Consider the following 57671-nt stretch of genomic DNA (forward strand, 5'->3'; position numbering starts at 1 on the left):
CGACCGCATCCGAAAAGCGGTTCGAAAACGCGGTTCGAAATGATGACAGTGCGGTCGAGCGATACACGAGCTTTCCCCACCCGCTTGCGGCTCGACCCGAATCGCTTACGCGAGGCGGCTGGCCAGCTCCGAGATCTTGTCGGGGCGGAAGCCCGACCAGTGCTCGTCGTCGGTCACCACCACGGGAGCCTGCAGGTAGCCGAGCTCCTTCACCGTTTCCAGCGCGGTCTCGTCCTGCGAGAGGTCGAGCACGTCGTACTCGATCCCCTTGCTGTCGAGCGCCCGGTAGGTCGCCGTGCACTGCACGCACGACGGCTTGGTGTACACCGTGATGGCCATTTCACGCCCCTCTTCCAAAACTCAGATGCCCCGCTCGGGGCACTACATATAGTGAACCACACCCGCGCCAACCACAAGATGCAGTAGTTACAACGCTGTAGTTTTCCACTTTATTTCCACGGATCGGGGGTGCGGCTTGGGGAGAACTTTCGGCGGAGTTCCGCCCGTCGCAGGGGGTTATCCACAGGCGGTGAGCGGCGAAAGTTTTTTCCCTCACACCTCCTCCCCGGCGTGTCGCGCGAGGCCCTCTTGACACGCGCGCCGAACTCGCGCAGCACCCCTCGCCGGGCCGCCCGACCGGCCCGCATCAGAGCGCGATCGGCCACAGCAACTCCCTTCCGTCGGGCTGGAACCAGCGCAGCACCAGCATGGCGTCGGGCGACTGCGCGGCCGGCGATCCGCCCGCCCCGCGCACCACCACCCGCAGCCGCTCGTCGGGATACACCGTGCGAGGCAGCGACAGGCCGAGCATGCCGCCGCCCGCGAGGGCGAAGCGCACCGAGTGCAACGGCCCGTCGCCGCACTGCTCGACCTCGATCACCCCGCTCGCCGACCGCGCGACCACGCGCCACGGCACCTGCACCGCACCGCCCGCCTCGGCGCGCACCGCCTGAGCGGCGTGCCGGCTCGCCGGCTGGCGCCCGCGCGGGGACTGCTGCAGCCGGGTGCTCAAGCGGAAGGGGTTCATGCCCACACGCTAGACCGCACCACCGACATTGATAGGCTGCGCGTGTGCTGCGCAGCCGGACTGAGCGCGCCGCGGCCTAGACGTGGTGGTAGGACCGCCCCGCCGAGATCTCCTGCGCCCGATACAGCTGCTCGGCGAGGATCAGGCGCACGAGCTGGTGCGGGAACACCAGCTTCGACAGGCTCCAGACGAAGTCGGCGCGCTCGCGCACGCGATCCGACACCCCGTACGCACCCCCGATCACGACCGTCACCGTGCGGCCCGAGTCGAACGCGCCCCGCAGCGCGGAGGCGAGCGCCGGCGAGTCGACGTTGCGCCCGCGCTCGTCGAGCAGCACCAGGAACGCGTCGCGATCCACCTTCGCGAGGATGCGCTCCGACTCCTCGGCCCGCGCCGCATCCCCCTCGCGCGACGAGTGCGGCAGCAACTGCCAGCTCGCGTCGAACGGCTTGCGCAGCCGCTTCTCGTAGCGGTCGATGCCGTCGGCGACCCACGCCTCGTGGCGCTTGCCGACCGCGAGGATCCTGATGCTCACCGCACTCTCCTCGCATCGAGGTACTCGGAGATGCGGCCGATCGCCTCGGTGAGCACCGGCACCGAGGGCAGCGTCACGAAGCGCAGGTGGTCGGTGGTGGGCAGGTTGAAGCCGCGCCCGTTGGTCACGAGCACGTGCGTCGCGCGCAGCAGGTCGATCACGAAGCGCTGATCGTCGTCGATCGGGTAGACCTCGGGATCGAGCCGCGGGAACAGGTACATCGCACCGCCGGGCCGCTCGCAACTCACCCCCGGGATCCCCGTCAGCAGCCGGTGCGCGGCCTCCCGCTGCTCTCTGAGCCGCCCTCCCGGCGCGCACAGCTCGGCGATGCCCGACCAGTTCGACTCGGCGGCGAGCGCCACCGGGATCGCGTACTGCGCGGGCACGCTCGCGCACATGCGCATGTTCGCGAGCAGGGTGAGCCCCTCGAGGAAGTCGCGGGCCGGCGCGCGGTCGCCCGAGACCGTCACCCAGCCCGAGCGGTACCCCGCGATGCGCTGCGCCTTCGAGAGGCCGCTGAACGTGAGGCAGAGCGTGTCGCGCACGTGCAGGGCCGCGTGCTCGTGCACGGCGCCGTCGTAGAGGATGCGCTCGTAGATCTCGTCGGCCATGAGCACGAGGCCGTGGCGCTCGGCGAGGGCGGCGAAGCCGCGCACGAGCTCGGCCGAGTAGACCGCGCCCGTGGGGTTGTTCGGATTGATGAGCACGATGCCCTTGGTGCGCGGAGTGATGAGGCGCTCGATCGCCTCGAGGTCGGGCATCCACCCGTTCGTCTCGTCGCAGGGGTAGTGCACGGCGAGACCGCCGGCGAGCGTGACCTGCGCGGTCCAGAGCGGGTAGTCGGGGGCGGGCACCAGGATCTCGTCGCCGTCATCGACGAGCGCCTGCAGCACGAGCGAGATCATCTCGCTCACGCCGTTGCCGATGAACACGTCGTCGGGGCCGACGCCGACGACGCCCTCCTCGGCGTAGTAGCGGGCCACGGCCTCGCGCGCGGGGAGGATGCCCCGCGAATCGCTGTAGCCCTGGGCGGCGGGCAGGATGCGACGCAGCTCCTCGACGATCTCGGGCGGCGCATCGAAGCCGAACGGTGCCGGGTTGCCGATGTTGAGCTTGAGGATGCGGTGCCCCTCGCGCTCGAGCCGCTCGGCCTCCTGCAGGATCGGGCCGCGCACGTCGTAGCGAACGCCTGCCAACTTGCTGGACTGGGTGATGGGGCGCACGGGGAAATCCTACTCTCCGAGCCCCGAAGCCTCGCGTTCGGCGGCGTGCGGGCGGATACTGGGAGGGTGGAGGCGGCGGTGGGGTTCGAGGCGGCGCGAGCCGGCGATGCGGCGCAGATCGCAGCGCTCGTGCGGGCCGCCTATGAGCCCTACGTATCGCGCATCGGGCGCGAGCCCGCGCCCATGCGCACCGACTACGCGGCCGCCGTCGAGGCGGGCGGGGTGCTCGTGGCGCGGCTCGAGGGGAGGATCCTCGGGGTGCTCGTGACGGAGGCGCGCCCGGATCATCTGCTCGTCGAGAACGTCGCCGTCGCGCCCGAGGCCCGGGGACTCGGGATCGGGGCCGCGCTGCTCGAGCGCGCCGACGAGGAGGCGCGCTCGCTCGGCCTCGTCGAGACGAGGCTCTACACGAACGCGAGGATGACGGAGAACCTCGCCTACTATCCGCGGCGCGGATTCCGGGAGGTGGGGCGCCGCACGGAGGACGGCTTCGACCGGGTCTACTTCGCTCGACCCGTCGCCGCCAGCCCCGACTGAGGGCGGGCCGCCGATCCGCGGGCCGGACATCGGGGCCGCGGGGCGGATCTCGGCCGTGATCAGCTCTGCTGGGCGTAGAGCTCGGCGTAGGCGCCGCCGCGCAGCAGCAGCTCGTGGTGCGTGCCCTGCTCGAGGATGCGGCCCGCCCCGACCACGTAGATGCGGTCGGCGTCGACGACCGTGGAGAGCCGGTGAGCGATCGCGATCGTGGTGCGCCCGCTGCGGGCGTCGTCGAGCGCGTGCTGCACGGCGCGCTCGTTCACGGTGTCGAGCGCACTGGTCGCCTCGTCGAGCACGAGCACGCGGGGGTTCTTGAGCAGCACGCGCGCGATCGCGATGCGCTGCTTCTCGCCGCCGGAGAGGCGGTAGCCGCGCTCGCCCACGACGGTGTCGTAGCCGTCGGCGAAGCCCACGATGGTGTCGTGGATGTTGGCGAGCCTCGCGGCCGCCTCCAACTCGTGCTGCGAGGCATCGGGCTTCGCGTAGCGCAGGTTCGCCGCGATCGACGCGTGGAAGAGGTAGGGCTCCTGCGTGACCACCCCGATGCGGTCGACGAGCGCCTCGTGGCGCAGCTCTCGCACGTCGTCGCCCGCGTAGCGCACGGCGCCCTCGCTCGCGTCGTAGAGCCGCGGGATCAGCGACCCGATCGTGGTCTTGCCCGAACCCGACGCTCCGACGAATGCGACGAACTCGCCGGGTTGCACGTGGAACGAGACGTCGTCGAGCGTGAGCCGCTCCTGCGCGCCCGCGTCGGGGTACCGGAACGAGACCCGCTCGAACTCGACCCGCCCCGCGAGGCCGGGCGCATCGGAGGGCTCGCGCGCGTCGGGGGCGTCGGTGATCGCGGGGTCGAGGTCGAGGTACTCGAAGATGCGGGCGAAGAGCGCCTTCGACGTCTGGAGGTCGAGCGCGATGCGCATGAGCGCCATGAGCGGGAAGAGCAGCCGCGACTGCACCGTGGTGAACGCGACGATCGTGCCCGCCGTGATGCCAGGGTCGAAGCCCTCGCCCTGCCCACGCGCGATGATCCAGCCCGAGACGAGGTAGACGATGGCGGGCACGGCCGACAGGAACACCTGCACGAGCGCGAAGAACACCTGACCGCTCATGGCCTGCCGCACCTGCAGGTCGATCTGCCTGCCGTTCTCGGCGGCGTAGCGCTCGGTCTCGGCCCGCTGCCGCGAGTAGGTCTTGGCGAGCAGCACGCCCGAGACCGAGAGGGCCTCCTGGGTGATGGCCGTCATCTCGGAGAGCGACTCCTGGGTGCGGCCCGCGATGCGGGCGCGGATCTGCCCGACCCGTCGCTGCGCGATCACGAGGATCGGCATCAGCACGACCGCGATGAGGGTGAGCTGCCAGCTGAGCAGCACCATCGCGACCGCCGCCGCGATCACGGTCACGGTGTTGCCGATGATGTTGGCGACGGTGTTGGTGAGCACGTTGGAGACCCCGCCCACGTCGTTCTGCAGACGCGACTGGATCACACCCGTCTTGGTGCGGGTGAAGAAGCCGAGCTCCATCGACTGCAGGTGCGCGAACAGCCGCACGCGCAGGTCGCCCATCACCCGGTTGCCGACGCGCGCCGTGAAGAGGGTCTGCACGATGCCGATGGCCGACGACAGCACGAAGGCCGCGATCATGCCGGCCACCAGCCACGAGAGCACCCCGATGTTCGGAGAGCCGTCGGGCGGGAACAGCCCCTCGTCGAAGACGCGCTGGGTGAGCAGCGGCGGCAGGATGCCGAGCCCAGCCGAGACCAGCACGAGCACGATGATCACCGACAGCTGCCAGCGGTAGGGTGCGAAGAGCGCCGCGATGCGCGGCCCGAGGTCGGTGATCTGCGGGGCCGCCTCGTTGATCTCGCGCTGGCGCTCGGCGTCGCCGGCGGACACGCGCGATCCGCGCCCGTTTGCCATACCACCGCCCATGCTCATGTTTCGGAGACTACCCGCAACCTCCGACATTCGAGCGCCGCGTACGCTGCGGGCGCACACGCCCACACGCGCCGCAGCGGTCGGCGCACGGCCCGACCGCGGTTCCCTGCCCTACGACCCGCACTCCACCAGATGGTCGACCGGCATCCACGGCGACGTCGTACCGGGCCCCGCCCACCAGAAGCCCGGAGTCTGCACCCGGAGTTCGATCAGCCCCGCGCGGCCGGCGTTGTACTCTGCGACAGAGGCGGCAGAGGCGTCGATGGGGAACGACGCCGTCCAGGAGTGGGGCTCCCAGAGATCGGCGCGAGAGAGAATGCCGTGCCAGGTGACCCACGGGTAGCGAAGATCGGGAGCGCCGTCGAGCAGCGGGTCGACGATCGGCGTCGTGCCCGCGGGCGCCCGGTGCCTCGCGAAGACCACCCCGTACTCCGAGAGCGTGCCGTCGAGGCGGGCGGTCGCCTCGCCCGCAGGCATCGCCGCGCAGAGCTCCGGAACGCTCAGCGTGGACACGACCGTCGGCCCGGTCCCGCCGCACTGCGCGACCGGGACGGGCGTCCAGGGACCGGCGGCACCGTCGGTGACGAGCCGCGCCTCGGGAGGCGAGGCTCCGCCGACGAGCGCTGCGAGCGCGGGCAGCGCCTGCGACGACCAGTTCCGGTCGCCCCCGGTCACCGCCGCCACCGCTCCGCCGCCCAGCTCGGCGGGGAAGCGCAGTTCGACTGTCCCCGGCGCGCTCGACCGCCCGGAGACGACGTACTGCCCGGCGTCGACATCGGGGGCGAAGCACTCGGCTCCGGGGAGGAGCCCCTCGTTCGGCGACTCCGGATCGACCGGATCGACCGGGTCGACCGGATCGACCGGATCGACCGGGTCGACCGGATCGGTCGGGCCGACCGGATCGGGAGGCACCACCGAGGGCTCCGGGGGGACGGGCGTGGCGCGTTCGCCCGGATCCGGCTGCGGTACCGCGGCCGACGGCGGGTCGACGGCGATGAGCGGCACGGGCGTTTCGCCGGTGCGCGACGGTGCTACCGGTTCGAACTCCGCCGCCGGCCCGGATCCGCCCGCGTCGTGGCCTTCCGAGCCGGCCTCGGCGGGGTCGACCTCGCGATCTCGGGGCGCGGCCTCGATCGGGGCAGCGCCTCCCGCGTCGCGGTCGCTCAGGGAGTTCAGCAGCAGGACGCCGCCGGCCGCAGCCGCGACGAGCGCTACCGAGGCCACCGCGATGGTCGCGATGGTCGCTCCGCCGAACCCGGCCCCGGCTCCGCCGGAGGCGCCTCCGGACAAGCCGCCGACGCCGGGGGCGCTCCCGACTGCCGCCGCTGCTACGGCCGAGACGCCGGTGCCTGCCGCGAGCGCGGAGGCGAACGCGGCCGCGGAGCCGACACCGAGCACCACCACCGACAGCACGAGGGCGAGCTGGCTATTGAGCGCCTGGAACTCCGCGTCCACCGCGGCGCACGCCTCGCAGGAGCCGAGATGCGCCGCGACCTCGCGTCTCCGCTTCGCGGTGAGCCTGCCGCGCCGGTAGCTCTGCAGGCGTTGCCGCACCGTGCGGCAGGCGACGTCGGCGACCTCCATGTCGGCGTGAGACTCCACCCACGCCGCCTGCAGCCCCTCCCGCGCGCGAGCCGCGAGCGCCGAGACGCCGTTCGCCGAGAGCCCGAGCATCGGTGCGACCTCACGCGGCGGGAGCCCCTCGACCACGGTGTACCAGAGCACGGTGCGCCAACGCTCGGGCAGCGCGGCGAAGGCGCGGGCTGCAGCGTCGCGGTCGAACGCCTCGTCTTCCCACGGGCCGGCACCGCTGAGGGCGGGGATCGCTTCGAGATCGGCGACGGCGTGCTCCGGAGAGCGGAAGGCGTCTGCCGCGAGCGAGGAGATCACCCGGTAGAGATACGGACGGAACGCACCGGTGGGTCCGCGCCCCTCTCGGACGAGCTCGAAGATCTTCAGATACGCGCCGGCGACGAGGTCGTCGGAGTCGAGGGAGGGGGCGATGCTCCTGGCGGCAGCATGACCGGCACGACGATGGCGGTTCCACAGCTCGGCGAACGCCCCACCGTCACCGTCACGGCTGAGGGAGAGCAGCTCGGAATCCGAGCGCGCTCGCCGATGCTCGCCAATCACCAAAGCCCCCGCGGATTGCGGAAGCACGGCGTATTCCCAGCGCCGGCCACCCAGACAAGCCCCCAGCGCCGAAATCGGCGCTCGGGTCCCCACTTCGATTATCCGCGAAACCACCTGAAAGTTCGACCCGCGCAGCACTCGCAGAAAAAACTTTGTCAAACGCGCGTCACATTTCACGGCTTCGCCCGTCTTCATACGTGCCCGGCTTCTGCACTCGCTTCCCCCAGAAGTATTCCCAAGTGCGGAAGTCGGGCTTCGAGCGCCGGAAGCGCTCGAATCGCCATGAAGGGGGCAAGGTATGCGGGTCAACGGACTCGACTCGAAGGATCGGAACCGGGCGAGGCGGCGCAGCGCGACGCGCCTGCTCGCCGCTGCACTCTCCGCGCTGCTGTTCGGCGGCGCTTTCGCGCTCGGCGGCCAGCTGCCGCCGGCGACCGCAGCCGAGGGGGCCTCGATCCTCATCAGCAAAACGGTGAACGGCGGAAAAGAGGCGCGCGATCTGCGCCCCGGTGACTCGGTCACCTACCGCGTCGAGTTCCTCGCGAACGACGAGGACGCCGACGGCCCCGCGGTCGTGGTCGACGCGCTGCCCGCCGCCTTCGCCGGCTGGCAGATCAGCGACCTCGTCGCGAGCTTCAACAATCAGCGCACCGGCGTCACCCTCGACCTGCCGGGTGTCGCGTCGGGCGATTCCCCGGCGCTCCCGGCGAGCGGCGCACTTCCGAGCAACCCGGCCGAACTGCAGATCACCGTGGGCGTCGCGCTGACGGTGCAGGCCGGCACCGGCAACACCGGCGGAACCGGCATCCCCACCGGCGCGCAGGGAGTGCTCGAGTACACGATCACCGTTCCGAGCGATCTCTCGCCGAACGATCCGGTGCTGCGCACCGATCTGACCAACACCGCGACGTTCACCGCGATGTCCGGCACGAGGCCGCTCGAGACCTCGTCGAGCGCGATCATCGAGATCGACAACCCCGTCGTGATCGACGTGGCGCCGGCGAAGAGCTGGAGCCCCGCCGGGCAGAGCTACGAGCCGGGCGCCGCCTCGACCGTCACCATCGGCGCGACGCAGGCGTCGAACGTCCCGGCCGGCGCCCTTCGGCTGCAGGATCCCGCCGACCCGGCGCTCGCACCCGACGGGGCGAGCGAACTCCCCGCCGGCAACCCCTTCAACTTCGTCGACTTCGCCGGCTTCACCGCCCCCGCGGATCCCACGAGCGCCCGGCCCGCCGGCGCGGATGCGACCGACGTCGAGGTCTACCGCTTCACCGGCGCATCCTGGAACTGGGTGACCTGGACCGCGGGCATCCCGAACTCCGAGATCGCAGGTGTGCGCACGGCCTACACCTCCACCGAGGCCGCCATCGCCCCCGGCGCCTCGGTGTCGCAGGCCTTCTCGGTCACGCAGCGCGAGACGAACCGCAGCAGCGGCGCGAACATCTCAACCGGCTGGACCTCGACCAACACCGTGCTCGCGACGGTGGAGGCCCCGGGTCAGCCGCCGGTCTCGAAGCCCGCGGAGGCCGACTTCGAGGTCGCTCCCGAAGCGATCTCGGTCGACGCGCAGAAGCGGTTCTTCGCGCTCCCCGACGGCACCGAGACCACCGCGCTCGCAGACGTCACCGCCGGCGAGACGGTGGGCGTGGTGCTCCGCGCCATCAACCCCGAGGCGCCTCGGAGCACCACCCTCGACACCCTGACGATCGCCGAACCGGGCACGGGCTCCGATGCGCGCTTCCTCGGCGACGATCTCATCTTCGGCGGCTTCGACAACAGCGACCTCGATGCGGTCTGGCCGAACGGCGCGACCTCGGCCGAGATCGTCTGGCTCCACGACGGCGGCCCCACCACGGTATCCGTGGCGCAGGGCGATCCCCTCCCCGGCCCTCCGGCCGGCGAGACCATCACCGGGTTCACCATCGTCTACTCCGGGCAGATCACGACGAACACGGCCGCGGAGGTGCGCTACCGGATCCAGACCAACTCCGACGAGAGCTTCGTCGCACCCGGCGCGAGGACCGATCCGATGCCGAACGTCATCGACGTGACCGGCACGAAGGCCGGCCTGCCCGACGCCACCGACGCGGCGAGCGCGACGCTCTCGCTCGTCGCGCCCCGGATCGACGTCACGATCGACAAGCGCGTCGGGCCCGGCACCGTGCTCCCGGGCCAGAACGTCGTCGTGCAGCTCGACACCGAGGTGGCGACGGGCGGCGGCCGCACCAAGCCCACGGAGATCGTCGTCGAAGACGCCTGGGGCGGTGCCGGCACCTTCTGGGACGCCTTCGACGCGAAGCAGATCCTTCCCCCCATCAGCCGCCCGCTCAACTCGGCCGAGCCGGCGGGGCAGGCCGATCTCGAGATCTACACCCGCGACGCCGACGGCAACTGGTCGCCGACCCCGCTCGTCACCAACCCCGCAGAGGACGAGGCCTACGACCTGCCCGGCGGCATCACCGGCGTGCGTTTCGTCTACACGAACGAGAACGGCCTCTCGCAGAAGACCTACGTCAAGCCGAATCTCTCGTTCACCTCGCGCCCCACGCTGCGCAGCGACGACTCGCAGCCGACCGCGACCGACTTCCTCGCCGTCGAGCGCTATGAGAACACCGCCTCCGCGACCGGCACCGGCGAGCTCGACGACCGCGTCGTCACGGGAGCGGACACCGACGACGAGACCGTCGGCATCCGCGGCTCCCGCGACAACGGGCCCGAGCCCGGCACGGGCATGTGGGCGGCCAAGGCCTGGGCCGACGATGTGCTCACCTCGCAGTCGGGCGCCCGCACCTCGACCACGCAGCGCTGGGCCTCGACCGAGCCCGGCTACACGACCGTCGAGCTGCAGGATCCTCAGCACCCCACCGCGAGCGGCGAAGGCACCGTGTTCGAGGCGTTCAACCTCACCCACGTGCGCCTTTTCGACGTTTTTTTCGAACTGCTTGGGCGAAAGGCCGCGGAAATCGCGGATTCGCGGCAGTGCGAGGCTGATCAGGCGATCGAGGAACTCCCACGCGCGATCNACCCCCGCCTCGTCTGGGACGTCGTCACCGACGTGCAGCTCTTCGACGGCACCGCCTGGACGAGCGTGACCCCGGTGCCGGGCGGCAGCTGGATGGACGCGAACGGCTTCAAGGGGTACGCCCTCACCCCGGCGCAGCAGCTCAGCACCCTCGGGGTGCGGCTCGTGCTCGCCGAGAACACCGCAGCGCGTGAGGCCGCCGGCCAGGCCGGCGACCTCACGGCCCCCGCAGTCGGCACCGGCGTCTCCGCCTCCGCAGACATCCGCGCCTTCCGCCTCGACTGGCAGCTGCGCGAGCGCGCACGCACCGCCGACAGCTCGGTGAAGTGGGTGAAGGAGCACGACACGGCCTTCAACTGCGTCGACGCCGCCGACGGCTGCATCGAGAACGTCTTCACCGCCACGGGCATCCGCAGCGACGCGACGTCGGACTCCTACACCGCTTCCGACACCATCCAGGTGCTCGACGGCAAGACGAACGTCGACCTCGTGAAGCAGGTGCAGCCCATCGACGCCGCGAGCGGCGCCCCCACCGGTGCACCGATGGCGAGCATCGGCATGACCGTGCCGAACCCGGGCGAGCTCGACCCGAGCGACTACCCGCGTGCGCGGTACACCCTCACCGCGTCGAACGCCTCGACCTCCGAGTCCGGCGCGAAGGGCGCGATGCAGCTCGCGAAGATCCGCATCACCGACACCCAGAAGCCGAACAGCCCCGCCGCCATCGACGAGAGCCAGTTCACCGGCCGCGACTATGCGGCGGAGGTCGCCGGCCCGAAGAACCACTTCGACACCTTCACCCTCACGGGAGTGAGCTTCGGCACGCTGCCCGCGTACATCGACACCGCCCAGAGCGAGGTCGAGGTCTGGGTCTACGACGGCACGCCGGCCGGCGTGCAGGAGGTGTTCACGCTCGACCAGGTGCTCGGCGGAGACCCGGCGTTCACGGCGCTGCTCCCCGATGTCATCGGCATCGCGACCACGTTCTCCGGAACCGATCCCGAGCAGAACGGCAACCGCATCCCCGCGGGCGCCGAACTGGTCATGCACCTCGACATGCAGCTCCGCGAGGACTCCCGCCTCACCGGCGATCCGATCGAGGGCGGCGACCTCGTGTCGGTCGTCACCGTGCCGAACCTCGCGGTCGCCCGCGGCTGGGATGCCGTGGTCGCCCCCGAGACGCAGCCGAGCGACACCGCGCAAGCCGCCGTCGATCTCCGAGAAGCCGCCGTGCAGGTGGGCCTTCGGAAGACCGTCTCCGTGCAGCACGGCGCGTCCAGCAGCGGCACGATCATCGAGACCTCGCCGTCGGATCCCGTGCAGGTCGCGCTCACCGCGAACTCGAACGGATCCACCGCGCCGCTGAACACGCTGCGCATCGAGGACGACACCGAGTCCTTCTGGAAGCGCTTCGAGTTCGTATCGTTCGGCGCGCTCACCGCGCCGAAGGATGCCGACACCGCGGGGCTGCAGGTGCAGGTCGAGGGCGCCTGGGTGCCGTTCGACGTCTTCACCGGCGACCCGGGCTCGATCACCGGCGTCGCGGTCGACTTCTCGCGGGCGGCCGGCAACGGCCTCTTCCCGCAGGGGGCGAGCTCGTGGAACGCCTCGTGGGGCACCGCCGTGCTGCCCTTCACCGTGCGCCTGCGCGCGGACGCCGAGGTCGACTGGTCGGGCGACCTCGAGCAGAACACCGCGATCGTCGTGGCGGACAACCGCGAATACGGCAGTGCAGACGACGACGCCGATGCGGAGGTGACGTTCGGCCCCGGCACCCACTCGCTGCGGGTCAGCAAGCGCGCCCCGAACGACACCGGCACCCACCAGGTGGAGCCGCTCGTGAACATGCCCTGGCAGCTCGTCTTCACGAACACCGGCACGGGCTACCTGCCGATAACGAGCGTCACCGACGCGCTCCCCTCCACGCTCGAGTGGGACGGCGAGCAGCCGACCTTCACGAGCGCGCCCGGTGCGAGCGGCAAGGCGGGGCTGAGCTCCGACCCCGCCGATGTCACCATCTCGCGTTCGGAAGACGGCGATTCGCTGGTGTTCACCTGGCCCGCGGGTTCCCGCATGGAGCCCGGCGAGACGATGACCATCGGCCTCGGGCTGGCCCTCCAGCCCGTGCCCACGGGCACGCAGGCGCAGAACACCGTCACCGTCGAGACCGGCGTGCCGCTCGCGGTGTGCCAGCAGCCGAACGACTTCGGGCAGCAACCGCCCGCACCGGTCGAGGCCTACCGCTGCTCGAACACGAACTTCGTGCAGCCGCGTGCGGGGACCGTCGTCGGCGCGGCGAAGACCGTGAACGGCGAGCATCTCGACACGCTCGGCGAGAACCTCGTGAACGGCGCGCTCGACGTGCGCACCGGCGACGAGTGCCTGCCGACCAGCTACCGCCCCGTCGGATCCGGCTACACGCGCAATCCCTGCGCGTCGTACACCGCCGTGGGTGCGACCGACACCTGGAAGCTGCAGCACTTCAACACCGGCACGAACCCGCTCTCGCGCATGACGATCGTCGACATGATGCCGACCGTCGGCGACAAGATGCTCGCTGGAGGGGCCGCTCGCGGGTCGACGTTCCGTCCCGTGCTCGTCGGTGAGGATCTCGCCGACGTGTTCCGCTTCACCGGTCTGCCGGCCGGCGCCACGACCACCGTCGAGGTGACGTCGAACCCCGCGGCGTGCGTCGGCGACGTGCCGGGCGCATCTCTCTGGGTGTCCGACCCGACCTGCTCGGACACCGCGACGAATCCGGCGAACGTGTGGACGCCTCTCGAGGCGTACACCGGCGCTGTCGCAGACATCGCGGGGATCCGCGTCGACATCGACATGGCCGCGTCGCCGCTCGCACCGGCGGGCGAGGTCACCATCGAGTTCGAGACGGTGAACCGCGTGGTCGATGCCTCGGCACAGGGCCTCCGCGCGGCGCTCGATCAATACGCGACGCCGCAGTTCGCCTGGAACCAGAACGGCGTCATCGCCTGGGACACCTCGGGCAACCGGGTGAACCTGCCCTCGACGCCGCAGCGTGCGGGCGTCACGGTGAAGACCGCACCGCTCGTCATCTCGAAGGAGGTCGCCGGGCCCGGCGCCGCGAACGCGCCCGAGGAGTTCCCCGTCGCGCTCTCGTGCACCGTTCCGAGCGGTGTGGCCGAGCCCGCACGGGTCACGCTCGACCTCGGCGACTCGGCGACGGTGATGGTGCCGAAGAACGGTTCGGCGACCGTGCCCGGCCTGCCCATCGGCACCGATTGCACGGCGTCCGAATCCGGCGCCCTCGGCGCGCACGGCGAGACCGGGCGCTCGATCGAGGCCGGCCCGGGGGTCTCCCCTGCGACCGACGGGCTGAGCGCGGAGGTCCGCATCCGCGAGCAGGCCGACGGCGAGACGCATCTCCGATTCGGCAACACGTACACGCTCGGCGGCATCGTCGTGGAGAAGTCGGTGCTCAGCGCCGACGAGCACCCCGTCGGAGACGACCGCCACTCGGCAGAGTACTCCTTCGAGCTCGTCTGCGAGGCCAACGGGCTGGACGAGCCGATCACCAAGCGGTTCGCCCTGCGCGCGGGCGAACGGCACGCCGAGACCGAGCTCCCCGAGGGTGCGCGCTGCACGCTCACCGAGACCGGTGACGGCGGCGCGAAGTCGAGCTCCATCACCGTGTCGGGCGAGGAGACCGCCGGCACGAATCGCGAGGGGATCGTCGTCGCAGCCGGCGGCACGACCGCGCTCGTCTCGAACGTGTTCGACGGGGTGCCCCCGGTGAGCCCGGCCGAGGACCCGGCCCAGAGCCCGGACGACGCCCTCTCGACCACGGGTGCCGATCTCGGGGCGCTCGTCGCCGCCGCCGTCGCGCTCCTCGCGGCGGGCGCCGCGGGGCTCGTGCTCGCCGGACGCCGCCGGAAGCAGGCCGACGTCTGATTCCGATCCGTCGAGACGCCGCAGCGGCGGTCGCCCTCCGGGGCGGCCGCCGCTGCGGCGTCTGAGCCCCTCGCGCGCGCCGCACAGCGCGCTGCCGGAGCCGGAGGCCTTACTCCCCCGAGCGCTCGATCGCGCGCTCGAGCCGCTCGAGCTTCGCGTCGAGCTCGCCCTCGAAGCCGGGCCTGATGTCGGCCTTGATCACGAGCGACACCCGCGAGCCGAAGGGCAGCACGGCCTCGGTGGCGCGCTTGACCACGTCGAAGACCTCGTCCCACTCCCCCTCGATCTCGGTGAACATGCTGTTGGTGCGGTGCGGCAGCCCCGAGGCGCGCACCACCTTCACGGCCTCGGCGACGGCGTCGGACACCGAGGCGCCGGCCTGGCCGGTGCCGCTCGGGGCGACGGAGAATGCGACGATCATGTGCTTGCCTTCCTGCAGTGACGAGCGGGCCGTTCGGCCCCCATCCGAGTATCGCAGGAGCCGCTCACCGCTCGACCGGCAGCCGCACGCCGCCGGTGCGGGCCGGGCGCGGCGCGAAGAGCAGGGCGATGAGCGCGCCGACCACGATCACGCCCATCGGCATGAGGATCGACTCGCCCATGGCCGCGGCGAAACCGTCGTGCAGCGCCGCCGGGAGCGCGCCGGACCCCCCGCCGCCCTCAGCGCCGGCGCCGCCGGCCGCATCGGCGACCTCCGGCCCCAGCTTGGCGGCGATCCGCGATCCCATGAACGCCGCCATCGCGGCCGAGCCGAGCACCGCGCCCACCTGACGGCTCGTGTTGTAGACGCCGGAACCGGCGCCGGCGAGCTGCTGCGAGAGCCCGAACGTGGTGATCGACGCCAACGGGCCCCACATGAACGCGTTGCCGAAGCCGAGCACGGCGCTCGGGATCAGCAGCAGCCAGATCGGCGTCTCGGGTCGGGCCATGAAGAAGTAGCACGCCAGACCCGCCGCGACGAGCAGCAGGCCGAGCACGGGCAGGAGGCGCGGGTCGCGGCGGTCGATGAGCCGCCCCACCGGGCGCGCCAGCACGATCGAGAGCACCGCCATCGGCACCATCATGAGGGCGGACTGCGTGGGCGTGAGCCCCTGCACGAGCTGCAGGTAGAACATCAGGGGCAGCGACATGCCCGTGACCGAGAAGCCGACCGTCACGATGACCGCCGAACCGACCGAGAAGTTGCGGTCGCGGAAGATCTCGAGCGGGATCAGCGGCTCGCCGCGCTGCCGCCACTGCCACAGCACGAACAGCGCCAGCACCACCGCACCCGCGATGATGAGGCTCCAGACCGTGACGGGCCCCCAGATCACGCCCCAGTCGAAGCTCTCGCCCTCCTGAATGCCGAAGACGAGCAGGAACATGCCGAGCGCGCTCAGCAGCACCCCCAGCCAGTCGAAGCGGTGCGCGTTGGTGGGCAGCCTCGGCACGAAGCGCATGGCGAGCACGAACGCGATCACGCCGACGGGCACGTTGATGAAGAAGATCCACTCCCAGCCCCAGGCGTCGACGAGGAATCCGCCGAGGATCGGACCGACGAGCGTCGCCACGCCCGCGGTGACGCCCCACACGGCCATCGCGGAGCCGCGCTCGCGCGGCGGGAAGATGCGGGTGATCACCGCCATCGTCTGCGGCGTCATGAGCGAGGCGCCGAGGCCCTGGAAGACGCGGGCGGCGATGAGGGTCTCGACGCCGTCGGCCAGCCCGCAGGCGAGCGAGGAGAGCGTGAACACGGTGAGCCCGACGAGGTAGACGCGGCGCGGGCCGAAGCGGTCGCCGAGGCGGCCCGTGATGAGCAGCGGCACCGCGTAGGCGAGCAGGTAGGCGCTGGTGGCCCACAGCGTCGCGACCATGGTGGTGTCGAGACCGCGCATGATCGACGGGTTGGCCACCGACACGATCGTCGTGTCGACGAGGATCATGAAGAAGCCGAGCACGAGCGACCACAGGGCCGGCCACGGCCTGATCTCGGGAGTGTTCGAGGGCTGAGCGCTGTTCACCCGGCAAGCCTACTCCCGCCCTCCGACACGCACGCGGGGCACGCCTCGGAGGGCGGGGTGGGCAGGGCGGCCCCCGTTCGGTAGCGTCGAGGCATGACTGCAGCAGGCGCGCCCCTTCCCGCCCCCCGGATCCCGATCGCCCCGGGCGTCGAGATGCCCCAGCTCGGCTACGGGCTCTACAAGGTGCCGGCCGACGACGCCGAGCGGCTGGTGGGGCTCGCGATCGACGCCGGCTACCGCCACCTCGACGGGGCGGCGTTCTACGGCAACGAGCCGGGGGTGGGGCGCGGGATCCGCAACGCCCTCGAGGCCGGCCTGAACCGCGACGAGCTGTTCGTCACCAGCAAGGTCTGGAACACCGAGCAGGGCTACGATCGCACCCTGCGCTCCTTCGACCGCACCCTCGACGAGCTCGGGCTCGAGCAGCTCGACCTCTTCCTCATCCACTGGCCCTGCCCGGCCCGCGGCCTGTTCGTGGAGACCTACCGGGCGCTCGAGCGGCTGCGCTCGGAGGGCCGCGTGCGCGCCATCGGGGTGAGCAACTTCCAGATCGCGCACCTGCGGCAGCTGCTCGACGGCGCCGAGACGGTGCCCGCCATCAACCAGGTCGAGCTGCACCCGTGGCTGCAGCAGCGCGAGCTGCGCGAGTTCCACACCGAGCACGGGATCACCACGGAGGCCTGGTCTCCGCTCGCCCGCGGCCGGCTGCTCGACGACCCGGTGCTCACCGGGCTCGCGCGCGACGCCGGCGTCTCGGTCGCGCGACTCGTGATCCGCTGGCACCTGCAGACGGGCGGCGTCGTGATCCCCAAGGCCAGCAGCGCTTCGCGCATCGCCGAGAACGGCGACGTGTTCGACTTCGAACTCGACGCGTCGACGATGGCCGCGATCGCCGAGCTGGATCGCGGCTTCCGCAGCGGCTCGCACCCCGACGAGGTGAACTGAGGGCGGGGCCCGCCCAGACCGGCCCCGTTCCCCGCCCCTACCCCGCCCATAAATATGGGATCCGCCGAAGATATGGGATTCGAACTCGAATCGGTCATATCCTCGGCAGATCCCATACGGACCGCCGCCCTGTCCGTCGCGGCAGCAGGAACTACCCCTTGATCGCCTCGCTCAGCTTCACCTTCGCGCCCGTGCGCAGAATCGAGTTGCTGTAGATGCGCGCACCGATCCACAGCACGATCGCGATCGAGACGGCCAGCACGCCGAGCGAGAGCAGCGGCTCCCACCACTCCGCGGTGCCGAGGTAGAGGCGCATCGGCATGCCGATCGGAGCCGAGAACGGCACATAGCTCATGATCGCGAGCGCCTGGGGGTTGTCGTTGAAGAAGATGATCGCGAAGTAGGGCAGCATCACGAGCCACATCACCGGGCTCACGGCGGAGGCCACGTCCTCCTGCCGCGACACGAGCGTCGCCAGGGCCGCGTACATCGTGGCGAGCAGCACGAAGCCGAAGGCGAAGAGGATGCCGAACCAGATGAGCGAGGTGCCGAGCTCGCCGAGCAGCAGATCCTGCCCCGTCGCCAGCATGCCGATCGACGCCATCGCCACGATCGCGACGACCTGCGCGAGCGCCAGGATGCTGTTGCCGAGGATCTTGCCCGCGAGCATGGTGCGAGCCGAGACGGTGGCGAGCAGGATCTCGACGATACGGGTCTGCTTCTCTTCGACCACGCTCTGCGCGATCGTGGTGCCGAAGGTGATCGCGCTCATCATGAACACGACGCCGAAGGCGATGGCGATGATGTAGGCGAGCGCCGGGTTGTCGGTCGTGGGCGCCAGCAGCTCGACCGACGGCGACGCCGAGAGCGCGCCCATCACGTCGCTCGGCGGGCTGTCCTTCGCGAGCACCGTCAGATCGACCGCGGTGTCGCCGCCCGGCACGACCGCCGCGTCGACCTCGCCGTCGAGCACGAGCTGCTCGGCAGCGGCGCGATCCTGCGCCTCCGTCACCTCGAAGCCCTCGCCGTCGAGCGGCTGCAGCACCGTCGATGCCTCGCCGACCGCGGCAACCTTCGTCGGGCCGCCGAGGCCGCCCGAATTCGCCATGAACCCGCTGAACAGCACGCCGGCGAGCACGAAGAGCAGCAGTACGCCGCTCGACACGAGGAAGGCCTTGCTGCGCAGCTTCGTGGTGATCTCGCGCTCGGCGACGAGCCAGGCGCCCTGCGCGCCGCTCACCGGGCGGGCGCCGCTGCGGGAATGCGTCTGTGTGGTCATTGCACGACCTCCTTGAAGATCTGGGCGAGGGTGGGGGTGACGGGGCCGAACCGGCGCACGACGGATGCGGCCGCGTCGTGGCCGACCGCGCGCACGAGCACGGCCTGCGCCGCGTCGTCGCTGTCGGCGTCGAAGCGGGCGAAACCGCCGTCGAGGTGGGTGACCGCCACTCCGGGCTGCTCGCGCACCCAGCCCGCATCGGCCGCGGGGCCGGCGAGCTCGATCTCGAACTCGCGCCCCGAGTGCTCGGCGCGCAGGGCCTCGCGGGAGCCGGAGGCGAGGATCTTGCCGTCGCCGATCACCACCACGTCGTCGCAGAGCCGCTCGACGATGTCGAGCTGGTGCGAGGAGAAGAGCACGGGCGCGCCCTGCGCCGCGTAGTCGCGCAGCACGCCGAGCACCACCTCGACGGCGATCGGATCGAGGCCCGAGAACGGCTCGTCGAGCACGAGAGCGACGGGCTCGTGCACGAGCGCAGCGGCGATCTGCGCGCGCTGCTGGTTGCCGAGGGAGAGGCTCTCGAGGGTGTCGTTCGCCCGCTCGCCGAGGCCGAGTCGCTCGACGAGACCCGTCGCGGAGGCCTTCGCCGCGGAGGCGCTCATGCCGTGCAGGCGACCGAGGTAGACGAGCTGCTCGAGCACCTTCATCTTGGGGTAGAGCCCCCGCTCTTCGGGCATGTAGCCGAACCGTGCGCGATCCCCCGGTGTCAGCGGGCTGCCGTCGAGGGTCACCGTGCCCGCGTCGGCCGACAGCACCCCGAGGATGATGCGCATGGTGGTGGTCTTGCCCGCGCCGTTGCCGCCGACGAAGCCGGTCATGCGACCGCTCTCGACGCCGAAGCTCACGTCGCTGAGCACTCTGCGGTCTCCGAAACTGCGGGAGACGCCTGTGATCTCGATCATCTCGTCTCGCTCCTTTCCTGAGCTGTCTCCACGCTACGGCGGACCGTCGGCATCGCGCCTCCCCCGCCGGGCGGAACCCGCTCCGCCCCGAGGCTGACGTGCGATGTCCGAGGCTCCCCCTACCCTGGAGGCATGACAGAACACAGCGCCGCCGAGTGGGTGCGGCCCAAGCCGAGCGCCGGCAGCCTGCGAGCCGACCTCGGCCTCGCGGCGCTGCTCGCGTTCGCGGCGCTCACCACGTCACTGCTCTACCTGCGCACCGGCCTGCTCGCCGACCCGGCCGAGCCGTGGGTGTGGGCGGTCGGCCTCGGCCTCACCACCGTGCCCCTCGCCCTGCGCCGCAGCTACCCCGTGCCGGTGGCCGCCCTGGTGGCGGTCGGCTTCTTCATCTGCGGCCAGTTCGGCGTCCCCGAGATCCTCATCGTCAACATCTGCCTCTTCATCGCCCTCTACACGGTGGGGGCCTGGGAGGCCAGGCGGGCGCTCGCGGCCTGGGCCCGCATCGCCATCGGCGGCGCCCTCATCGTATGGCTCATCCTGTCGCTCATCATCTCCTCCTCCGACACCGACGCCTTCCCCGGGCTGTCGCGCTCGGGCCTGTTCTCGGCGTACGCCACCTTCGCGGTGATCCAGCTCATCACCAACCTCATGTACTTCGGCGGGGCCTACTACTTCGGCGAGCGCTCGTGGCGCGCGGCGCGCATGCAGGCGCACCTGGAGGCGCAGGGGCGCGAGCTCGAGCTCGAGCGCCAGACGAGCGCCGCACAGGCGGTCGCCCTCGACCGCCTCGGCATCGCCCGCGAACTGCACGACGTGGTCGCCCACCACGTCTCGGTCATGGGCATCCAGGCCGCGGCGGCGAGGCGCAGCAGCGAGCGCGATCCCGATCGCGCCGCCGCCGCGCTCGAGGTGGTCGAGCAGAGCGCGCACACCGCGGTCGAGGAGCTGCGGCGGCTCGTGCACACGCTGCGCACGCCCGAGGTCGAGAGCGGGTCCAGCACGGTCGGCATCGCCCAGCTCGCCACGCTCGTCTCCGAGTCGCAGAGCGCCGGCGTGCCCACCACCCTGATCATCGCCGGCGAGCCGCGGCCGCTCCCCATGCTCGTCGACGTGGCGCTCTATCGCGTGGTGCAGGAGGCCCTCACGAACGTGCGCAAGCACGCGGGGCGCGGGGCGTCCGCCGAGGTGCGGCTGCGCTTCGAGCGCGAGGCCGTCGAGGTCGAGGTGAGCGACGACGGCGTGCGCCAGCGCGCGGGCGAACCCGCCGAGGGCTCGGGGCTCGGGCTGCGCGGCATGCGGGAGCGCATCGGCGCCGTCGGCGGCACCGTGCGGGCGGGGCGCCGCGAACCGGCGGCGGGGGCGAGCACCGGCGGCTTCATGGTGCGGGCGACGGTGCCGAACGCCGTCGGCGACGCAGCCGACGGCGTTGCACTCGACCCGGGCGACCGCGGTGCGGACGGCGAGGCCGCCGCGCAGGGCGGGAACGGCGGGGAAGCGAACGGTGATCCGGTTCGCGAGCGCAGCAGCGGGACGCCCCTCGCCGCCGACCGAGGGGAGGTGCGCGCATGATCCGCGTGCTGCTCGTCGACGACCAGGCGCTGGTGCGCTCGGGGTTCCGCATCATCCTCGAGAGCGAGCCCGACATCGAGGTGATCGGCGAGGCCGCGAACGGCGGCGAGGCCGTCGAGCTCACCGCGGAGCTGCGCCCCGACGTGATCTGCATGGACGTCGAGATGCCCGAGATGAACGGCATCGAGGCGTCGCGTCGCATCCTCGGCGACCCCAGTGCAGAGGGCCCGGCCGTGCTGATCCTCACCACCTTCGGTCACGAGGCATACCTCTTCGACGCCCTCGCCGCGGGCGTGAGCGGATTCCTGCTCAAGACCTCGCGGGCCGAGCAGCTCATCGACGCCGTGCGCACGCTGGCCTCCGGGCAGGCGCTGCTCGGATCCGACGTGACGCGCGCCGTCATCGATCGGATCTCGGCCCGCGCGCCGGGCCCGGGTGGTGCAGGCGGATCAGGCGAGCCGGGCCCGGCGGGCCGGGGCGACCCGGGCGGCGCATCGGACGAGGGGCGGCGCGCGACCGCCGGCGCCCCGGCCGCCGATCCCGTGACCGCGCCGGCGAAGGCGCAGACGCAGGCACCGCCCGAGGCGGCCGCAGCGCTCGACCGCGCGGGCCTCACCGAACGGGAGCGCGAGGTGCTGTCGCTCATGGCCGAGGGCCGGTCGAACGCCGAGATCGCGAGCGAGCTGTTCCTCGGCGAGGCCACGATCAAGACCCACGTCTCGAACGTGCTGCAGAAGCTGGGAGTGCGCGATCGCATCCAGGCCGTCGTGTGGGCCCACACCCGCGGTGTCGCGCAGTCGCGCGGCGTCGTCTGAGCGGCGGGCACCTCGGGGGTGCGCCGGTAGGCGCCGCGCCCGCCCGCATCCCGCGCTCGCGCCGCCGCGACCCGGTACCCGGGTGTCCCGAGATGCGCCCGCGCGCCGTTCCGCTCTCAGCCCGCCGTGGACGAACGGATGACCAGCTGCGGCTGGAACACGATCTGCTCCCGCTCCGCGGTGCTGCCCGCTTCAGCCTCCTTCAGCAGCAGATCGACGGCCGTGGCGCCGATCTCGACGGCGGGCTGCCGCACCGAACTGATCGGCACCACGGCGGCGCTTGCGAAGTCGATGTCGTCGTAGCCGATCAGCGCGACGTCTTCCGGTACCCGCAGCGATCCCGTCATGACGAGCGCCTGCAGCACACCCATCGCGAGCAGGTCGTTCGCCGCGAAGACGGCGTCGGGCCGCCGGTCGGCTTCCATCTGCGCTAGGAGGCCGCCGATCCTCCGCCCCTCCAGCACGCTCAGCGCCTCTGTCGGGAAGAGCTCGATCGAGGCTCCGGCGTGCTGCTCGACGATCGAACGCGCACCCGCAAGACGGTCGTCGACCTGTTCCAGGCCCTCGGGCCCGCCCACGAAGGCGATCCGGCGACGCCCCTCCTCGATCAGGTGGCGGGCGGCGATGCGTCCACCCTCGACATCGTCGACCGACACCGACGAGAACGAGCGGTCGCTGGTGCCCCGGTCGACGAGCACGACCGGGATGCCCGCGTCCCTCAGCCGGTGCAGCTGCGTCAGCTCGGTGCGCACGGGGGAGATCAGCACGCCCGCTACGCGGTGCTCCTCGAACATGTCGAGCAGGCTCTGCTCGCGCTCGCTCGACTCGTCGCTGCCGCCCATGAGCACGGTGTAGCCGTCGTCGAGCGCCCGCCCCTGGGCGCCGTGGGCGACATCCATGAAGAAGGGGTTGCGGGTGTCGAGCACGACGAGCCCGAAGCTGCGGCTGCGTCCCGCCCTCAGCTGGCGGGCGGCGTCGTTGCGCACGAAGCCGAGGGCCTCGATGGCCTCCGTCACGCGGGCGACCGTGGCCGGGGCTACGATGCCGGGGCGGTTCAGCACGTTCGAGACGGTGCCGACCGAGACGCCGGCCTCGCGAGCAACATCTCGGATGCTGGTCGCCATCCGCTTCCCTCCCGGCTCGACGGGGCGGTTTCCGCCCGCATGGTTCCGCCAGTCTACTCCGCGGCGTCCCGGCTCTGAAACGCTTCAATAACAATCACCCGCAGTTCGAAACCTCCGCTTGACGAGCTCGAAACCTGTGTGCTTCAATGCCTATTGAAACGATTCAGTTACGCCTCGGGGCGAGCCCTCTCCCGATGCAGGAAGCCGTGAATTCAATGAAGAGATCACCCGCCGACGCGCCGCTGCTCGAGCTGCGCGGCGTCACGAAGGCCTTCGGCCCCGTGGTCGCGCTGCGAGACGGCAGGATCGCGCTCGAGCCCGGTTCCATCCACGCCCTCGTCGGCGAGAACGGCGCCGGCAAGTCCACCCTGGTGAAGATCATCGCCGGCCTCTACCGCCGCGACGGGGGCGACATCACCCTGGCCGGCGATTCCGTCGACTTCGCATCGACCGCCGAGGCGAAGAACGCGGGGATCGCGGTCATCTACCAGGAGCCCACGCTCTTCCCCGATCTCTCGGTCACGGAGAACATCTTCATGGGCCGGCAGCCCCGCGGCCGCTTCGGACGCATCGATCGGACGCGTATGCGCTCGGAGGTCGAATCGCTGTTCGCCCGCCTGGGGGTCACGATGGATCCGGACCGCACGGCGGACGGCCTCTCGATCGCCGACCAGCAGATGATCGAGATCGCCAAGGCCATCTCGCTCGACGCACGCGTGCTCATCATGGACGAGCCGACGGCGGCGCTCTCGGGCGTCGAGGTGGATCGCCTCTTCCAAGTCGCGAGGGCGCTTCGCGACGAGGGCCGCGCCCTCGTGTTCATCTCGCACCGCTTCGACGAGGTCTTCGCGCTCTGCGACACCATCACCGTGATGCGCGACGGCAGCTACGTCTCGACGCGGCCGATCTCCGAGACGACACCCGACGGAGTGGTCGCCGAGATGGTGGGCCGCGAGATCACCGAGCTGTTCCCCAAGTTCGAGACCGAGGTCGGCGAGCCGCTGCTCGTGGTCGAGGGGCTCACCTCCCCGGGCGTGTTCAACGACATCAGCTTCACCGTGCGAGCGGGCGAGATCGTCGGCCTCGCCGGACTCGTCGGCGCCGGCCGCAGCGAAGTCGTCCGCGCCGTGTTCGGCGTGGACGGCTACCGCAACGGCAGCGTCCGCGTAGCCGGTCGGGCGGTGCCCAAAGGGCGGCCCACGGCCGCGATGCGCGCGGGCCTCGCCCTCGTGCCGGAGGACCGGCGCAAGCAGGGCCTGGTGCTCGAGGAGAGCGTCGCCCGCAACACCGCTTCGGTGATCCTCGACTCGATCGCCAGGCTGGGCCTCGTGACGACCTCCGCCGAGCATCGGGCGGCCCGTCCGTGGTCGGAGCAGCTCGCGGTCAAGGCCAACGCGATGAGCACGCTCGCGGGCACCCTGTCGGGCGGCAACCAGCAGAAGGTCGTGCTGGGCAAGTGGCTCGCCACCGATCCCCGGGTGCTGATCATCGATGAGCCCACCCGGGGGATCGACGTCGGCACCAAATCGGAGGTGCACCGGTTGCTGTCCACTCTCGCCAGCCGGGGCATGGGCGTGCTCATGATCTCGAGCGAGCTGCCCGAGGTGCTCGGCATGGCCGACCGCATCGTGGTGATGCGCGAGGGGCGGGTCACCGCCACCATGGACCGCGAGAGCGCCACGCAGGAGAACGTGATGCGCGCCGCAACGCAGAGCACCACCGACGGAACGGAGCCTCAGGCATGAGCACCACCACTCCGGCCCCGACGCGACCGGCGGCCTCGAAGCCGAACGCGCTCGGCACGGCGTTCGGCAGACTGTCCCGCGCCAGGGAGGCGAGCATCGTGCTCGCCGTCATCCTCGTCATCGTCGCCGCCACGGTCAAGAACCCCAGCTTCCTCTTCTCGCCCGACGGATATCGCGATCTCTGGCTCACGCCCTCGCTGCTCATGCTCGTCGCCGTCGGCCAGGCCGTCGTGCTGATCACGCGCAACGTCGATCTCTCGGTCGGGTCGGTGCTCGGGCTCAGCGCCTATCTCACCGGTCGACTGTTCATCGACCTGCCCGGCATCCCGATGCTCGCGGTGATCGTGATCGCCATCGTCTTCGGAGGCCTGCTCGGACTCGTGAACGGGGCTCTCGTCGCATTCGCGAAGGTGCCCGCGCTCGTGATCACGCTCGGCACGATGTACGCGTTCCGCGGCGTCAACGTGCTCTGGACGGGATCCGACCGCATCAACGCGTCGGACATGCCGCGCGAGTTCCTCCGCCTCGGCACCGCGCAGGTGCTGAGCATCCCGGTGCTCACGCTGGTCGCCGTCGTCGTGCTGATCGCCGTCGCCTGGTGGATGCGCAACAATCGCGCTGGACGCGAGTGCTACGCCATCGGCTCCGACCCCGCGGCCGCCGAGCTTTACGGCCTGCCGGTGGTGAAACGCGTGCTCACCGCCTTCGTGCTCTCGGGCGCTCTCGCGGGCTTCGCCGGCGTGCTGTACGCAGCCCGCTACGGCACCATCAATTCGCAGGCCGGTTCGGGCTGGGAGCTCGAGGCGGTGGGCGCCGCGGTGATCGGCGGGGTGGCCATCTTCGGAGGTGTGGGATCGGTGTGGGGCGCGGCGATCGGCGCAGCGCTGCTCATGACCATCAACCGGGCGCTGCCGGTGCTCGGCGTCCCCGACTTCTGGCAGCGCGCCGTCGTCGGCGCTCTCATCATCGGCGCGATCGTGCTCGATCGAGTGCTCGCCGTCAGACAGCATCGCAAACTCATCGAGGGACGGGAGACTGGGCGATGAGCACCATCACGGCACCCACCACCACGGGCCTGCGCCCGATCGCCGAATACGATCGGCCGCTCTGGCAGCGCGTGCTGCTGACGCGAGAAACGACCATGATCGCGCTGTTCGCGCTCGTGGTGCTGCTCGCCGCGATCCTCGTGCCGAACTTCGGCAGCAAGATCACCATGACCTACCTGCTGCTCGACATGTTCCCGATCCTCATCATCGCGCTGCCGATGACCGCGATCATCGTCACGGGGGAGATCGACCTCTCCGTCGCGAGTGTGGTGGGGTTCTCGAGCGTGCTCACCGGCGTGCTCACCCAGGCCGGAGTGCCGTTCGGGATCACGATCGTGCTGGCGCTCCTCGCCGGCGTGCTCTGCGGCGCGCTCAACGGCTTCCTCGTGACGGTCGTCGGGCTGCCCTCCCTCGCGGTCACGATCGGCACGCTCGCCCTGTACCGCGGGCTCGCCGTGGGCCTGCTCGGCACGACGGCCGTCACCGATTTCCCCGAGTTCTGGACCTCGCTCGCCAAGGCGAAGATCGGCGACACGGGCGTCCCCGTCGTCGTGATCCTCTTCGCGCTGCTCGCCGCGGCCTTCACCATCATGCTGCACTTCACCCGCTTCGGCAGAGGCGTCTTCGCGATCGGCCTGTCCTCCGAGGCGGCCCGTTTCTCCGGCATCGACGTCGGACGCACCAAGCTGATCCTCTTCGTGCTCAGCGGCGCCGTGGCCGCGCTCGCCGGCATCTACTACACCCTGCGCTACGGCAGCGCCCGCGGCGACAACGCGACCGGCATGGAGATGCAGGTCATCGCGGCGGTGCTGCTGGGCGGCGTCTCGATCTTCGGCGGGCGCGGAGCGCTGCACGGCGTCATCGCCGGGGTGCTGCTCATCGGAGTGCTCGGCAGCGCACTGCGCCTCGCCAACATCACGTCCGACGTCATCAACATCATCACCGGCGCCCTGCTGATCGCCGCCGTCGTCTCGTCGAGCGTCTTCGCCGCGCTGCGCAATCGCCGCAGACCCGGCTCCAGACTGCGGGTGGCCGGCGCGCCGACCGGATCCGAATGACCCTACGACCCCAGCACCTCACCCGATCAACCACCGCCCCCTGGGCATGAAAGGAAGACGAACAATGTGGTTCCAGAAGAACAAGAAGGTCGGAGCGCTCGTCGCGCTGGCGGCGAGCGCCGCGCTGCTGCTGACGGGCTGCTCGGGCGGTAACGCCGGAAGCCCGGACTCGGGATCCGGCGACGGGAGCGGCGCGAGCGTCACCTTCCTGCCGAAGAACCTCGGCAACCCCTATTTCGACACCTCGAGCAAGGGCGGAAAGGCCGCGGTCGAGGAGTTCGGCGGCACCTTCAACGAGGTGGGCCCCTCGGAGGCCACCCCGGATGCCCAGGTGAGCTTCATCAACACCGCCACCCAGCAGGGCGTGGACGCGCTCGCCGTCTCGGCCAACGATCCGCAGGCCATCTGCGATGCGCTGAACGAGGCGCGCGACAACGATGTGAAGGTGGTCACGTTCGACTCCGACACCAACACCGACTGCCGCGACCTGTTCATCAACCAGGCCGACGCCACCGGGATCGCGCAGGTGCAGGTCGACATGATCGCCGAGCAGATCGGCGACGAGGGCCAGATCGCGGTGCTGTCGGCCGCCGCGAACGCGACCAATCAGAACGCCTGGATCGACCTCATGAAGGACGAGCTCGAGGCGAACCATCCCGGCATCGAACTCGTCGAGGTCGTCTACGGCGACGACGACGATCAGACCTCGTTCGACAAGACCGCGGCCCTGCTGCAGACCTACCCCGAGCTGAAGGGCATCGTCTCCCCGACCACGGTCGGCATCGCCGCCGCGGCGCGCTACCTCTCGACCTCCGACGCCAAGGGCAAGGTGGCGCTGACGGGCCTGGGCACGCCGAACCAGATGCGGGAGTACGTGGAGGACGGCACGGTCACCGAGTTCGCCCTCTGGAACCCGGAGGATCTCGGCTACCTGACGGCCTTCGCCGCCCAGGCGCTCGTCTCGGGGGAGATCACCGGCGCCGAGGGCGACACCTTCTCGGCGGGCGAGCTCGGCGAGTACACCGTCGAGGCCGACGGCGTGGTGCTGCTCGGCGATCCCTTCCGCTTCAACGCCGACAACATCGGCGACTTCGACTTCTGAGTCGCCGCGGCTGCGGGCCCGATCGCACGGATCGGGCCCGCAGCCCCCTCACCCGATTCCGTCACGGACCGCCCAGGAGGACCGGATGCGCGTCTGCTTCCAGATGCAGCTGAGGCCCGAGCTGCTCGCCGAGTACACCGCGCGGCACGCCGAGGTCTGGCCGGAGATGCTCGAGGCCGTCGAAGACGCCGGACGCCGCAACTATTCGCTCTTCCTCAGAGCGGACGGCCTGCTCATCGGCTACTACGAGACCGACGACGACGAGCGGGCGCAGCGGCTGCTCGCGGCGGATCCCCGCACCGCCGATTGGGAGGAGCAGATGTCCCGGTTCTTCCTCGCCTCCGACGGTCGCCCCGATCAGGAGGCCCCCCGACTCACCGAGGTCTTCCACCTCGAAGACCAGCTCGCGCGCCACCGCGCGAGCACGCCCCGCGCAGAGCGCAAGACCGATAGAGAGCGCAGATCATGAGTTCGCAGTTGACACCCGAAATCCTCAGCACCCTCGAGCGGCAGGCCATCGAGGTCCCCTCGTGGGCGTACGGCAACTCCGGCACCCGCTTCAAGGTCTTCACCACGCCGGGCACACCGCGCGATCCGTTCGAGAAGATCGCCGATGCCGCACAGGTGCACCGGCACACCGGTCTCGCGCCGGCCGTGGCGCTGCACATCCCCTGGGACCGCGTCGACGACTTCGGCGCTCTGCGCGACTTCGCGGTCGAGCAGGGCGTCGAACTCGGCACGGTCAACTCGAACACCTTCCAGGACGACGACTACAAGTTCGGCGCGCTCACGCACGAAGACGAGCGGATCCGTCGAAAGGCGATCGACCATCACCTGGAGTGCATCGACGTCATGCACCTGACAGGCTCGCGCGACCTGAAGATCTGGCTCGCGGAGGGCTCCAACTATCCGGGTCAGAGCGACATGCGGGCCCGGCAGGATCGCCTGCACGAGTCGCTCGAGGCCATCTACGCACGACTCTCCGACGATCAGCGCCTCGTGCTCGAGTACAAGTTCTTCGAGCCCGCGTTCTATCACACCGACGTGCCCGACTGGGGCACGTCCTACGCGCAGGTCGCCGCGCTCGGCGATCGCGCCATGGTCTGCCTCGACACCGGGCACCACGCTCCCGGCACCAACATCGAGTTCATCGTGATGCAGCTGCTGCGCCTCGGCAAGCTCGGGTCGTTCGACTTCAACTCCCGCTTCTACGCCGACGACGACCTCATGGTGGGAGCGGCCGACCCGTTCCAGCTCTTCCGCATCCTCGTCGAGGTGATCCGGGGCGGCGGTCTCGGCCACCCCGATGTGACGTTCATGCTCGACCAGTGCCACAACGTCGAGGCGAAGATCCCCGGCCAGATCCGCTCCGTGCTGAACGTGCAGGAGATGACGGCGCGCGCGCTGCTGCTCGACGGCGACGCGCTCGCGGCGGCCCGCGCCGAGAACGACGTGCTCACCGCCAACGAGGTCTTCATGGACGCGTTCTACACCGATGTGCGCCCGGCCCTCGCCGAGTGGCGGGAGGCGCGCGGCCTGTCGGCCGATCCGATGGGGGAGTACGCGCAGTCCGGGTACCAGCAGCGCATCGAGGCCGACCGCATCGGCGGCACCCAGGCCGGCTGGGGCGCCTAGCCGCACGGCGGGCCTGCCGCGCCGAGCCTTCTCCGCAGCCGCCTCGCGCTACGCCTCGGAGCCGCGAGTTCGCCCCGGGCGTGGCCCGGTCGCCTCGAGAGGCGGTATCATCGTTCAATGAACCATTGTTCGAAGAGGGCGAGGCGGTAGCGCATGGCGACGATCCGCGACGTGGCCCGGCTCGCCGGCGTCTCGGCCGGCACCGTGAGCAATGTGCTCAACCGCCCGTCCTATGTGCGCTCCGAGACGCGCGATCGTGTCATGCAGGCGATCGCCGAGCTCGACTTCGTACCCGATCAGCGCTCGCGCCAGTTCAGGCCGGGCCGCACGCGCACCATCGGCATCGCCGTCGCCGAGCTGGGCAACCCGTTCTTCGTCGACGTCGCGCTCGGGGCAGAGGAGGTGTGCCGCGAGCACGACCTCGGCGTCGTGCTCTGCAACAGCGCGTACGACCCGATCCGCGAATCCCACAACCTCGATCTGCTCGTGCAGCAGCGGGTGCAGGGCATCATCATCTCGCCCGTCGACGAGAACAGCTCGCGCCTCGAGATGCTGAAGGACCGCGGCGTTCCGATGGTGTTCGTCGACCGCGTCGGCGACGACCGCGACGTCTGGTCGGTGGTCGTCGACGACCGCGAGGGCGGAAGGCTGGCCGCACGGCACCTCGTGAACCGCGGGCACCGCAGGATCGCGTTCCTCGGCCACCCGCACCGATCCCCCAAGGTGAAGCTGCGCTACCAGGGCGCGCGCGACGTCGTGGATCAGTCGGCGGGCGACATCACCCTCGAGCTCGTGAGCGCGTCGTCGTGGACGGTCGAAGAGGGCCGGCGGGTGGGCGCGCTGCTCGCCGCCCGTCAGGAGGACAAGCGGCCGACCGCGGTCTTCTGCGCCAACGACATGCTCGCCATGGGGCTGACCCAGGAGCTGCTCCGCGCGGGGCTCGACGTGCCCGGGGACATCGCCGTCATCGGCTACGACGACATCGAGTGGGCTCCGCTCGGGGCCGTGCCCCTCACCACGATCGCCCAGCCGCGCGAGGTGCTCGGCCGCACCGCCGTGGAGATGATGATCCGGCTCATCGACCGTTCGGAGCCGCTCCCCGAGGCGAACCACATCGTGCTGAAGCCCGAGCTGGTGGTGCGCGAGTCGGCCTAGGGCCGGCTCGGGAACGAACTGGCGAACAGACGGACGAACAAACGAACGAACAAACAGGCGAACAAACGGGCGAACAGACGGACGAGGCGGCCCCGGCCGAAGCCGGGACCGCCCCTGGGTCATGCGTCGAGCGCCTTAGAACGCGGGCTCCTCGGAGTCGACGTTCTCGGCCGTCACCACCGTGAGGGGGATCGGGAGACGCTTCTCGACCGTCTCGCCGTCGGCCGCCTGCAGGATCGTCTCGAGCGCGAGCTTGCCGTCCTCCACGGGCGACTGCACGATGGTCGCGTAGAACTGACCAGCCTTGATCGACTCGAACGCGTCCTTCTGGCCGTTGATGCCGATGATCGGCGGGATCGCGGCCGCGTCCTTGCCCGCCTCGGCCCAGGCGTCGATGAAGCCCCGGGCCATCGTGTCGTCGTTGGCGTAGACGCCGTTGATGTCATCGCCGAACCGCGTGATCAGGTCGCGACTGGCGACGAGCGCCTTCTGCTGGTCGAAGTCGGCGTTGACCGTCTGCAGCACCTCGATGTCGGCGCCCTCGGCCTCGAGCTGATCGGTGAACCCGTCGGTGCGGCCGATCGTCGTGCCGTTGCCGGCCTGACCCGCGATGATGACGACCTTGCCCGTGCCGCCGAGCGCCTCGATCATCGCATCGGCGGAGAGCTTGCCCTCCTCGTAGACGTCGGGTCCGGTGAAGCTCGCGACGAGATCCAGCGCCTCGTCGTCCATCGGTGTGTTGATGAGCACGACGGGGATCCCCGCCGACTGCGCCTGGATCAGACCGGGGATGTAGGCCTGCGGATCGAGCGGCCAGAGCACGATGCCGTCGGGGCTGCGGCCGATGCAGGTGGTGAGCTGCTCCGTGCCGGTCTGCACGTCGAAGTCCTGACTGAGCATCGTCACCTTGGCGCCCGCCTCGTCGGCCGCCTCCTGGAAGGCCTTGTTGGCGGGCGTGGCGTAGGCGTGCGACTCGGCCGCCGTGATGTAGCAGATCTCCTTGCCGGCGCCGCCGGCCTCGGATGCGCCGGAGGCGGAGTCGCCTCCGCCGCCGGAGCAGGATGCGAGCAGCAGCGCCGCTGCGAGCGCCGTTCCGCTGAACAGTACCTTCTTGATCATGCGATCGTCCTTTCGATTTCTTTCGGTTGGGTGCCGGCGCTCTTCCGTGAGAGCCGGTGCACGAGTGCGGTCAGGGACACGTTGACCCCGCGCTTCGAGTGCGTGAGGCGGTCGAGCAGGATGAGGAGCAGCAGGATCACGCCTGTGACGATGTCCTGCACGTACGCGGGAACGCTCTGGTACTCCATCGCGGTGGTGAGCGAGGCGAGGGTGAGCAGGCCGCCGAGCGTGCCGAGCGCGGAGCCGATGCCGCCCTCGAGGCGGGTGCCTCCGATCACGACGGCCGCGATCGCGGTCAGCACGATCGTGTCGCCGAAGACCGGGGAGCCCGTGTTCGCCGCCACCCCGAAGGTGACGCCGGCCACACCGGCCATGAGCCCGCTGAACACGAACGCGCCGAAGAGGTACCAGCGCGAGCGGATTCCGCTCGCCGACGCGCTCGTCGCGTTGCTGCCCACCGCGAAGAGGTTGCGTCCCACGACCGAGCGGGTGAGCCACACGTGGAGGAGCAGGATCAGCACGAGGAAGATCGTGACGCGGGCCGAGAGCGTCCAGACGAGGGGCTGGGTGAGCGGGATCCCGAAGAAGGGATCGATTCCGCTCACGGGTCGGGAATCCGTGATGAGGTGGCAGACCGCTCGGAAGAGCAGCATCGACGCGAGTGTGGCGACCAGCGAGTTGATCCTCAGCACCACCACGAGCAGCGCGTTGAAGGCTCCGGCGACCAGCCCCACCCCCACCCCCACGAGCGCCGCGGGCACCTGTCCGAGCTCGCCCTGCAGCCCCACGGCCGCGATGCTCGAGAGCGCGAGGATCGCCCCGCCCGAGAGGTCGAGCTGCCCCGCGATGAGCACGACCGTCAGTCCGATCGCGATGAGCCCCATCGTCGCGGCCCGGTCGAGCCCGAGGCTGAGCGTGCGCGCGTCGAAGAAGCCGGGCACGAAGGTCGCCGCGATCGCGAGCGTCGCCACGAGGATCACGATCACCCGGTAGCGCACGAGCCCGAGGAGCGCGATCGTCCAGCCGCTCGGGGACTGGGATGCGGTGTTCACGAGCGTCCTCCCTTCCGTCGGAGGTAGATGTCGAGCGAGACGGCGCCCACGATGAGCAGGCCCTTCGCGATGCCCTGCACGGGGGTCGGCACGCCCTGCAGCACGAGGATGTTGTTGAGCAGCGCGACGAAGAGGAGCCCGCCGAGGGCGCGCGGGATGCTGCCGGATCCGCCGAGCAGACTGATGCCGCCCACCACGACCGCGGTGATCGCGTCGAACTCGTAGCCGATGCCGATGCCGGGGCGGGCCGTCTGCAGCGTCACGCCGAGCAGCACGCCGGCGAGCCCGCTGAGCCCCGCGGTGAGCACGAACGCCGAGGCCCGCGTGCGGGCGAGCGGCACCGCGCTCGCCCTGGTCGCGTCGGGGTTGCTGCCGGCGGCGTAGATCCATCGCCCGAGCGTCGTCCGCGAGAGCATGAGATGGCCCGCCACCGCGACGACGAGGAAGACGATCACGATGATCGGGATCCCGAGCACCCGGCCGTTCAGGAAGGTCTGGGCCGCCTTGTCGGTGCCGTAGACGATCACGCCGCCCACGCTCCACTGCGCGATGCCGAGCACGATGGTGCTCACCGCGAGCGTCGTGATGACCGGGTTGATCCGGGCGTAGCCGATGAGCAGGCCGTTGACGCAGCCCGCCGCGAGCGCGGCGAGGATCGCGACGATCGCCGCGGGCACGGTGCCGATCGCCGGCTGAAGACCGAGGGTCAGGATCGCCCCGACCGCGACCGTCGCCGGCACCGAGAGGTCGGCGAGACCGCGCGTGATGAACACGAGCGCCATGCCGACGACGATGACGCCGAGGATCGAGATGTTGATCAGCACGTTCACGAGGTTGCCGAGCGTGAGAAAGCGGTCCGAGAGGACCGCCCCCACCACGAGGAGCAGCACGATGCCGAGCGGCATCCCGATGAGGGGCGCGATCCGCGCGGCGAGGTTCGCCTTCGTCACTCTGCTCGTGCCGGGCACCCCCGTCGCGGTGGTGTCGAGTCTGGTGTCGCTCATACCGTCGCCGCCTCTCCTGTCGCCGCGTGCATGACGCTCGTCTCATTCGCCTCCGCGCGGCTCAGCTCCGCGGAGACCCTGCCCTCGTGGAGCACGAAGATGCGGTCGCTCACCGCGAGCACCTCCGGGAGCTCCGAGGAGATCAGCAGGATCGCCGTGCCGGCGGCCGCGAGCTCCCCGATGATCTCGTGGATGTCGGCCTTCGCGCCGACGTCCACGCCGCGGGTGGGCTCGTCGAGGATCAGCACCCGGGGCCGTGCCGCGAGCCACTTCGCGATGACCACCTTCTGCTGGTTGCCGCCGCTCAGAGTGTCGACCGGTCGGTCGATGACCGGCGGCGACACCCCGAGGGCGGTCACCTGATCCTTCGCCAGCTCCTTCTCGCGCGAGCGCGAGATCCATCCCCCGGTCGACAGCCGTCCCAGCACGGGGAGCGAGATGTTGTCCTTGATCGAAGCGGATGGCACGATGCCGTCGCGCTTGCGATCCTCCGGCACGTAGGCGATCCCGGCCGCGACGCCCTTTCCCGGCGTTCTGGCGTGCACTTCCGCACCGTCGACCCGCACGGTGCCGGACTGCGCCCGGTCGAGGCCGAAGACGGCGCGCGCGACCTCGGTGCGGCCCGCGCCCACGAGGCCCGCGAGGCCGACGATCTCGCCGGCGCGCACGCTGAGCGAGACATCCTCGAAGGCGCCCGAGCGGGAGAGCCCCTCGACCTCGAGTACCGTCTCACCGATGGGCACCTCCCGCTTGGGGAAGACGTCGGTGAGATCGCGCCCCACCATGAGCCGGATCATCTCCCCCGCGGTGAGGCCCTCGGAGTCGCGCGTCTCGATCTGGCGCCCGTCGCGGAGCACGGTGACCCGGTCGGCGAGATCGAGCACCTCGCGGAGCCGGTGGCTGATGTAGATGATGGCGATGCCGTCCTCGCGCATGCGGCGCACCACCTGGAACAGCGCGAGCGACTCGTGCTCGCTGAGCGACGAGGTCGGCTCATCGAGCACGATGATGCTCGGGCGCTGCGCGTAGGCCTTCGCGATCTCGACGATCTGCTGCTGGCTCACGGTGAGCGAGCCGAGGATCGCGGACGGATCGATTCTCGCGTCGAGGGCCTCGAGCACGGCGACCGCCTCGTCGTGCAGTCGACGGCGCTGGACGAGGCCGAAGCGCGACGGGGTCGCGCCGAGGGTGATGTTCTCGGCGACGGTCAGGTCGGGCACGAGGTTCAGCTCCTGGTAGACCATGCCGATGCCCCGCCTGCGGGCGTCGATGGGGCCGGCGATCCGCACATCCTCGCCGTCGAGCCGGATGACGCCCTCGTCGGGCTGGTAGACGCCGGCGAGGATCTTCATGAGGGTCGACTTGCCCGCCCCGTTCTCGCCCACGATCGCGTGGACCTCGCCCGCGTCGACCGCGAGGTCGACGTCGGAGAGGGCCCGGATCCCCGGGAACGACTTGGAGATGCCTCGCATCTCGAGTACCGCGCTCATGCCTCGCTCCTTCCGCCCGCGTCGGCCGATGCCGCGCGGATCTCACTGGGGCCGCACACGAACTCGACCCGGTGGTCGACGCTCTCGCCGGGCTCGAGCACGGGCAGCACGCCGGCCTCGCGCGCGGCGGCGCGGCCGAGGCTCCAGTCGACGTTGGTCGGTTCGAGGCCCAGCACGTAGTGCCCCTCGCCCATCATCTTCCACTGGTGCAGCGCGGGCAACGTCGCGGAGTCGAAGCGGATCGCGAGCCGCAGATCGAGATGCGGGTTGTCGACCGCGACCTCGGCCTCGTCGCACCCGCTGAAATCGTGCTTGAACACCTGCTCGGCGTATCCGGCGACGGGTTCCGAGATGCTCCACCAGTCGGCGAGCCCCGTCTCGGCCGCGGCGTCGCGCGGAGTGACCGACTTCGACGGCACCGTGAGCACCGCGGCCTCGTCGAGGAGCGGCCAGCCGATATTGGCGTGGTACAGCACCATGGTGCCCGCGGGGGCGGCCGCTTCGTTCGTGATGCGGTCCTCGATCACGACGCGCGCGGTGCCGAGCGGGATCTTGATCCGCCTGCGGAGCACCAGGTTCTCGCCGAACACGGTGGTCTGGCGCACCTCTCCTTCGACGACGATCTCCTCATCGGTGGTCTCCGCGCGCGTCACCGTGGCGGGGATGCCGCCGACGCGGCCGTGCATCGGGTAGTCGACGCCGGCTTCGGTGCTCGGGGGCCCGAACGCGTCGAGGCCGCAGGTCGCGAGCAGCCCGCCGCCGAAGCTGCGGAGCCACTCCGTGCCGGAGTCGACGGTCAGGCCCGGAGCGGGAAAACCGGTCGGCGAGTGCCAGGCGAGGGGCACGCCGCGGTAGGTCGCGGCGCCCAGGTCGAGCGCCCGGTCCGGGTGCACGTGCACGGTGAGACCCGCGCCGGAGGTGAGGATCAGCCTGCGCGCGCCTCGCGCGGGGCCCTGGGTCTCGACGAGATCGTCGATGCCCGCGAGCTGTCGCGGCGAGCCTGTGCGGCGGCGCGCCTCGGCCGGCGACCGACCGTAGAAGAGAGGGGCGGCGGGCATGATCAGAGTCCGAGCTCTCCGCGCTCGGCCGCCAGCTGCTGGTTGCCCGGCCCGAAGTGCTTGAGCAGCACGAGATCGTCGGTCGCGGAGGTGTTGGTGACCTCGACCCCGTTCTTCGCCGCGGCCGCGGTGATGAAGAACTCATCGCTCGAGAGCTGGCCGTAGCGGATGCTCGCGATCGCAGCGATCGGCAGGTCGTCGAGACGACCGTGACCGGCGACGGCGATGAGCCCGTGCGCGTCGCGATCGGCGATCGTCACGCTGCCGCCCGGAGCCACCGTGAGCTCCTTCGCGCTGAACGCGGACGAGCGGTAGGTGATCCAGCGCTCGACGTACTCGGGCGATCCCGCGCGGCTCTCGATCGTCTCGATCGGGGGCGTGAAGCGGTTGCTCCAGAACTCGGGGTCGACGTTGCGCTCCCAGTCGACGAGTTCGACGATGAAGTCGAGGTCGCCCACGCGGTCGGCCGGCACGTCCTTCCAGAGCAGCTCGTCCGGCACCTCGCGGTTGTTCGACCAGGACTCCGTCATCGCGAAGACGTCGCAGGCGGCCTGCGGTTCGTAGGTGCACATGCTCGCCGGGGCGTGCAGGATGCCGGCCGGCACGTCCCAGCCGGTGCCCGGTGTGATCCGGTAGGCCTTGGAGAGATCGGTGATGCGGTTGTCGCCGCCCGTGAGGAACGCGGCGAGCTTGTCGCGCAGCTCGTCGCGGGTGACCTCGGGGTGCAGGCCGAAGAACGTGTAGGGGAACTGGCCGCCGTGGTTGTTCATCTGCGGCGGGAAGTAGTAGGCCTCGGGCTTGCCCGGCTTGCCGACGAGGGCTGCGTGCTCGTCGCGGTGGTGGATGTGGAAGGGCAGGGGGAACTCGTTGTCGAAGAACTTCGAGTACATGGGCCACAGGCCGTGGCTCTCCCAGAGGCCGCCGATGGCGTCGCCCTTCGTGTGGGCGACGAACTCGTCGAGCGGGATCACGCCTCCGGTCGGGTCGAGCACGAGGCTGAGGCCCTCGAACGGGTCGGTGAGCGGGCCGTTCTCGGCGCGCACGGCGCTCGCGAGCCAGCGTTCGTCGATGCCGCCGCGCTCCTTGCCGAGGGGGAAGTAGTCGTCGGGGTGGAGGCGGATGCGGCGGCCGGGAGTGCAGAACGCGCGCGGCACCCAGGTCGGGGCGAGGCGGAGGATGCCGCCCGCCTCGTTCATCGCCCGATCGATCGCGGCCTCGGATCCGGTGACGCCGTCGTAGGGGCCGGCCTGTGCCATGTTCACTCCTTCGTGTCGTGCGCGGTCGCCGCTGTCGCGGCGCTCGTCCTTCAGGTTCATTGAACCAGAAATGTTTCATTGAAGCTACCAGATGGTTTCGCGGAGCGCAAGACCGGCGGAACCGCCCCGCCAAACCGCCCCGCACCCTCGCCCCCGCCGCTCGCGACGACTCAGTATGCTCGGTCGCATGGCGGTGAACAGCAGCGTCGACGGCGAGCGCCGACGGAAAGAACTGGTCGAGCTCGTCGAGGCGGCCGGCGAGATCTCGATCGAGGAGGCCCGCGCCCGCTTCGAGGTGTCGGCCATGACGATCCGCCGCGATCTCGAGGTGCTCGAACTCGAAGGGCGGCTCCGCCGGGTGCGGGGCGGCGCGGTGCCGGCGCCCGCCGCCCGCAGCCACGACGATCGGCTCGCGACCCGCAGCGCGGCGAAGCGCGCGATCGCTCGGAAGGCGCTGGCGCTCGTGCCCGTGCGCGGTGCGATCGCGCTCGACGCCTCCACCACCGTGCACGCGCTCGCGGAGACGCTCGGCGAGCGCGACGGGCTCGTCGCCCTCACCAACTCGATCCAGACGTTCGAGGCCCTCACTCGCGCGGGCGGCATCGAGGCGCAGCTGACGGGCGGCCGTCACGAATCGGTCACCGGCAGCCTCGTCGGACCGCTCGCGAACGCGGGGGCGAGGGCCCTGCACACCCGCGTCTTCTTCAGTTCCGCGGCCGCGCTGCACCCCGGCACCGGCACGTCGGAGGCATCGCTCGCCGAGGCCGAGGTCAAGCAGCAGTTCGCGCAGGTCGCCGACCGCACGGTGCTCTGCATCGATGCCTCGAAGCTCGGCGAGCGCTCGACCGGACACGCCCTCGAGCTCGCCGACGTCTCGACGCTCGTGACCGACCTCGACCCGGCCGACCCTCGCCTCGACCCCTACCGGGACCGCGTCGAGCTGGTGTGACGTGAGTCGGCGACGGGAGCCCGGCGGGAGGGCGCCCGCCCCTTGTCTCGAATGTTGTTTCGTGTTACATTCACACGAAACAACACTTTCGGATCAGGAGCCCACATGACCCGCCCCGTCACCGTCGACGACCTCATCGCACGCTCGAACCGCCTGGGAGCCGACAGGAAGAACACCAACTTCGCAGGCGGCAACACGTCGGCGAAGGGCGCAGCCACCGACCCGGTGACGGGCGACGAGATCCAGCTGATGTGGGTCAAGGGGTCCGGAGGCGACCTCGGCACGCTCACCCCCGCAGGCCTCTCCGCACTGCGCCTCGACCGGCTGCGCGCGCTCACCGAGGTCTACCCCGGCGTCGACCGCGAAGACGAGATGGTCGCGGCCCTCGACTACTGCCTGCACGGCAAGGGGGGCGCGGCCCCCTCCATCGACACCGCGATGCACGGCCTCGTCGATGCGGCGCACGTCGACCACCTGCACCCCGACTCGGGCATCGCGATCGCCACCGCAGCCGAGGGCGAGGAGCTCACCGCGAAGATCTTCGGCGATCGCGTCGTCTGGGTGCCCTGGCGCCGCCCCGGATTCCAGCTCGGCCTCGACATCGCGGCCATCAAGGCGGCGCACCCGCAGGCCGTCGGCTGCATCCTCGGCGGCCACGGCATCACGGCGTGGGGCGACACCAGCGAGGAGTGCGAGCGCAACTCGCTGTGGATCATCGACACCGCAGCCGACTACATCTCCGAGCACGGCGCCCCCGAGCCCTTCGGCGCCGTCGTAACCGGCTACGAGCCGCTGCCGGAGGCCGAACGACGCGCCCGCGCCGCCGCGCTCGCGCCCGCCATCCGCGGCATCGCCTCGCACGACAGCACGATGGTCGGCCACTTCGACGACAGCGAGCCGGTGCTCGACTTCCTCTCCCGCGAGAAGCTCTTCCCGCTCTCCGAGCTGGGCACGAGCTGCCCCGACCACTTCCTCCGCACCAAGGTCAAGCCGCTCGTGCTCGACCTCCCCGCCACCGCGACCCTCGAGCAGCAGCTCGAGCGCCTCCCGCAACTGCACGAGGACTACCGCGCCGCCTACCGCGCCTACTACGACGCGCACGCCGACGAGACGAGTCCCGCCATGCGCGGCGCCGACCCGCTCATCGTGCTCGTGCCCGGCGTCGGCATGTTCTCCTACGGCAAGGACAAGCAGACCGCCCGAGTCGCCGGCGAGTTCTACCTCAACGCCATCAACGTCATGCGCGGCGCCGAAGCGCTGTCGCGCTACGCGCCCATCAGCGACGCCGAGAAGTTCCGCATCGAGTACTGGGCCCTCGAGGAGGCGAAGCTGCAGCGCCTGCCCGCGCCGAAGTCCCACCAGGGACGCATCGCCCTCGTCACCGGCGCCGCCTCCGGCATCGGCAAGGCGATCGCCACGCGCCTCGCAGCGCAGGGCGCCTGCGTGATCGTCGCCGACCTCGACGCCGAGAAGGCCCGAGCGGCGGCCTCGGAGCTCGGCAGCACCGACGTGGCGGTCGGAGTGGCGGCCGACGTCTCCGACGCCGCCGCGGTGAGCGCCGCGATCGACGAAGCCGTGCTCGCCTTCGGCGGCCTGGACCTCGTCGTCAACAACGCGGGCCTCTCGCTCTCGAAGCCGCTGCTCGAGACGACCGAGCGCGACTGGGACCTGCAGCACGACGTCATGGCGAAGGGCTCCTTCCTCGTCTCGCAGGCCGCCGCCCGAGCCATGATCGCGCAGGGCATGGGCGGCGACATCGTCTACATCTCGTCGAAGAACAGCGTCTTCGCCGGCCCGAACAACATCGCCTACTCCGCCACGAAGGCCGATCAGGCCCACCAGGTGCGGCTGCTCGCGGTCGAGCTCGGAGAGCACGGGATCCGCGTGAACGGCATCAACCCCGACGGCGTGGTGCGCGGATCCGGCATCTTCGCCTCCGGCTGGGGCGCCAATCGCGCCGCGACCTACGGCGTGAAAGAGGAGGACCTGGGCCAGTTCTACGCCAACCGCACGATCCTCAAGCGGGAGGTGCTGCCGGAGCACGTCGCCGACGCGGTGTACGTGCTCACCTGCGACGAGCTCAGCCGCACCACCGGCCTCCACGTACCCGTCGACTCCGGCGTCGCCGCCGCCTTCCTGCGATGAGCACCGCACCCTTCGCAGCGGCGCACGGGCGCACGGGGGCCGACGGCGCCGTCGCCGCCGTCGACCTCGGCGCGAGCAGCGGCAGGGTGATCCTCGGGCGGGTCGAGGACGGCGCGCTGCGCACCCAGCACATCGCCCGCTTCGCCAACGACCCGGTGCGCACCCGCGACGGCCTGCACTGGAATCTGCTCGAGCTCTACCGCCAGGCGCTCGCGGGGCTCGCCCTCGCCGAGCGCGGCGCGCCAGGAGAGATCATCTCGGCCGGCGTCGACTCCTGGGCCGTCGACTACGGCCTGCTGCGCGACGGCCGGCTGCTCGGCGTGCCGTACCACTACCGGGACGCCCGCTGCGAGGCCGGCGTGGCGCGGGTGCACGAGATCGTCGCGCCCGAGGCGCTCTACGCCGCCAACGGCCTGCAGCACCTGAGCTTCAACACGGTCTTCCAGCTCGCCGCCGAGGGCCCGCTGCTCGAACTCGCCGACCGCATGCTGATGATCCCGGACCTCCTGGGCTATTGGCTCACCGGGGTGGCCTCTGCCGAGCTCAGCAACGCGTCGACCACCGGCCTGCTCGACCCCCGCACCCGCACCTGGGACACGGCGCTCGCCGAGCGCCTCGGCCTCTCCCCGCGGATCCTGCCGCCGCTCGTCGAGGCCGGCACCCGACTGGGGCCGCTGGTGCCCGAGGTCGCGGAGATCGTGGGACGGGCCTTCGACGTCACCGCGGTCGCCTCGCACGACACCGCGTCGGCCGTGGCCGCGATCCCGAGCTCGCGCCCCGACTTCGCGTACATCTCGTGCGGCACCTGGGGCCTCGTCGGGCTCGAGCTCGACGCCCCCGTGCTCAGCGAGGAGGCCCGCCTCGCGAACTTCACCAACGAGGGCGGGATCGACGGCACCACGCGGTTCCTGCACAACGTGATGGGCCTGTGGCTGCTGTCGGAGTCGCTGCGGCACTGGTACCCGGGATCCTCGGACGCGCAGCGTTCGAGCCGCCTGCAGGAGCTGCTCGCCGAGGCGTCGCGGCTCGGCGGGCCGGTGCCGCTGTTCGACGTCAACGACCCCTCGTTCATGCCCCCGGGCGACATCCCCGGGCGCATCGACGCCTGGTGCGCCCGGCACGGCGAACGCGCTCCCGGCACTCCCGCCGAGACCGTGCGCTCGATCGTCGAGAGCCTCGCGGCCGCCTTCGCCGACGCCGTGCGCACGGCCGCCGAGCTGGCGGGCCGCGACGTCTCGATCATCCACATCGTGGGAGGCGGATCGCTGAACGCGCTGCTGTGCCAGGCCCTCGCCGACCGCTCGGGCCTGCCGGTGCTCGCGGGCCCCGTCGAGGCGACCGCGATGGGCAACCTGCTGGTGCAGGCGCAGGCCGCCGGCCAGGTCGATCCCGGCCTCGACGCGCTCCGCGCCGTCGTGGCCCGGTCCGCTTCCCTCACGACCTACACCCCCGGCGCACGGTCCCGGTAGGGCCCGGGCGTCGGCTCCGGAAAGGAACGCACAGCACATGGCCAAGCGCCAACTCCCCAACCCGGTCGAGCTGCTCGAACTCATGCAGTTCAAGAAGCCCGACTTCAACGGCAAACGGCGGCGACTCGAATCGGCCCTCACCATCGCCGACCTGCAGCGCATCGCGAAGCGCCGCACCCCGAAGGCCGCCTTCGACTACACCGACGGGGCGGCCGAGGGCGAGCTGTCGCTCGCGCGAGCGCGCCAGGCGTTCGAGGACATCGAGTTCCACCCCGACATCCTCAAGCCCGCCGAGCACGTCGACGCGTCGATCGAGATCCTGGGCGGCCGCTCCTCGCTGCCGTTCGGCATCGCGCCGACCGGCTTCACCCGCCTCATGCAGACGGAGGGCGAGATCGCCGGCGCGGGAGCCGCGGGGGCGGCGGGGATCCCCTTCACCCTCTCGACGCTCGGGACCACCTCGATCGAGAACGTCCGCGCGGCGAACCCGAACGGCCGCAACTGGTTCCAGCTCTACGTGATGCGCGAGCGCGAGATCTCGTACGGCCTGGTCGAGCGCGCCGCGGCAGCGGGCTTCGACACCCTGATGTTCACGGTCGACACCCCGATCGCGGGCGCCCGTCTGCGCGACAAGCGCAACGGCTTCTCGATCCCGCCGCAGCTGTCGCTGAGCACGATCGCGAACGCCATCCCGCGGCCGTGGTGGTGGTTCGACTTCCTCACCACGCCCAAGCTCGAGTTCGCGTCGCTCTCGACGACGGGCGGCACGGTGGGCGACCTGCTCAACGCCGCCATGGATCCCACGATCTCCTACGACGATCTCGCCGTGATCCGGCAGATGTGGCCGGGCCGGATCGTGATCAAGGGGGTGCAGAACGTGCCCGACGCAGTGAAGCTCGTCGATCTCGGCGTCGACGGCATCGTGCTCTCGAATCACGGCGGCCGACAGCTCGACCGGGCGCCCGTGCCGTTCCACCTGCTGCCCCGCGTGGTGCGCGAGGTCGGCGACGACGCCACCGTGATGATCGACACCGGCATCATGAACGGCGCCGACATCGTCGCCTCGGTCGCGCTCGGCGCGAAGTTCACGCTCGTGGGACGCGCCTACCTGTACGGGCTGATGGCCGGCGGCCGCGCCGGGGTCGATCGCATGATCGCCATCCTGCGCAGCGAGATCGAGCGCACCATGGCCCTGCTCGGGGTCTCGACCCTTGACGAGCTCGAGCCGCGCCACGTCACGCAGCTGAGCCGCCTCACCCCCATCTCCCGGGTCGCGAACGAGGCCGAGCGCGCCTGAGCGCGCTCAGGGCCGCTGGGCCCCCGGCAGGCACTCGCGCACCTCGACCCAGGTGTCGAGCTCGCCGGCGAGCTGCCCGGCGAGCTCGTGCGCGCGGGCCCGGTCGGGCACCCGCACCACCCAGATGCGCCGCAGCGGTTTGCCCGCCTCGTTGTACCAGCCGTCGCGGTGCTCGCCGCCCGGCCCCACCACCTCGGCCTGCGTGTCGCTGTCGAGGGTCTCGGTCCACTCGAGCTCGGAGCGGCTGAGCAGCTCGTCGTCGAAGCGGGCGAGAAACCCGACGACCTCTTCGATCCACTCGGGGGTGCGCTGCAGCAGCTCGGACTCGCGGCGGTGCAGCAGAAGCATGAAACGCATGGCGCCCTCCTCTCCCCGGGCGGTCGGGAGGCGCCGCGGGTCGGCCGCCTCGCGCCCCGGTGCTCCCATCGTGGCACAGCGGGCACGCGGCGCGGAAGAATCGGCCCGGCTTCGTCCCACGAAGGCCCACGGAAACGGCGGTGCGGGTGAGACGAAGTCGGGCCGATTGCACGGGCCGATTGCACGGGGCGGCACGGCGCCGCGGGGCTCAGCCGGCGGCGAGGATGCGCCGCAGCTCCGCGACGAAGCGGTCGATGCTCTGCTGCGCGTCGGCACGCGCGCGCTCGCCCTCGTGGGGGCGGTTCAGGTAGCCGTGCACGGTACCTGGCTGCACGGTCTCGACCACCGCGACGCCCGCCTCGCGCAGCTGGTCGGCGAACTGCTCGCCCGAGGCGCGCAGGTCGTCGGCGTCGGCGTTCACGATCACCACGGGCGGCAGGGCCGCGAGCCGCTCGGCCGGCAGCTCGCCCGCCACGACGGCCCCAGCGGCCGCCGCGCCGGCGGCGTCGCCCAGGTAGGAGTCGTACATGTCGGCGATGCGGCCGGCGTCGAAGCGGCGCTGGGCTGGCAGGGCTGCGGTGGCGGCGTCGAGCTCGGGGTCGAGTCGCTGCACGCGGTGCAGCGTGGGGTACTCGAGCAGCAGCGCGTCGACCGGGCGGCCGGCGCCCGCGGCGGCGGCATCGGCCTGCGCGAGCGCTGCGAGGGTGGCGAGGTGCGCGCCGGCGCTCGCGCCTCCCACGACGAGGGGGCCCTCCTCGGCGCCGGCCCAGCGCAGCACGGCGGCGACGTCCGCGGCGGGCGCCGGCGCCTTCACGGTGTCGCTCGCGAGGGCGTAGTCGACGGAGTGCACGCGGATGCCGGCCTCGGCGAAGCGCCGGGCCGCCCAGTCGGCCTCCGGCCAGTCGAGCGTGCCCCGCATGAACGAGCCGCCGTGCGCCCAGACGAGCGTCGCCCAGGCCGCGCCCTCGGGCTCGTAGCTGCGCACCGGCACCGCCGCCGAACCGGTGCGGTTCGGCAGCCCCGGATCCCGCCCCGCCGCCGGGCCCTCCACCTCGATGTCCGCGATCCGCATCTCCCCGCCCCTCTCGATCGACCCGTGGGTCAGCGCGGTGAGCTCGGCCGTTCCGCCGCCGGGCAGCACCGCGGCCGCTCCGACCGCGCTCGCGAACAGGGCGAGGCAGATTGTGGAGAGCCTGCGCCATCGAGCGGCCGGCCGTCGGCGACTCGCGTGTGGCACGGGCACAGTGTACGGCAGAATCGCGTCGACCGCTCAGGAATCGGTGCGCACCTCGCGGACGCGCGCCTCGATGCCGGTGATGAGGAGGTCGAGGCCGCGGACGAACACCCGCCGGTTGCGCTCCGCCCCCGAGGGGTGATCCCGGATCAGCCGCGCGAGCGTGCCGCCCGCGCGATCGGGGTCGAGGATCTCGTCGGGCGAGAGCGCGTCGAGGGTCACGCCGAAGACGAACGCGTCGATGACCTCGATGGTGGTGAGGATCTCGGCCTCGGGCAGTCCGGCCTCGACGAGCGCCTCGGTGAGCACGCTGTAGATGTTCAGCACGTCGGGCTCGTCGATGACCACCGTGAGCATGAGTTGCAGCACGCGGGGGTGGTCGGCGTACATGCGCCAGGTGAGCTCGACCTCCTGCCGGATCTTCTGGCGCCAGTCCGAGGTCTGCGGCAGCCGCCTGATGTACTGCGAGACGAGCACCTGGCGCATGGCCTGGATCACGCCCTCGCGCCCCGCCACGTGGTGGTAGAGGGAGGAGACGCTCACGCCGAGGCTGCGGGCGAGGGGCACGAGTTGCAGTTCGTGGCCGGCTTCGACCATGTCGATGGCGGCTCGGCCGATGATCTCCCGGCTGAGACGCGCGGTTCGGGGTCGCGCCACGGGGCCTCCCTTCAGGGTCCTGCTTGACAGATCCTCCCACAGGGTTCACGATGATGCTGATAACCGAAATGGTTTCGGTTTCTGCCGTCACAGCCGCCGGAGAAGAGAACCCAGTGAACATCCCCACCCCAGCCAGCACCGCCGACCCCCGCCTCCCGCTGACGCTGCGCAACGGGAGCGCGACCTTCATGATCGCCCTCGCCAGCCTGATGATGGCGAACCTCGCGCCCTTCATCATGACCGCGCTCGGAGCGCTCGGATTCGACATCATCGCGAGCGGCAACATCCTCACCTGGGCGCTGCTCGCCTCGGCGGTCGTCGGGCTCGCCAGCGCCCGGCTCGCCTCGGGCCGCGCGCGCCGCCCCCTCGCGATGGTCGGGCTCGCGCTCGCGGTGGTCGCCTTCGCCGCCGCAGCGGTCGTGCCGACGCCCGCCGTCGCCGTCGCGGGCCTCATCGTCGGCGGCGCCGGCGTCGGCGCCGCGATCTCGACATCGGGCGCCGCGATCGCGGCGCTCCGCAACCCCAACCGCGTCTCGGCCACCAGCGGCCTCGTCAACCGTGTGCTCATCACCATCGTGCTCGCCGTGATCCCGATCATCGGCATCACGCAGGGCAGCGTCTTCGGCGCACTCGCGCTCATCTCGCTCGTGGGCCTGGCACTCGCCGTCTGGCTGCCCGAATCCCCCGAGCACGCCGAGCCCGTCGACGTGACCAGCAGCCTGCAGATCGCCGAGCCCCGGCGCATCACGATCGCCGGCATCGTCGTGCTGCTGGTGTTCCCCCTCTGGGGCACGAGCGAAGACGCGATCTGGACCATGGCCCCCGTGCTCGGCGAGGCCGTCGGGCTCGGCGAGCAGCCGCTCGGCTTCACGCTGAGCCTCGCGGCGGCCGGCGGCATCGTGGGCATGCTGATCGTCACCGTCTTCGGCAATCGCATCGGCCGAGCGGTGCCACTGGCCGTCGCTCTCGTCGTCGGCGGCGCGCTCAAGATCTGGATCGGCTTCGCGGGCGATCCCGTGCTGCTCGCGGTGCTCATCATCGGCGTCAACACGGTGTACGCCTTCGCGTTCGCGCTCTACATCGCGACGGCCGCCGGCCTCGACGCCCGCGGCCGCTGGTCCGGCCCCCTGCTCGGCGCCTACCTCGTCGGCTCGAGCTTCGCCCCGCTCATCGGCGGCGCGCTCATCGAGTGGTTCGGCGTGCCCGTCTTCACGCTCATCACGGGCATCGTCAGCTTCGCCGTGATCGCACCCACCGTCGCGATCGCCCGGGTCTCCGTCGGCGCCGAGCGGGCGCTCGCACGCGCCGCCGCCGCGCCGCCGGCGGCGCCCGCCGGCGTCTGAGCGGCGCGAGCCCTGCGACTACGATCGACACCATCACCAGGCCCATCCACGCCCACGCACGAAAGCGAGCATCCATGACCTCGAACACCACGATCTACCGCAACGCGACCGTCTTCACCGGCGACGCGTCGGTCGCTCCCCGCGAGAGCTTCGCGGTGCGCGAGGGCCGGATCCTGGCCGCCGGCGACCTCGACGCCGTGCGTCTCGCGGCCGGCGAGGCCGAGGAGGTCGACCTCGCGGGCGCGCTCGTCACGCCGGGCGTGATCGAGGGGCACTCCCACATGCTCATGCTCGGCGAGTCGCTGTCGAAGGTGCAGCTGCGCGACGCGAAGACCGTGGCCGAGGTGCAGGAACGCCTCGCCGCGGCCCGTGCCGCGAACCCCGAGGCGCCCCGCGTGCTCGGCACCAGCTGGCTGTTCGACATCTTCGAGGAGGGCGAGCGCCCCACCGCCGCGATGCTCGACGCCGCGGTGCCCGACGTGCCGGTGATCCTCGACGCCAACGACCTGCACTCGGTGTGGGCGAACACGGCGGCGCTCGAGGCGATGGGCATCACCCGCGAGACCCCCGACCCGGTCGGCGGCGAGATCGTGCGCGACGAGAACGGCGACGCGACCGGCTTCCTCATCGAGACGGCCGCGGTGAAGCACGCGTGGGGCTACCTCGACGAGGTCGCCACCGACGACGATCGCGACCGCTACCTGGCCGCGGCCTTCGCCGCCTACCTCGAGACGGGCGTCACGGGCGCGACCGAGATGTCATTCGGCCACCCCGACCTCGCGGCCTACCGCCGCATCCTCGACCGCGACGGCCGCCTCCCCTTCCCCGTGAACGCGCACTGGATGCTGACCGCGACGGGCGACCTCGAGTCCGACCTCGCGCAGATCGCGGAGGTCGCGAGCATCCGCGACGAGCTCGCGGCGCGGTACGGCGACGAGTGGCTGCGGATCGCGGGCGTGAAGTTCATCCTCGACGGCGTCATCGACGCCTGCACCGCGGCGATGCGCGCGCCCTACGCGAACGGCGAGCTGCCGGGGCCGATCTGGGAGCGCGAGTTCGCGCTGCCGACCGCCGTGGCGGCCGACGCTGCGGGGCTGCAGCTCGCGCTGCACGCGATCGGCGACGAGGCGAGCACGATCGCGCTCGACATGGTGCAGGAGTGCATCCGGGTGAACGGCCCGCGGGCGGATCGCCGCCCCCGCGTCGAGCACCTGGAGTCGGTCGCCGACGACACGATCGCCCGCATGGCGGCGCTCGGCGTCACGGCGTCGATGCAGCCGGTGCACTGCGACCCCGCGGTGCTCGACAACTGGCAGGCGGTGCTCGGCGACGAGCGGGCGCACACCGGCTTCCCGTGGCACAAGTTCCGCGAGGCCGGCGTGCCGCTCGCGCTCGGCACCGACGCGCCGACGGCGCCCCACGAGGTGCCGAACAACCTGTTCATCGCGTTGACGGCGAAGTCGGCGCTCGACCACAGCCGCGAGGCGTATCAGCCGCAGCGCGTGTTCACCCCGGCCGATGCGCTCGAGGCGCTCACGCTCGGCGCGGCGTACGCGACGCGGCGCGACGGCGAGGCGGGGCGCATCGCGGCGGGCTACCGGGCCACGGTCGTCGTGTGGTCGGCGAACGCGCTGACGGACGCCCCCGAGGCGCTGCTCGACACCGAGGCCGCGCTCACGATGGTCGATGGCGAGGTCGTGCACGGCAAGGTGTAACAGGCTCCGCCTTCGATATGGGATCCGCCGTCGATATGCCCGATCCGCCCCGGATCGGCATATCGACGGCGGATCCCATATCTATGACCGCGGCCCCGATCTCCGACCCCGCCGCCGCACCCGCCCTGGCGCCGCTCAGCCGCGCCCACCAGAATGAGGGCATGACCACCGAAGCAAGCGGGTACACCGAGTTCAGCTACACCGACGCGCACGGCATCGAGATCGCGGCGTACGAGTGGGCCGCCGAGGAGCCCGTCGGCGTGGTGCAGATCGCCCACGGCGTCGGCGAGCACGCCAAGCGTTATGACGTGTTCGCCCGCGCCCTCACGGGCGCGGGCTTCACGGTGTACGCCGACGACCACCGCGGGCACGGCGAGACGGGTCGCCGGCAGCACGAGGGCGACCTGTCGAAGCTCGGCCGCCTCGGTCCGGGCGGCCTGCGGGCGGCGGAGGCCGCGATCCTGCAGCTCACGGGCATCGCCCGCGAGCGGCACCCGGGGCTGCCGGTCGTGATGTTCGCGCACTCGTGGGGCTCGCTCATGGCGCAGCGCATCCTCAACGAGCACCCGCGCGCGTGGGACGCGCTCGTGCTCTCGGGCTCGGCGTTCCGCACCTTCAAGCACATGGAGAGCGGCGACCTCAACGCGAAGTGGAAGACCGAGGGCGCCAACGGCTTCGAGTGGCTCAGCCGCGACGCGGAGACCGCTCGGACCTTCATCGCCGACGAGCTCTGCTTCGGCGCCGACATCGCGAAGCTGTTCGGCGTGGCCGACTCGCTGCGCCTGTTCGGCAAGCCGGGGCCGGGGATCCCGAGCGATCTGCCGATCCTGATCGTGTCTGGCGCCGAGGATCCCCTCACCCGCGGCGACGGCCTGCGGCAGCTCGCCGACGCCTACCGCAGGCGGGGAGTGCGCGACGTCACCGTGAAGATCTACCCCGACGCGAGGCACGAGACGCTCAACGAGACCAACCGCGATGAGGTCTACTCGGATCTCATCACCTGGGTGGTGGATCGAGCGGGCAACGACTGACCGGCGCCGCCGAGCGGTGCGGTGCGAACCCCGGCCGCACCGCACCGCGGCGTCACGCCGAGACGAACTCGCTCGCGTCGGGGGCCACGGTGAGCCTGCGGAGGCCGTGCGACTCGACGACGAAGTTGTCCTCGATCTTGAGCACCGTCTCGACGCCGTCCACCACGACGGTGGTCTCGGGCTCGAGGGCGATCACCTCGCCCTCGACGAGTGCGACATCGTCGTCCATCAGACCCGGCGAGAAGAGCGTCGGCAGTTCGCAGATCCTCAGGCCGACGCCGTGCCCGATCGCGTAGGGCGTGCGACCGAGCCCCTGCGCCTCGAGGTACTCGTTGGCCGCCGCGAGCAGGGTCGAGGCCCTCGCCCCGGGAACGGCGAGCTCCTGCGCGATGTGATAGGCCGTCAGTAGGTGCTCGTAGGCGGCCAGGTGCTCGTCCCTGGGCTCCCCGACGAACCCGGTGCGCCCCGCGTCCGACGCGTAGCCGCCGGGACCGTAGCACCCGATGTCGAAGAAGAACGGATCGCCCGCCGAGAAGCGGCGGCCCGCGGCGAACCAGTCGCCGCTGCCGTTGCGCAGGTTGCAGACCGAGTGGGTGACGAACTCGACCCCGGCCGCCTGCTGGTAGGCCATCGCGGCGGCGAGCACCTCGTGATCCGTGCCGCCCACGCGGGCCGCGCCCAGCGCCGCCTCCATCGCACCGGCGTTCACGCGCGACACGGCGTCGAGCAGCGTCAGCTCGATCGGATGCTTCTGGCGCCGGATGCGGTGCAGCCGGAGGGCCGCCGGCACGAACTCGACGGACGGGGCCTCTTCGCGCAGGCCGGCGAGGAGCGACTGGTCGACGGCGTCGATCCCGATCCTCGAGCGGGTGCCGGAAGCCGAGAGCCGCGCGGCCACCGCGCGCACCCAGGTGCGCGGGTTCGCCGTGGCCGCCGACCACGACGCCACGGGGTGCACCCTCGAGATCCACGGCATGGCGGGATACGGCGCCTCGATGGTCTCGTCGATGTACGGCAGGAAGAGTTCGGCGTTCCCCTCCCGGTGGACGAGCGCCGCGAACCACTCCGACTCGTTGGTGAGGTGCGCGCGGAAGTCGGTCGCGTAGCGGATGTGGTCGGGGCCCACGAGCAGCAGCGCGTCGAGGCCGTCCTCGCGCATGACCTGCTGCACGCGCGCGAATCGGGCTCTGTGGAGTTCGACGGCGTCGTACTCGGGCCAGCGGTACAGAGCGTTCATCAGTTTCCTTCTTTCTCGATGACCGGCGCGGCGCTGGTGCGCGCGTCGAGCGCGATCGACGACTCGACGAGCCCGCGCCCGACCGGTGACAGACGGTACACCACCGCGCCCGCGACGGCGACGGCGGCGGAGGCGATGAGCGGGGCGGCGTTGATCAACCAGAGATCGGCCGACTCCCGGGGCCAGAGCACGTTCGTGATCTCGAGGGCGAGCCAGAAGAGCGCCACCCACGACATCGCGGTGCCGAAGCGCCCCATGAAGAGCCGCTCGCCCGGCTGCCACGTGCCGCGGAACCGGGCGATGGCGAGACCGAGCACGGGGAACGAGAACGCGGCGTAGAAGCCGACCGTCGTGAAGGCGACGAGCAGCGTGTTCGCGTAGGGGTTCTGCAGCACGAGCAGTGCGACGACGGAGACGGCGCCGGTGAGCAGGATGGCGTTGCTCGGCAGCCCGCCCTCGCCCCGCAGCCGCTTCAGCCAGGCCGCCGCCGGCAGCTCGTTCTCCCGGGCGTTCGCTCAGACGAGGCGGGACACCGCGGCCTGGATCCCGACGAGGCTCGCCAGGAAGGCGATGACGAACATGGCGAGGATCGCGTCCACGACGACGGGCGGGAAGTGATGCGCGAGGATCGCGATCACGGGGTCGCCCTCCGATGCCGCGAGGATCTCGGGGAGGTCGGGGATCGCGAGGATGATCGCGAAGCTCGTGAAGAGGATGACCGTGCCGACCCCGAGCAGCGAGAACACGATCGCGCGCGGTACCGCGTGCTTCGGGTTCTTCACCTCCTCGGCGATGCTGCTGGCGCTCTCGAAGCCCAGGAACGACCATCCGGCGATCGCGACGAGGAAGACGAACGGGGTCATCATGAGCGGGGTGCCGGGCGCCGCCTGCAGGCCCTCGGCGAGGAACGACGGATCCTGCTCGCGACCGAAGACGAGCAGGTACACCGCCACGCCGAGGGATCCGACGATCTCGGCGGCGATGCAGGCGGTCGCGACCAGCTTGACGACGCGGCGGCCGGCGACGTTCACGCCGGTCGTGACGACGAGGAGCGCGACGGCCAGGCCGACGAGCACCGGAGGAGAGGTCGCGTCGAGGCCGAAGAGCAGCGCGACGAACACGGCGCCCGAGTACGACACCGAGCTCAGGGCGATGAGCAGCGCCCAGGTGTACGCCCAGCCCGCGAACCAGCCGTAGCGCGGGCCGACGAGTCGTCGCGACCACTGGTAGACGCCACCGGCGAGCGGCCAGCGCGAGGCGAGGACGCCCAGCGCGATGGCGACCGTGAGCTGGCCGAGCAGCGTCACGACCCAGCCCCACCAGAACGCGGGGCCCACGGTGGCGAGGCCGAGCCCGAAAATGCCGTACATGGCGACAATCGGCGAGACGAACACGAAGGCCAGCGAGAACGCCGACCAGAGGGTGAACTCGCGCTTCATGGTGCCCGTCTCGGGCGGTGGCGAGGCGGTGGGGTGCACCGGGGCTGCTGCGGTCATGATGACTCTCCTTCGAGCGATTCGTTCAGTGGTCGGTTGGCGGTGTCTGTGGTGGGGCTGATCGGCGCGCCGTGGCGCCAGGTGGCGGTGACCCGGGCGCCGAGCAGTTCGGCTGGAAGGGGGAGCTCGGAGAGGCCCGGCACCACGACGAAGTCGGCCGGCGCCCCGACCGCGAGGCGGCCGAGCCCGTCGTCGGCGAACTGGGTGTAGGCGGCGGCGCTGGTCGCGGCCTCGACGGCGGAGACGAGATCCAGGCGCTCCTCGGGGATCCACGACCGCGAGAGCTCGCCGAGCTCGTCACGGCTGATCGCGACGCCGATCGCCTTGAGCGGGCTGGGCGTCGTGATGGGGTAGTCGCTCGACGAGGCGAGCCGCACCCCCGCGTCGCGCATCGTTCTGAAGGGGTACTGCCGGTGCTCGCGGGGGCCGCGCAGCCGCCCGTTCGTCAGGTGCCGCACGACGCCGTCGAGTTTCGCCCAGTACGGCTGGACGGCGACGGTGATGTCGAGTGCCACCAGACGCGCGAGGTCTTCGCGCGCGACGAGTTGCGCGTGCGCGATCACCGGTCGCCGGTCCCGGGCCCCGTTGCGCTCCGAGGCGCGCTGCACGGCATCAATCGCGCTCGTCATGCCGGCGTCGCCGATGGCGTGGATGTGCAGCTGGAAGCCGGCCGCGTCGAAGGCTTCGGCCGCCGCCGCGAGCTCTTCCGGGTCCCAGGCCGGCACCCCGCAGCAGGAGCTGCCGTGGTAGGGCTCGCTGACGTGGGCGGTGCCGCCCTCGACGATCCCGTCGGCGAAGAACTTGACCGTGCGGGCGGTGAAATCGGGGAGCTCGAGAGCGGCGACCCGCTCCGCGGCGAGGGCGAAGTCGCGCACCTGCTGCCGCCAGCCGCCGGGAACGGCGCGGAAGGCGAGGTTCAAGCGCACCGGCAGGCCGCGCCGCGCGGCGCGCAGGTACGCGTCGAGGTCTTCGAGCTCGACCCAGGCGTCCTGCACGGTGGTCACGCCCTCCGCGCTCAGCGCTGCGAGTCCGCGGAGGAGCGCTTCGGCGGTCTCCGCCTCCGGCTCCCGGGGGATCGCCCGGAGCAGGGGCATGAACGCGCCCCACTCGCGAAGGGTGCCCGACGGGTGGCCGTCGCGGTCGCGCTCGATCACACCGTCCGTCGGGTCCGGGGTGTTGCGCGTGATGCCCGCGGCTTCGAGGGCTGCGGTGTTCGCCCACATCGTGTGGACGTCGCTCGACCTGAGCGCGACGGGCCGATCGGGCACCGCGCGGTCGAGGTCCTCGGCGAAGTAGACGCCCCGGGGGTCGATGCTGAGGTCGAAGCCCTCGCCCACGATCCAGGGCAGGTGCGGGTTCGCGGAGGCGTAGTCGCGCACGATGCGTACCGCGTCCTCGCGGCTGCGGGCCTCTCGGACGGGGGCTCCCCGCAGCTCGCGCCCGGCGATCAGGGGGTGCGCGTGCGCGTCGACGAACCCGGGCAGCACTGCGGCGCCCGCGAGGTCGACGACGCTCTCGGGCGCCGGATCGGGAAGGGGCGCGTCGGGGGCGAGGATCTGCTCGATCCGCCCGTTCCGCAGCAGCAGGCTCCCCGTTTCGAAGCCGTCTCCGACCCAGAGACGGCCCCCGGTCAGCAGGTGTCTCGAATGCGGCATCGCACTCCGTCCTCTTCGTCTTCGTCGGAATTCGAGATCATGCTACCTAATGGCATTAGGTTTTCCAAATATCATTAGGAGAAGCGGCGCCGAGCCCTCCCGGAAGTGCTAGCGTGGGGGCACGGAATCGAGAGAGAGCGAGCGAAGATGACGGGCCCCCGCGCAGTGCGGCAGCACATCACGGAGGAGCGCATCGTGGAGGCCGCCCTCGCCCTCATCCACGACGAGCCCTCCGGGTCGTTCACCCTCGCCAAGCTGGCGAAGCGGCTGCACATCAGCGCGCCCACCATCTACAGCCACGTGCCGAACAAGCAGTACATCATCGAGCGGGTCCGCTCCCGCGTCGTCGCCGAGATCGACTGCAGCTCCTTCGAGCGCCTCCCCTGGGACGAAGCCCTCGCCGACTGGGCTCGGTCGTACGCGAACGCGTTCGTGAAGCACCCCGAGACCATCCCCCTGCTGACGACGAATCCCGTGCAGGCGCCCGAGCTCGTGCGCCAGTACGAGGTGATCGCGACGGCGCTCCTCGAAGCCGGCTGGCCCCCAGACGAGATCGTCGCCGTGTTCACCGTCGTGGAGAGCTTCGTGATGGGCTCGGTGCTCGATCTCGTCGCCCCGGTGCAGATGGTGCAGCCCGCCGACGGCGAGGAGTACCCGCTGCTGCGCTCGCTGCTCGGCGAGAGCGCCGACGTGCTCCGGGCGCAGCACACGTTCGAACTCGGCATCGAGACGATGATCGACGGCCTGCGCCGGCGACTGGAACGGGTCGCCGTGCGCCCCGTCTAGGCGTAACCTGTGAGCATGAGCATGCACGGCGAGTACAAGGTTCCCGGCGGCAAGCTGGTGGTCGTCGACTTCGACGTGGCCGACGGGCGCATCAGCGGCTTCACGCTCTCGGGCGACTTCTTCCTCGAACCCGACGACGCGCTCGACGCGATCAACGGCGCCGTCGAGGGCTTGAGCCCCACCAGCACCATCGAGGAGTTCGCGACCGCGATCCGCGACGCGCTCCCCTCCGAGGTGCACCTGCTCGGCTTCACACCCGACTCGGTGGGCGTCGCGATCCGCCGCGCGGTCACGGGCGCCGCGCACTGGCGCGACTACGACTGGCAGATCCTGCACGAGCCGCCGGTTGCCCCCGTGCTCAACGCGGCGCTCGACGAGGTGCTCACCGCGGCCGTGGGCGAGGGCCTGCGCGGCCCGACCCTGCGCATCTGGGAGTGGAACGCCCCAGCCGTGTTCATCGGCAGCTTCCAGTCGGTGAAGAACGAGGTCGACGAGGAGCAGGCGGCGGCGCACGGCGCCCAGATCGTGCGCCGCATCTCGGGCGGCGGCGCGATGTACATGGCGCCCGAGGCCTGCATCACCTACGCCCTGTACGTACCGGGCGAGCTCGTGCGCGGCATGAGCTTCGCCGACTCGTACGCGTACCTCGACGAGTGGGTGCTCGAGGCCCTGCAGGCGCTCGGCATCGACGCGCACTACAAGCCGCTCAACGACATCACGAGCCCCCAGGGCAAGATCGGGGGCGCGGCGCAGAAGCGACTCGGATCGGGCGCGGTGCTGCACCACGTCACCATGGCCTACGACATGGATCCCGAGGTCATGACGAAGGTGCTGCGGATCGGGCGCGAGAAGCTCTCCGACAAGGGCACGACGAGCGCGCAGAAGCGGGTGGATCCGCTGCGCAGCCAGACCGGCCTCACGCGCGAGGCCGTCATCGACAAGATGGTCGAGGTGTTCAAGCAGCGGCACGGCGGCACCGACGGCGAGGTCACCGAGGGCGAGTGGGACGCCGCCGAGCGCCTGGTCGAGCAGAAGTTCCTCACGGAGGCCTGGATGCGGCGCGTGCCGTGACCGGCGGCGCGGTGAGCGGCATGAGCGGGGCGGCCGAGGGCAACCTGAAGATCGAGTGGATCGCGAGCTTCCTCGCCGTCGTCGACCACGGCGGCTTCGCGGCCGCCGCGACGCACACCTTCCGCTCCCAGCCCCGCATCAGCGCGCACATCGGCGACCTCGAACGCTCCCTCGGCGCCGAGCTCTTCGACCGGAAGGGGCGGCCGGTGCGCCTCACGGAGGCCGGGATCGCCTTCCTCGGGCATGCGCGCGCCCTGCTGCGCGAGGTCGACGCGGCGCGCTCGTCGGTGCAGGCCGTGCTCGGCGTGCTGCGCGGGCGCGTCAAGCTCGGCACCTTCCCGAGCGCGGGCGCCGCCTTCGTGCCCGACCTCCTCACCACGTTCCGCACGCAGCACCCGCAGGTCGCGGTGTCGCTCGTCGAGGGCACGCCGGCCGAGCTCGTCGAGGCGCTCGGCTCGGGCGAGGCCGACATCGCGCTGCGCCCCCTGAGCCCTCCGCCGGCCGAGAGCTCGATCCGCTATCAGACCCTCTGGGAGGAACCGCTCGTGGCCCTCGTGCCCGAGGAGTCGCCGATGGCCGCGGCGACGTTCCTCTCGCTCAGGGAGATCGCGCAGGAGCCGCTCGTCACCTACGGCGGCGCGCGGAAGGAGGGCGGCGAATCGCTCGACGAGGTGTCGCGCGCGCTCACCGCCGCGAGCGTGCACGCGAGCATCGCGTACCGCAGCAACGACCCGCAGACGCTCGTGAACCTCACCCGGGCGCGGCTCGGCATCGGCCTCACCAATCTGCTCTCGGCGTCCGTGACCGACACCGCGGGACTCGCGGTCGTGCCGATCCTCGAGTCGGGCAACCGGCGCCAGGTGGGCGTCTTCTGGGACAGCGCGCACGCCATGCAGCCGGCCACGCGGGCGCTCATGCACCTCATCACGCAGTTCCCGGTGCCGCAGGCGATCGCGCAGTACCAGCGTCGCGGCTTCACCACCACGCGGTCGCGCACGTTCGAGGACGCGGAGGCCACGGGCTGAGGGGCGGCGCCTCATCGGCGCCGCCCCTCCCCGATCCGGTCGCCCCGCGGTCCAGGGCGCGCCTCGCAGATCCTCGCCTACTGCGCGCGCTCGCAACGGCAACGATCTCCGAGACGCGCCTACGAGGCCCGCGGGTGCACCTCGGCGCGCAGCTCTGACACGTCTTCGAGCACCGCGGAGCGGGTCGGGATCGGCGCGACCGCGCCGAGGCCCTGCACCACGCGGGAGGCGGCGGCGGTCGCGAAGATCGCGGCGTCGACCGGATCCTTGCCCTCGGTGATCGCGACGGCGAACGCCGCGTCGAAACAGTCGCCCGCCCCGGTCGGATCCTTCGCGAGCACCGGGCGCGCCGGCACGGAGTAGTAGTCGTCGGGCGTGGCAATGACCGAACCCGACGAGCCGAGCTTCAGCACGACGAGCGGGGCGCCGAGCTCGAGCAGCTCCTGGGTGATCGCCCGCGGATCCTCGTAGCCCGTGAGCAGCCGCCCCTCGTCGAGGTTCGGCAGCACCAC

Annotated in this window: 45 protein-coding genes and 2 pseudogenes (1 of these 47 only partly in view); 22 read left to right on the forward strand and 25 right to left on the reverse strand. The window is 71.2% G+C overall.

The features are described from left to right. Positions 1 to 105 precede the first annotated feature (105 nt). The 4 genes from nrdH to H490_RS23660 all read right to left on the reverse strand — a co-directional run bounded on the left by nrdH (position 106) and on the right by H490_RS23660 (position 2785). Positions 106 to 339, reverse strand: a complete 234-nt coding sequence (gene nrdH, locus H490_RS23645) for a glutaredoxin-like protein NrdH (RefSeq protein WP_017883938.1) — start codon at positions 337 to 339, stop codon at positions 106 to 108. A 307-nt stretch (positions 340 to 646) separates the two neighbouring features. After that, a complete protein-coding gene (locus H490_RS23650) occupies positions 647 to 1027 on the reverse strand; it encodes a hypothetical protein (protein WP_128387617.1) in 381 nt (126 codons plus the stop codon). 76 nt (positions 1028 to 1103) lie between these two features. Continuing rightward, the gene (rlmH, locus tag H490_RS23655; RefSeq protein ID WP_017883940.1) at positions 1104 to 1562 is read right to left on the reverse strand and encodes a 23S rRNA (pseudouridine(1915)-N(3))-methyltransferase RlmH; all 459 of its coding nucleotides are present in this window, start codon (positions 1560 to 1562) and stop codon (positions 1104 to 1106) included. Beyond that, positions 1559 to 2785, reverse strand: coding sequence for a pyridoxal phosphate-dependent aminotransferase (locus H490_RS23660; RefSeq protein ID WP_017883941.1), 1227 nt, complete (start codon positions 2783 to 2785; stop codon positions 1559 to 1561). The genes rlmH and H490_RS23660 overlap by 4 nt, the downstream gene beginning before the upstream one ends. A gap of 66 nt (positions 2786 to 2851) precedes the next feature. On the opposite strand from H490_RS23660, the gene H490_RS23665 reads away from it, so the two are divergent. After that, positions 2852 to 3322: a GNAT family N-acetyltransferase gene (locus H490_RS23665; RefSeq protein WP_238560330.1), complete on the forward strand. Its 471-nt coding sequence runs from the start codon at positions 2852 to 2854 to the stop codon at positions 3320 to 3322. Positions 3323 to 3381: 59 nt separating this feature from the next. On the opposite strand, the gene H490_RS23670 is transcribed toward H490_RS23665, so the two are convergent. The 3 genes and pseudogenes from H490_RS23670 to H490_RS31695 all read right to left on the reverse strand — a co-directional run. Continuing rightward, positions 3382 to 5250, reverse strand: a complete 1869-nt coding sequence (locus tag H490_RS23670) for an ABC transporter ATP-binding protein (protein ID WP_031289986.1) — start codon at positions 5248 to 5250, stop codon at positions 3382 to 3384. 117 nt (positions 5251 to 5367) lie between these two features. Beyond that, the gene (locus tag H490_RS31095; protein ID WP_017883944.1) at positions 5368 to 7389 is read right to left on the reverse strand and encodes a sigma-70 family RNA polymerase sigma factor; all 2022 of its coding nucleotides are present in this window, start codon (positions 7387 to 7389) and stop codon (positions 5368 to 5370) included. Between the two features lie 2926 nt (positions 7390 to 10315). Continuing rightward, positions 10316 to 10411: pseudogene (locus tag H490_RS31695) on the reverse strand (50S ribosomal protein L5); the annotation flags it as partial. 2835 nt (positions 10412 to 13246) lie between these two features. On the opposite strand from H490_RS31695, the gene H490_RS32685 reads away from it, so the two are divergent. Further along, on the forward strand, positions 13247 to 14338 hold the full coding sequence (locus H490_RS32685) for a DUF5979 domain-containing protein (RefSeq protein WP_238560340.1): 1092 nt from the start codon (positions 13247 to 13249) through the stop codon (positions 14336 to 14338). Between the two features lie 109 nt (positions 14339 to 14447). Here H490_RS32685 and H490_RS23680 read toward each other — a convergent pair whose 3' ends face one another. Continuing rightward, positions 14448 to 14759: an MTH1187 family thiamine-binding protein gene (locus H490_RS23680; RefSeq protein ID WP_017883946.1), complete on the reverse strand. Its 312-nt coding sequence runs from the start codon at positions 14757 to 14759 to the stop codon at positions 14448 to 14450. A 64-nt stretch (positions 14760 to 14823) separates the two neighbouring features. Then, positions 14824 to 16338, reverse strand: coding sequence for a DHA2 family efflux MFS transporter permease subunit (locus H490_RS23685; RefSeq protein ID WP_017883947.1), 1515 nt, complete (start codon positions 16336 to 16338; stop codon positions 14824 to 14826). 93 nt (positions 16339 to 16431) lie between these two features. On the opposite strand from H490_RS23685, the gene H490_RS23690 reads away from it, so the two are divergent. Beyond that, positions 16432 to 17283 (forward strand): aldo/keto reductase, encoded by an 852-nt coding sequence (locus tag H490_RS23690; protein ID WP_017883948.1) that lies wholly within the window; start codon positions 16432 to 16434, stop codon positions 17281 to 17283. Between the two features lie 151 nt (positions 17284 to 17434). On the opposite strand, the gene H490_RS23695 is transcribed toward H490_RS23690, so the two are convergent. Further along, positions 17435 to 18562: an ABC transporter permease gene (locus H490_RS23695; RefSeq protein WP_017883949.1), complete on the reverse strand. Its 1128-nt coding sequence runs from the start codon at positions 18560 to 18562 to the stop codon at positions 17435 to 17437. Beyond that, positions 18559 to 19464, reverse strand: a complete 906-nt coding sequence (locus H490_RS23700) for an ABC transporter ATP-binding protein (RefSeq protein ID WP_017883950.1) — start codon at positions 19462 to 19464, stop codon at positions 18559 to 18561. Before H490_RS23700 ends, H490_RS23695 begins: the two co-directional genes overlap by 4 nt. A 132-nt stretch (positions 19465 to 19596) precedes the next feature. Here H490_RS23700 and H490_RS23705 point away from each other — a divergent pair, with 132 nt between their 5' ends. Next, positions 19597 to 21033, forward strand: coding sequence for a sensor histidine kinase (locus H490_RS23705; RefSeq protein ID WP_017883951.1), 1437 nt, complete (start codon positions 19597 to 19599; stop codon positions 21031 to 21033). After that, on the forward strand, positions 21030 to 21848 hold the full coding sequence (locus H490_RS23710; RefSeq protein ID WP_017883952.1) for a response regulator: 819 nt from the start codon (positions 21030 to 21032) through the stop codon (positions 21846 to 21848). Before H490_RS23705 ends, H490_RS23710 begins: the two co-directional genes overlap by 4 nt. Positions 21849 to 21964: 116 nt before the next feature. Here H490_RS23710 and H490_RS23715 read toward each other — a convergent pair whose 3' ends face one another. Continuing rightward, complete coding sequence (locus tag H490_RS23715) at positions 21965 to 22972, reverse strand: LacI family DNA-binding transcriptional regulator (RefSeq protein ID WP_017883953.1); 1008 nt, start codon at positions 22970 to 22972, stop codon at positions 21965 to 21967. Between the two features lie 215 nt (positions 22973 to 23187). Here H490_RS23715 and H490_RS23720 point away from each other — a divergent pair, with 215 nt between their 5' ends. The 7 genes from H490_RS23720 to H490_RS23750 all read left to right on the forward strand — a co-directional run bounded on the left by H490_RS23720 (position 23188) and on the right by H490_RS23750 (position 30713). Beyond that, a complete protein-coding gene (locus H490_RS23720) occupies positions 23188 to 24717 on the forward strand; it encodes a sugar ABC transporter ATP-binding protein (RefSeq protein ID WP_017883954.1) in 1530 nt (509 codons plus the stop codon). Further along, a complete protein-coding gene (locus tag H490_RS23725; RefSeq protein ID WP_017883955.1) occupies positions 24714 to 25763 on the forward strand; it encodes an ABC transporter permease in 1050 nt (349 codons plus the stop codon). Before H490_RS23720 ends, H490_RS23725 begins: the two co-directional genes overlap by 4 nt. Then, on the forward strand, positions 25760 to 26821 hold the full coding sequence (locus H490_RS23730) for an ABC transporter permease (RefSeq protein ID WP_017883956.1): 1062 nt from the start codon (positions 25760 to 25762) through the stop codon (positions 26819 to 26821). Before H490_RS23725 ends, H490_RS23730 begins: the two co-directional genes overlap by 4 nt. 64 nt (positions 26822 to 26885) lie before the next feature. Beyond that, positions 26886 to 27923, forward strand: coding sequence for a rhamnose ABC transporter substrate-binding protein (rhaS, locus tag H490_RS23735; RefSeq protein ID WP_017883957.1), 1038 nt, complete (start codon positions 26886 to 26888; stop codon positions 27921 to 27923). 85 nt (positions 27924 to 28008) lie between these two features. After that, positions 28009 to 28392, forward strand: a complete 384-nt coding sequence (locus H490_RS23740; RefSeq protein ID WP_017883958.1) for an L-rhamnose mutarotase — start codon at positions 28009 to 28011, stop codon at positions 28390 to 28392. Then, positions 28389 to 29558, forward strand: coding sequence for an L-rhamnose isomerase (gene rhaI / locus H490_RS23745; protein ID WP_031289989.1), 1170 nt, complete (start codon positions 28389 to 28391; stop codon positions 29556 to 29558). The genes H490_RS23740 and rhaI overlap by 4 nt, the downstream gene beginning before the upstream one ends. A 153-nt stretch (positions 29559 to 29711) precedes the next feature. Further along, on the forward strand, positions 29712 to 30713 hold the full coding sequence (locus H490_RS23750) for a LacI family DNA-binding transcriptional regulator (protein WP_017883960.1): 1002 nt from the start codon (positions 29712 to 29714) through the stop codon (positions 30711 to 30713). Between the two features lie 135 nt (positions 30714 to 30848). On the opposite strand, the gene H490_RS23755 is transcribed toward H490_RS23750, so the two are convergent. From H490_RS23755 to H490_RS23780, 6 genes are read right to left on the reverse strand one after another with little or no spacing between them, the layout of a single operon-like run. Continuing rightward, a complete protein-coding gene (locus tag H490_RS23755; protein WP_017883961.1) occupies positions 30849 to 31832 on the reverse strand; it encodes a sugar ABC transporter substrate-binding protein in 984 nt (327 codons plus the stop codon). Beyond that, positions 31829 to 32884: an ABC transporter permease gene (locus H490_RS23760; RefSeq protein ID WP_017883962.1), complete on the reverse strand. Its 1056-nt coding sequence runs from the start codon at positions 32882 to 32884 to the stop codon at positions 31829 to 31831. The genes H490_RS23755 and H490_RS23760 overlap by 4 nt, the downstream gene beginning before the upstream one ends. Continuing rightward, positions 32881 to 33888 carry an ABC transporter permease gene (locus H490_RS23765; RefSeq protein ID WP_017883963.1) on the reverse strand — a complete coding sequence of 336 codons (1008 nt, stop codon included), beginning with the start codon at positions 33886 to 33888 and terminating at the stop codon, positions 32881 to 32883. The genes H490_RS23760 and H490_RS23765 overlap by 4 nt, the downstream gene beginning before the upstream one ends. Then, the gene (locus H490_RS23770; RefSeq protein WP_017883964.1) at positions 33885 to 35378 is read right to left on the reverse strand and encodes a sugar ABC transporter ATP-binding protein; all 1494 of its coding nucleotides are present in this window, start codon (positions 35376 to 35378) and stop codon (positions 33885 to 33887) included. Before H490_RS23770 ends, H490_RS23765 begins: the two co-directional genes overlap by 4 nt. Then, positions 35375 to 36436, reverse strand: coding sequence for an aldose 1-epimerase family protein (locus H490_RS23775; protein WP_017883965.1), 1062 nt, complete (start codon positions 36434 to 36436; stop codon positions 35375 to 35377). The genes H490_RS23770 and H490_RS23775 overlap by 4 nt, the downstream gene beginning before the upstream one ends. 2 nt (positions 36437 to 36438) lie before the next feature. Then, positions 36439 to 37692 carry a hypothetical protein gene (locus H490_RS23780; protein ID WP_051066186.1) on the reverse strand — a complete coding sequence of 418 codons (1254 nt, stop codon included), beginning with the start codon at positions 37690 to 37692 and terminating at the stop codon, positions 36439 to 36441. A gap of 187 nt (positions 37693 to 37879) precedes the next feature. On the opposite strand from H490_RS23780, the gene H490_RS23785 reads away from it, so the two are divergent. The 4 genes from H490_RS23785 to H490_RS23800 all read left to right on the forward strand — a co-directional run bounded on the left by H490_RS23785 (position 37880) and on the right by H490_RS23800 (position 43552). Then, on the forward strand, positions 37880 to 38641 hold the full coding sequence (locus H490_RS23785; protein WP_031289990.1) for a DeoR/GlpR family DNA-binding transcription regulator: 762 nt from the start codon (positions 37880 to 37882) through the stop codon (positions 38639 to 38641). A gap of 105 nt (positions 38642 to 38746) precedes the next feature. Beyond that, positions 38747 to 40786, forward strand: coding sequence for a bifunctional rhamnulose-1-phosphate aldolase/short-chain dehydrogenase (locus tag H490_RS23790; protein WP_017883968.1), 2040 nt, complete (start codon positions 38747 to 38749; stop codon positions 40784 to 40786). After that, positions 40783 to 42255 carry a rhamnulokinase gene (locus tag H490_RS23795; protein ID WP_017883969.1) on the forward strand — a complete coding sequence of 491 codons (1473 nt, stop codon included), beginning with the start codon at positions 40783 to 40785 and terminating at the stop codon, positions 42253 to 42255. Before H490_RS23790 ends, H490_RS23795 begins: the two co-directional genes overlap by 4 nt. A gap of 37 nt (positions 42256 to 42292) precedes the next feature. Next, the gene (locus H490_RS23800) at positions 42293 to 43552 is read left to right on the forward strand and encodes an alpha-hydroxy acid oxidase (RefSeq protein ID WP_017883970.1); all 1260 of its coding nucleotides are present in this window, start codon (positions 42293 to 42295) and stop codon (positions 43550 to 43552) included. A 6-nt stretch (positions 43553 to 43558) separates the two neighbouring features. Here the strand turns inward: H490_RS23800 and H490_RS23805 are convergent, their stop codons facing one another. From H490_RS23805 to H490_RS23815, 3 genes are all read right to left on the reverse strand, one after another. Further along, the gene (locus H490_RS23805; protein WP_017883971.1) at positions 43559 to 43909 is read right to left on the reverse strand and encodes a hypothetical protein; all 351 of its coding nucleotides are present in this window, start codon (positions 43907 to 43909) and stop codon (positions 43559 to 43561) included. A 208-nt stretch (positions 43910 to 44117) separates the two neighbouring features. Beyond that, positions 44118 to 45146 (reverse strand): alpha/beta hydrolase, encoded by a 1029-nt coding sequence (locus H490_RS23810; protein WP_228407123.1) that lies wholly within the window; start codon positions 45144 to 45146, stop codon positions 44118 to 44120. A gap of 33 nt (positions 45147 to 45179) precedes the next feature. Next, positions 45180 to 45800 (reverse strand): TetR/AcrR family transcriptional regulator, encoded by a 621-nt coding sequence (locus H490_RS23815; RefSeq protein WP_017883973.1) that lies wholly within the window; start codon positions 45798 to 45800, stop codon positions 45180 to 45182. 113 nt (positions 45801 to 45913) lie between these two features. On the opposite strand from H490_RS23815, the gene H490_RS23820 reads away from it, so the two are divergent. From H490_RS23820 to H490_RS23830, 3 genes are all read left to right on the forward strand, one after another. Continuing rightward, positions 45914 to 47143, forward strand: a complete 1230-nt coding sequence (locus H490_RS23820; protein WP_017883974.1) for an MFS transporter — start codon at positions 45914 to 45916, stop codon at positions 47141 to 47143. A 74-nt stretch (positions 47144 to 47217) separates the two neighbouring features. Continuing rightward, complete coding sequence (locus H490_RS23825; RefSeq protein ID WP_017883975.1) at positions 47218 to 48858, forward strand: amidohydrolase; 1641 nt, start codon at positions 47218 to 47220, stop codon at positions 48856 to 48858. Between the two features lie 161 nt (positions 48859 to 49019). Next, positions 49020 to 49889: an alpha/beta fold hydrolase gene (locus tag H490_RS23830; protein ID WP_041205444.1), complete on the forward strand. Its 870-nt coding sequence runs from the start codon at positions 49020 to 49022 to the stop codon at positions 49887 to 49889. A 52-nt stretch (positions 49890 to 49941) separates the two neighbouring features. Here H490_RS23830 and H490_RS23835 read toward each other — a convergent pair whose 3' ends face one another. From H490_RS23835 to H490_RS23845, 3 genes and pseudogenes are all read right to left on the reverse strand, one after another. After that, positions 49942 to 51126, reverse strand: coding sequence for a M24 family metallopeptidase (locus H490_RS23835; RefSeq protein ID WP_017883977.1), 1185 nt, complete (start codon positions 51124 to 51126; stop codon positions 49942 to 49944). Continuing rightward, a pseudogene (locus H490_RS23840) lies at positions 51126 to 52622 on the reverse strand (APC family permease). Before H490_RS23840 ends, H490_RS23835 begins: the two are co-directional and overlap by 1 nt. Then, positions 52619 to 54277 (reverse strand): amidohydrolase, encoded by a 1659-nt coding sequence (locus tag H490_RS23845; RefSeq protein WP_017883980.1) that lies wholly within the window; start codon positions 54275 to 54277, stop codon positions 52619 to 52621. The pseudogene H490_RS23840 and the gene H490_RS23845 overlap by 4 nt, the downstream one beginning before the upstream one ends. A 147-nt stretch (positions 54278 to 54424) precedes the next feature. On the opposite strand from H490_RS23845, the gene H490_RS23850 reads away from it, so the two are divergent. The 3 genes from H490_RS23850 to H490_RS0115955 are packed head-to-tail and all read left to right on the forward strand — an operon-like array spanning position 54425 to position 57159. After that, positions 54425 to 55063 carry a TetR/AcrR family transcriptional regulator gene (locus H490_RS23850; protein ID WP_031289995.1) on the forward strand — a complete coding sequence of 213 codons (639 nt, stop codon included), beginning with the start codon at positions 54425 to 54427 and terminating at the stop codon, positions 55061 to 55063. A gap of 21 nt (positions 55064 to 55084) precedes the next feature. Then, entirely contained in the window at positions 55085 to 56134 is a 1050-nt protein-coding gene (locus H490_RS23855; RefSeq protein ID WP_031289996.1) for a lipoate--protein ligase family protein, read from the forward strand. Continuing rightward, complete coding sequence (locus H490_RS0115955) at positions 56131 to 57159, forward strand: LysR family transcriptional regulator (RefSeq protein ID WP_017883983.1); 1029 nt, start codon at positions 56131 to 56133, stop codon at positions 57157 to 57159. The genes H490_RS23855 and H490_RS0115955 overlap by 4 nt, the downstream gene beginning before the upstream one ends. Positions 57160 to 57278: 119 nt before the next feature. On the opposite strand, the gene H490_RS23860 is transcribed toward H490_RS0115955, so the two are convergent. Then, on the reverse strand, positions 57279 to 57671 hold the end of the coding sequence (locus tag H490_RS23860; protein ID WP_017883984.1) for a sugar kinase. Its footprint extends 564 nt past the window's final position; only the last 393 of its 957 coding nucleotides appear in the window; its start codon lies off the right edge, out of view — the gene reads right to left on this strand; it ends in the stop codon at positions 57279 to 57281.

This window comes from Leucobacter sp. UCD-THU, assembly GCF_000349545.1.
In the GTDB taxonomy this organism is placed as follows: Bacteria; Actinomycetota; Actinomycetes; order Actinomycetales; family Microbacteriaceae; genus Leucobacter; species Leucobacter muris.

Bases quoted from the DNA above. Each gene is read 5' to 3' on its own strand.
- nrdH (WP_017883938.1), bottom strand. From the start codon at position 339: ATGGCCATCACGGTGTACACCAAGCCGTCGTGCGTGCAGTGCACGGCG.
- H490_RS23650 (WP_128387617.1), bottom strand. From the start codon at position 1,027: ATGAACCCCTTCCGCTTGAGCACCCGGCTGCAGCAGTCCCCGCGCGGG.
- H490_RS23670 (WP_031289986.1), bottom strand. From the start codon at position 5,250: ATGGGCGGTGGTATGGCAAACGGGCGCGGATCGCGCGTGTCCGCCGGC.
- H490_RS32685 (WP_238560340.1), top strand. From the start codon at position 13,247: ATGGCCGCGTCGCCGCTCGCACCGGCGGGCGAGGTCACCATCGAGTTC.
- H490_RS23680 (WP_017883946.1), bottom strand. From the start codon at position 14,759: ATGATCGTCGCATTCTCCGTCGCCCCGAGCGGCACCGGCCAGGCCGGC.
- H490_RS23690 (WP_017883948.1), top strand. From the start codon at position 16,432: ATGACTGCAGCAGGCGCGCCCCTTCCCGCCCCCCGGATCCCGATCGCC.
- H490_RS23695 (WP_017883949.1), bottom strand. From the start codon at position 18,562: ATGACCACACAGACGCATTCCCGCAGCGGCGCCCGCCCGGTGAGCGGC.
- H490_RS23700 (WP_017883950.1), bottom strand. From the start codon at position 19,464: ATGATCGAGATCACAGGCGTCTCCCGCAGTTTCGGAGACCGCAGAGTG.
- H490_RS23705 (WP_017883951.1), top strand. From the start codon at position 19,597: ATGACAGAACACAGCGCCGCCGAGTGGGTGCGGCCCAAGCCGAGCGCC.
- H490_RS23710 (WP_017883952.1), top strand. From the start codon at position 21,030: ATGATCCGCGTGCTGCTCGTCGACGACCAGGCGCTGGTGCGCTCGGGG.
- H490_RS23715 (WP_017883953.1), bottom strand. From the start codon at position 22,972: ATGGCGACCAGCATCCGAGATGTTGCTCGCGAGGCCGGCGTCTCGGTC.
- H490_RS23720 (WP_017883954.1), top strand. From the start codon at position 23,188: ATGAAGAGATCACCCGCCGACGCGCCGCTGCTCGAGCTGCGCGGCGTC.
- H490_RS23725 (WP_017883955.1), top strand. From the start codon at position 24,714: ATGAGCACCACCACTCCGGCCCCGACGCGACCGGCGGCCTCGAAGCCG.
- H490_RS23730 (WP_017883956.1), top strand. From the start codon at position 25,760: ATGAGCACCATCACGGCACCCACCACCACGGGCCTGCGCCCGATCGCC.
- rhaS (WP_017883957.1), top strand. From the start codon at position 26,886: ATGTGGTTCCAGAAGAACAAGAAGGTCGGAGCGCTCGTCGCGCTGGCG.
- H490_RS23740 (WP_017883958.1), top strand. From the start codon at position 28,009: ATGCGCGTCTGCTTCCAGATGCAGCTGAGGCCCGAGCTGCTCGCCGAG.
- rhaI (WP_031289989.1), top strand. From the start codon at position 28,389: ATGAGTTCGCAGTTGACACCCGAAATCCTCAGCACCCTCGAGCGGCAG.
- H490_RS23750 (WP_017883960.1), top strand. From the start codon at position 29,712: ATGGCGACGATCCGCGACGTGGCCCGGCTCGCCGGCGTCTCGGCCGGC.
- H490_RS23755 (WP_017883961.1), bottom strand. From the start codon at position 31,832: ATGATCAAGAAGGTACTGTTCAGCGGAACGGCGCTCGCAGCGGCGCTG.
- H490_RS23765 (WP_017883963.1), bottom strand. From the start codon at position 33,888: ATGAGCGACACCAGACTCGACACCACCGCGACGGGGGTGCCCGGCACG.
- H490_RS23770 (WP_017883964.1), bottom strand. From the start codon at position 35,378: ATGAGCGCGGTACTCGAGATGCGAGGCATCTCCAAGTCGTTCCCGGGG.
- H490_RS23775 (WP_017883965.1), bottom strand. From the start codon at position 36,436: ATGCCCGCCGCCCCTCTCTTCTACGGTCGGTCGCCGGCCGAGGCGCGC.
- H490_RS23780 (WP_051066186.1), bottom strand. From the start codon at position 37,692: ATGGCACAGGCCGGCCCCTACGACGGCGTCACCGGATCCGAGGCCGCG.
- H490_RS23785 (WP_031289990.1), top strand. From the start codon at position 37,880: ATGGCGGTGAACAGCAGCGTCGACGGCGAGCGCCGACGGAAAGAACTG.
- H490_RS23790 (WP_017883968.1), top strand. From the start codon at position 38,747: ATGACCCGCCCCGTCACCGTCGACGACCTCATCGCACGCTCGAACCGC.
- H490_RS23795 (WP_017883969.1), top strand. From the start codon at position 40,783: ATGAGCACCGCACCCTTCGCAGCGGCGCACGGGCGCACGGGGGCCGAC.
- H490_RS23800 (WP_017883970.1), top strand. From the start codon at position 42,293: ATGGCCAAGCGCCAACTCCCCAACCCGGTCGAGCTGCTCGAACTCATG.
- H490_RS23805 (WP_017883971.1), bottom strand. From the start codon at position 43,909: ATGCGTTTCATGCTTCTGCTGCACCGCCGCGAGTCCGAGCTGCTGCAG.
- H490_RS23825 (WP_017883975.1), top strand. From the start codon at position 47,218: ATGACCTCGAACACCACGATCTACCGCAACGCGACCGTCTTCACCGGC.
- H490_RS23830 (WP_041205444.1), top strand. From the start codon at position 49,020: ATGACCACCGAAGCAAGCGGGTACACCGAGTTCAGCTACACCGACGCG.
- H490_RS23835 (WP_017883977.1), bottom strand. From the start codon at position 51,126: ATGAACGCTCTGTACCGCTGGCCCGAGTACGACGCCGTCGAACTCCAC.
- H490_RS23845 (WP_017883980.1), bottom strand. From the start codon at position 54,277: ATGCCGCATTCGAGACACCTGCTGACCGGGGGCCGTCTCTGGGTCGGA.
- H490_RS23850 (WP_031289995.1), top strand. From the start codon at position 54,425: ATGACGGGCCCCCGCGCAGTGCGGCAGCACATCACGGAGGAGCGCATC.
- H490_RS23855 (WP_031289996.1), top strand. From the start codon at position 55,085: ATGCACGGCGAGTACAAGGTTCCCGGCGGCAAGCTGGTGGTCGTCGAC.